At 71.2% G+C, this 55,936-nt stretch carries 52 protein-coding genes (1 of these 52 only partly in view); 34 read left to right on the top strand and 18 right to left on the bottom strand.

What is annotated here, in order from left to right:
• Window positions 1-764, bottom strand: partial view of a helix-turn-helix domain-containing protein gene (locus AB0M30_RS30975; RefSeq protein WP_364590832.1) — the 5' portion only. The gene continues 271 nt to the left of window position 1, outside the view; the window shows 764 of its 1,035 coding nt (coding positions 1-764); it begins with the start codon at window positions 762-764; the stop codon falls past the left edge of the window.
• 218 nt (window positions 765-982) lie between these two features.
• Here AB0M30_RS30975 and AB0M30_RS30970 point away from each other — a divergent pair, with 218 nt between their 5' ends.
• From AB0M30_RS30970 to AB0M30_RS30950, 5 genes are all read left to right on the top strand, one after another.
• Window positions 983-3,448 carry a glycoside hydrolase family 3 N-terminal domain-containing protein gene (locus AB0M30_RS30970; protein ID WP_364590829.1) on the top strand — a complete coding sequence of 822 codons (2,466 nt, stop codon included), beginning with the start codon at window positions 983-985 and terminating at the stop codon, window positions 3,446-3,448.
• Window positions 3,449-3,647: 199 nt separating this feature from the next.
• Entirely contained in the window at window positions 3,648-4,097 is a 450-nt protein-coding gene (locus AB0M30_RS30965; RefSeq protein WP_364590826.1) for a DUF1931 family protein, read from the top strand.
• Window positions 4,098-4,162: 65 nt separating this feature from the next.
• A complete protein-coding gene (locus AB0M30_RS30960; RefSeq protein WP_364590823.1) occupies window positions 4,163-4,576 on the top strand; it encodes a CHAP domain-containing protein in 414 nt (137 codons plus the stop codon).
• Window positions 4,577-4,767: 191 nt separating this feature from the next.
• A complete protein-coding gene (locus tag AB0M30_RS30955; protein WP_364590820.1) occupies window positions 4,768-5,712 on the top strand; it encodes a hypothetical protein in 945 nt (314 codons plus the stop codon).
• Window positions 5,694-6,581, top strand: a complete 888-nt coding sequence (locus AB0M30_RS30950) for a helicase-associated domain-containing protein (protein ID WP_364590817.1) — start codon at window positions 5,694-5,696, stop codon at window positions 6,579-6,581. The genes AB0M30_RS30955 and AB0M30_RS30950 overlap by 19 nt, the downstream gene beginning before the upstream one ends.
• A 165-nt stretch (window positions 6,582-6,746) precedes the next feature.
• Here AB0M30_RS30950 and AB0M30_RS30945 read toward each other — a convergent pair whose 3' ends face one another.
• Window positions 6,747-7,430: a TetR/AcrR family transcriptional regulator gene (locus tag AB0M30_RS30945; RefSeq protein ID WP_364590814.1), complete on the bottom strand. Its 684-nt coding sequence runs from the start codon at window positions 7,428-7,430 to the stop codon at window positions 6,747-6,749.
• Between the two features lie 106 nt (window positions 7,431-7,536).
• Here AB0M30_RS30945 and AB0M30_RS30940 point away from each other — a divergent pair, with 106 nt between their 5' ends.
• From AB0M30_RS30940 to AB0M30_RS30920, 5 genes are read left to right on the top strand one after another with little or no spacing between them, the layout of a single operon-like run.
• Window positions 7,537-8,667 carry a VOC family protein gene (locus AB0M30_RS30940; RefSeq protein WP_364590811.1) on the top strand — a complete coding sequence of 377 codons (1,131 nt, stop codon included), beginning with the start codon at window positions 7,537-7,539 and terminating at the stop codon, window positions 8,665-8,667.
• A complete protein-coding gene (locus tag AB0M30_RS30935) occupies window positions 8,664-9,605 on the top strand; it encodes a fumarylacetoacetate hydrolase family protein (RefSeq protein WP_364590808.1) in 942 nt (313 codons plus the stop codon). The genes AB0M30_RS30940 and AB0M30_RS30935 overlap by 4 nt, the downstream gene beginning before the upstream one ends.
• Window positions 9,602-11,443, top strand: a complete 1,842-nt coding sequence (locus AB0M30_RS30930) for an acyl-CoA synthetase (protein WP_364590805.1) — start codon at window positions 9,602-9,604, stop codon at window positions 11,441-11,443. Before AB0M30_RS30935 ends, AB0M30_RS30930 begins: the two co-directional genes overlap by 4 nt.
• Window positions 11,440-11,661, top strand: a complete 222-nt coding sequence (locus AB0M30_RS30925; protein WP_364590802.1) for a DoxX family protein — start codon at window positions 11,440-11,442, stop codon at window positions 11,659-11,661. The genes AB0M30_RS30930 and AB0M30_RS30925 overlap by 4 nt, the downstream gene beginning before the upstream one ends.
• Window positions 11,658-13,169, top strand: coding sequence for a bifunctional 3-(3-hydroxy-phenyl)propionate/3-hydroxycinnamic acid hydroxylase (locus AB0M30_RS30920; protein ID WP_364590799.1), 1,512 nt, complete (start codon window positions 11,658-11,660; stop codon window positions 13,167-13,169). Before AB0M30_RS30925 ends, AB0M30_RS30920 begins: the two co-directional genes overlap by 4 nt.
• A gap of 6 nt (window positions 13,170-13,175) precedes the next feature.
• Here AB0M30_RS30920 and AB0M30_RS30915 read toward each other — a convergent pair whose 3' ends face one another.
• On the bottom strand, window positions 13,176-14,381 hold the full coding sequence (locus AB0M30_RS30915; protein ID WP_364590796.1) for an NAD(P)/FAD-dependent oxidoreductase: 1,206 nt from the start codon (window positions 14,379-14,381) through the stop codon (window positions 13,176-13,178).
• A gap of 155 nt (window positions 14,382-14,536) precedes the next feature.
• On the opposite strand from AB0M30_RS30915, the gene AB0M30_RS30910 reads away from it, so the two are divergent.
• Window positions 14,537-15,145 (top strand): helix-turn-helix domain-containing protein, encoded by a 609-nt coding sequence (locus AB0M30_RS30910; RefSeq protein ID WP_364590793.1) that lies wholly within the window; start codon window positions 14,537-14,539, stop codon window positions 15,143-15,145.
• 15 nt (window positions 15,146-15,160) lie between these two features.
• Here AB0M30_RS30910 and AB0M30_RS30905 read toward each other — a convergent pair whose 3' ends face one another.
• On the bottom strand, window positions 15,161-16,123 hold the full coding sequence (locus AB0M30_RS30905) for a ferritin-like domain-containing protein (RefSeq protein ID WP_364590790.1): 963 nt from the start codon (window positions 16,121-16,123) through the stop codon (window positions 15,161-15,163).
• 301 nt (window positions 16,124-16,424) lie between these two features.
• Between AB0M30_RS30905 and AB0M30_RS30900 the strand changes: the two genes are divergently transcribed.
• Window positions 16,425-17,234, top strand: coding sequence for a hypothetical protein (locus AB0M30_RS30900; RefSeq protein WP_364590787.1), 810 nt, complete (start codon window positions 16,425-16,427; stop codon window positions 17,232-17,234).
• A gap of 56 nt (window positions 17,235-17,290) precedes the next feature.
• Window positions 17,291-18,520: a hypothetical protein gene (locus AB0M30_RS30895; protein WP_364590784.1), complete on the top strand. Its 1,230-nt coding sequence runs from the start codon at window positions 17,291-17,293 to the stop codon at window positions 18,518-18,520.
• Window positions 18,521-18,595: 75 nt separating this feature from the next.
• Here the strand turns inward: AB0M30_RS30895 and AB0M30_RS30890 are convergent, their stop codons facing one another.
• Entirely contained in the window at window positions 18,596-19,312 is a 717-nt protein-coding gene (locus AB0M30_RS30890) for an anti-sigma factor (protein WP_364590781.1), read from the bottom strand.
• Window positions 19,313-19,551: 239 nt separating this feature from the next.
• On the opposite strand from AB0M30_RS30890, the gene AB0M30_RS30885 reads away from it, so the two are divergent.
• Both AB0M30_RS30885 and AB0M30_RS30880 read left to right on the top strand, forming a co-directional pair.
• Window positions 19,552-21,135: a molybdopterin-dependent oxidoreductase gene (locus AB0M30_RS30885; RefSeq protein ID WP_364590778.1), complete on the top strand. Its 1,584-nt coding sequence runs from the start codon at window positions 19,552-19,554 to the stop codon at window positions 21,133-21,135.
• Between the two features lie 114 nt (window positions 21,136-21,249).
• Window positions 21,250-21,921 carry a fasciclin domain-containing protein gene (locus AB0M30_RS30880; RefSeq protein ID WP_364590775.1) on the top strand — a complete coding sequence of 224 codons (672 nt, stop codon included), beginning with the start codon at window positions 21,250-21,252 and terminating at the stop codon, window positions 21,919-21,921.
• A gap of 255 nt (window positions 21,922-22,176) precedes the next feature.
• On the opposite strand, the gene AB0M30_RS30875 is transcribed toward AB0M30_RS30880, so the two are convergent.
• Window positions 22,177-23,640: a cellulose binding domain-containing protein gene (locus tag AB0M30_RS30875; protein WP_364590772.1), complete on the bottom strand. Its 1,464-nt coding sequence runs from the start codon at window positions 23,638-23,640 to the stop codon at window positions 22,177-22,179.
• 273 nt (window positions 23,641-23,913) lie between these two features.
• Between AB0M30_RS30875 and AB0M30_RS30870 the strand changes: the two genes are divergently transcribed.
• The gene (locus AB0M30_RS30870) at window positions 23,914-24,351 is read left to right on the top strand and encodes a hypothetical protein (protein WP_364590769.1); all 438 of its coding nucleotides are present in this window, start codon (window positions 23,914-23,916) and stop codon (window positions 24,349-24,351) included.
• Here AB0M30_RS30870 and AB0M30_RS30865 read toward each other — a convergent pair.
• Together AB0M30_RS30865 and AB0M30_RS30860 are read right to left on the bottom strand one after the other, a co-directional pair.
• Entirely contained in the window at window positions 24,348-24,923 is a 576-nt protein-coding gene (locus AB0M30_RS30865; RefSeq protein ID WP_364590766.1) for a TetR/AcrR family transcriptional regulator, read from the bottom strand. The two genes, AB0M30_RS30870 and AB0M30_RS30865, sit on opposite strands and share 4 nt — an antisense overlap.
• Window positions 24,924-24,948: 25 nt before the next feature.
• The gene (locus AB0M30_RS30860; RefSeq protein WP_364590763.1) at window positions 24,949-25,539 is read right to left on the bottom strand and encodes a TetR/AcrR family transcriptional regulator; all 591 of its coding nucleotides are present in this window, start codon (window positions 25,537-25,539) and stop codon (window positions 24,949-24,951) included.
• A gap of 50 nt (window positions 25,540-25,589) precedes the next feature.
• Here AB0M30_RS30860 and AB0M30_RS30855 point away from each other — a divergent pair, with 50 nt between their 5' ends.
• The 3 genes from AB0M30_RS30855 (at window position 25,590) to AB0M30_RS30845 (ending at window position 27,010) form a co-directional block, all read left to right on the top strand.
• Complete coding sequence (locus AB0M30_RS30855; protein ID WP_364590760.1) at window positions 25,590-26,531, top strand: SDR family NAD(P)-dependent oxidoreductase; 942 nt, start codon at window positions 25,590-25,592, stop codon at window positions 26,529-26,531.
• Between the two features lie 86 nt (window positions 26,532-26,617).
• Window positions 26,618-26,827, top strand: a complete 210-nt coding sequence (locus AB0M30_RS30850) for a hypothetical protein (RefSeq protein ID WP_364590757.1) — start codon at window positions 26,618-26,620, stop codon at window positions 26,825-26,827.
• Window positions 26,828-26,836: 9 nt separating this feature from the next.
• Window positions 26,837-27,010: a TetR-like C-terminal domain-containing protein gene (locus AB0M30_RS30845; protein WP_364590754.1), complete on the top strand. Its 174-nt coding sequence runs from the start codon at window positions 26,837-26,839 to the stop codon at window positions 27,008-27,010.
• Here AB0M30_RS30845 and AB0M30_RS30840 read toward each other — a convergent pair.
• Entirely contained in the window at window positions 26,976-27,314 is a 339-nt protein-coding gene (locus AB0M30_RS30840) for a cellulose binding domain-containing protein (RefSeq protein ID WP_364590751.1), read from the bottom strand. The two genes, AB0M30_RS30845 and AB0M30_RS30840, sit on opposite strands and share 35 nt — an antisense overlap.
• Here AB0M30_RS30840 and AB0M30_RS30835 point away from each other — a divergent pair.
• A complete protein-coding gene (locus tag AB0M30_RS30835; RefSeq protein WP_364590748.1) occupies window positions 27,208-27,429 on the top strand; it encodes a hypothetical protein in 222 nt (73 codons plus the stop codon). The genes AB0M30_RS30840 and AB0M30_RS30835 overlap by 107 nt on opposite strands.
• An 810-nt stretch (window positions 27,430-28,239) precedes the next feature.
• On the opposite strand, the gene AB0M30_RS30830 is transcribed toward AB0M30_RS30835, so the two are convergent.
• Window positions 28,240-29,055: an IclR family transcriptional regulator gene (locus AB0M30_RS30830; RefSeq protein WP_364590745.1), complete on the bottom strand. Its 816-nt coding sequence runs from the start codon at window positions 29,053-29,055 to the stop codon at window positions 28,240-28,242.
• 143 nt (window positions 29,056-29,198) lie between these two features.
• On the opposite strand from AB0M30_RS30830, the gene fae reads away from it, so the two are divergent.
• The 6 genes from fae to AB0M30_RS30800 all read left to right on the top strand — a co-directional run bounded on the left by fae (window position 29,199) and on the right by AB0M30_RS30800 (window position 35,035).
• On the top strand, window positions 29,199-29,759 hold the full coding sequence (fae, locus tag AB0M30_RS30825) for a formaldehyde-activating enzyme (protein ID WP_364590742.1): 561 nt from the start codon (window positions 29,199-29,201) through the stop codon (window positions 29,757-29,759).
• Window positions 29,756-30,865 carry a mandelate racemase/muconate lactonizing enzyme family protein gene (locus AB0M30_RS30820; RefSeq protein WP_364590739.1) on the top strand — a complete coding sequence of 370 codons (1,110 nt, stop codon included), beginning with the start codon at window positions 29,756-29,758 and terminating at the stop codon, window positions 30,863-30,865. Before fae ends, AB0M30_RS30820 begins: the two co-directional genes overlap by 4 nt.
• Window positions 30,853-32,343, top strand: a complete 1,491-nt coding sequence (locus AB0M30_RS30815) for an aldehyde dehydrogenase family protein (protein ID WP_364590736.1) — start codon at window positions 30,853-30,855, stop codon at window positions 32,341-32,343. Before AB0M30_RS30820 ends, AB0M30_RS30815 begins: the two co-directional genes overlap by 13 nt.
• A 1-nt stretch (window position 32,344) precedes the next feature.
• On the top strand, window positions 32,345-33,262 hold the full coding sequence (locus AB0M30_RS30810; protein ID WP_364590733.1) for an NAD(P)-dependent oxidoreductase: 918 nt from the start codon (window positions 32,345-32,347) through the stop codon (window positions 33,260-33,262).
• 14 nt (window positions 33,263-33,276) lie between these two features.
• On the top strand, window positions 33,277-34,413 hold the full coding sequence (locus AB0M30_RS30805) for an iron-containing alcohol dehydrogenase (RefSeq protein ID WP_364590730.1): 1,137 nt from the start codon (window positions 33,277-33,279) through the stop codon (window positions 34,411-34,413).
• Window positions 34,414-34,480: 67 nt separating this feature from the next.
• Entirely contained in the window at window positions 34,481-35,035 is a 555-nt protein-coding gene (locus AB0M30_RS30800) for a DUF305 domain-containing protein (protein ID WP_364590727.1), read from the top strand.
• A 332-nt stretch (window positions 35,036-35,367) separates the two neighbouring features.
• Here the strand turns inward: AB0M30_RS30800 and AB0M30_RS30795 are convergent, their stop codons facing one another.
• Entirely contained in the window at window positions 35,368-36,210 is an 843-nt protein-coding gene (locus tag AB0M30_RS30795) for a DUF1996 domain-containing protein (RefSeq protein WP_199191597.1), read from the bottom strand.
• An 836-nt stretch (window positions 36,211-37,046) separates the two neighbouring features.
• Between AB0M30_RS30795 and AB0M30_RS30790 the strand changes: the two genes are divergently transcribed.
• Window positions 37,047-37,409 carry an SDR family oxidoreductase gene (locus AB0M30_RS30790; RefSeq protein WP_364590724.1) on the top strand — a complete coding sequence of 121 codons (363 nt, stop codon included), beginning with the start codon at window positions 37,047-37,049 and terminating at the stop codon, window positions 37,407-37,409.
• A gap of 119 nt (window positions 37,410-37,528) precedes the next feature.
• On the opposite strand, the gene AB0M30_RS30785 is transcribed toward AB0M30_RS30790, so the two are convergent.
• Window positions 37,529-40,663 (bottom strand): LamG-like jellyroll fold domain-containing protein, encoded by a 3,135-nt coding sequence (locus AB0M30_RS30785; protein ID WP_364590722.1) that lies wholly within the window; start codon window positions 40,661-40,663, stop codon window positions 37,529-37,531.
• Window positions 40,664-41,271: 608 nt separating this feature from the next.
• Between AB0M30_RS30785 and AB0M30_RS30780 the strand changes: the two genes are divergently transcribed.
• Both AB0M30_RS30780 and AB0M30_RS30775 read left to right on the top strand, forming a co-directional pair.
• Complete coding sequence (locus AB0M30_RS30780) at window positions 41,272-42,585, top strand: GH25 family lysozyme (protein ID WP_364590719.1); 1,314 nt, start codon at window positions 41,272-41,274, stop codon at window positions 42,583-42,585.
• A gap of 24 nt (window positions 42,586-42,609) precedes the next feature.
• Window positions 42,610-43,350, top strand: coding sequence for a D-Ala-D-Ala carboxypeptidase family metallohydrolase (locus AB0M30_RS30775; RefSeq protein WP_364590716.1), 741 nt, complete (start codon window positions 42,610-42,612; stop codon window positions 43,348-43,350).
• Between the two features lie 49 nt (window positions 43,351-43,399).
• Here the strand turns inward: AB0M30_RS30775 and AB0M30_RS30770 are convergent, their stop codons facing one another.
• Window positions 43,400-44,356, bottom strand: a complete 957-nt coding sequence (locus AB0M30_RS30770; protein ID WP_364590712.1) for a helix-turn-helix domain-containing protein — start codon at window positions 44,354-44,356, stop codon at window positions 43,400-43,402.
• Between the two features lie 325 nt (window positions 44,357-44,681).
• Window positions 44,682-46,652, bottom strand: a complete 1,971-nt coding sequence (locus tag AB0M30_RS30765) for a BTAD domain-containing putative transcriptional regulator (protein ID WP_364590709.1) — start codon at window positions 46,650-46,652, stop codon at window positions 44,682-44,684.
• Window positions 46,653-46,765: 113 nt separating this feature from the next.
• On the opposite strand from AB0M30_RS30765, the gene AB0M30_RS30760 reads away from it, so the two are divergent.
• A complete protein-coding gene (locus AB0M30_RS30760) occupies window positions 46,766-47,650 on the top strand; it encodes an alpha/beta hydrolase (protein ID WP_364590706.1) in 885 nt (294 codons plus the stop codon).
• A 75-nt stretch (window positions 47,651-47,725) separates the two neighbouring features.
• Here AB0M30_RS30760 and AB0M30_RS30755 read toward each other — a convergent pair whose 3' ends face one another.
• Window positions 47,726-48,715, bottom strand: a complete 990-nt coding sequence (locus tag AB0M30_RS30755; protein ID WP_364590703.1) for an amidohydrolase family protein — start codon at window positions 48,713-48,715, stop codon at window positions 47,726-47,728.
• 6 nt (window positions 48,716-48,721) lie between these two features.
• Window positions 48,722-49,285: an NAD(P)H-dependent oxidoreductase gene (locus tag AB0M30_RS30750; protein ID WP_364590700.1), complete on the bottom strand. Its 564-nt coding sequence runs from the start codon at window positions 49,283-49,285 to the stop codon at window positions 48,722-48,724.
• A gap of 99 nt (window positions 49,286-49,384) precedes the next feature.
• Here AB0M30_RS30750 and AB0M30_RS30745 point away from each other — a divergent pair, with 99 nt between their 5' ends.
• A complete protein-coding gene (locus AB0M30_RS30745) occupies window positions 49,385-49,876 on the top strand; it encodes a MarR family transcriptional regulator (RefSeq protein ID WP_364590697.1) in 492 nt (163 codons plus the stop codon).
• Between the two features lie 143 nt (window positions 49,877-50,019).
• A complete protein-coding gene (locus tag AB0M30_RS30740) occupies window positions 50,020-50,793 on the top strand; it encodes a class I SAM-dependent methyltransferase (RefSeq protein ID WP_364590695.1) in 774 nt (257 codons plus the stop codon).
• A 317-nt stretch (window positions 50,794-51,110) separates the two neighbouring features.
• On the opposite strand, the gene AB0M30_RS30735 is transcribed toward AB0M30_RS30740, so the two are convergent.
• The gene (locus tag AB0M30_RS30735; RefSeq protein ID WP_364590692.1) at window positions 51,111-52,013 is read right to left on the bottom strand and encodes an endo-beta-N-acetylglucosaminidase H; all 903 of its coding nucleotides are present in this window, start codon (window positions 52,011-52,013) and stop codon (window positions 51,111-51,113) included.
• 365 nt (window positions 52,014-52,378) lie between these two features.
• Between AB0M30_RS30735 and AB0M30_RS30730 the strand changes: the two genes are divergently transcribed.
• Window positions 52,379-52,720 (top strand): hypothetical protein, encoded by a 342-nt coding sequence (locus AB0M30_RS30730; protein WP_364590689.1) that lies wholly within the window; start codon window positions 52,379-52,381, stop codon window positions 52,718-52,720.
• Window positions 52,721-52,775: 55 nt separating this feature from the next.
• On the opposite strand, the gene AB0M30_RS30725 is transcribed toward AB0M30_RS30730, so the two are convergent.
• Window positions 52,776-55,367: a tetratricopeptide repeat protein gene (locus AB0M30_RS30725; RefSeq protein ID WP_364590686.1), complete on the bottom strand. Its 2,592-nt coding sequence runs from the start codon at window positions 55,365-55,367 to the stop codon at window positions 52,776-52,778.
• 271 nt (window positions 55,368-55,638) lie between these two features.
• Between AB0M30_RS30725 and AB0M30_RS30720 the strand changes: the two genes are divergently transcribed.
• Window positions 55,639-55,936, top strand: a 298-nt coding sequence (locus AB0M30_RS30720) for a hypothetical protein (RefSeq protein WP_364590683.1), incomplete at its 3' end; no start/stop codon positions are given.

The raw sequence follows: 55,936 nt of genomic DNA, 5'->3' as shown, positions 1-55,936 counted from the left end.
GTGGGCGCGGTGTCGCCGATCCGCAGCGGCGACGCGCGTTCCCAGTAGACCTCGAACAGCGCGACCAGCGCGGACAGCAGGCTGCTCTCCCGGACGAGCGCGGCGGTGGGTTCGCCTGTGCTGTCGTGGGTGACCAGCGGGCACAGCGCCACCGAGCGGTCGGAGATGGCCAGGCGCACCGGCAGTTTCGAGATCGAGCGGGCGAGCTCGCCACCCTCGATCCCCTCCAGGACGTTGACGATCCGGCCGGGTTCTTCGAGCAGGCCGGTCTCGTAGATCACGCGGTACCGCACGCCGCGGGCCTGCGCCAGCGCCTCTTCGACGTTCTCCGAGGCCGCCATCGCGACGTTGCCCTCCAGGCAGAACCACAGGGACTCTTCGCGGGCGCCGCGCTGGATGGCCAGCGCCTGCCGCCGGATCGCGTCGACCCCGGTGATGACCTCGACGAGCTGCGCGGAGTCGCGCCGCCGCGCGCTGCCGCGGTACTCCTCGGCGAGCTGGGACACCGCGGCCCTGGCAGCCTCCAGTTTCTCCTGGCCGTGCACCAGCAGCGGGCCGAGGGAAACGTCCGGTGGCGCGGACACGTAGTGCCCGTCGGTCCGGCTGACGAGCCCCTTCGCCAGCAGGGCTTCCAGGATCGGCTCCAGCTCGCCGCGGCCCACGCCGGCCCGGCCCGCGATCTCGTCGGGCGTGGTCCGGTACCCGCCGACGACCACGCGGTAGACCCGTTCTTCCCCGGGAGTCATGCCCAGCGCTTCCAGCACACTGCCTCCTAGCCACGCGGCCAACGCTTTCCGTCGGCGTTGACGGCCCTTGGACAACGTACAACGGGGCTCGCCGACCCGGGCCACCTCTTACTTCAAGGCGTGGACGAACGGGCGTCCGGCCGCGGTTCGGCGCTTTACAGCCCCGGCGGAAGGTGCCTAGGGTGCGCTCGCCCCAATGCGGCCGGTCAGTACCGACCACGGCTGAAGGAGGTCAAGTGTTCCGCAACCACAGACGCAGTACCCGCGCCACCGTCACGGTGTTCGCGGCGGCGGTCCTACTCGCGGTTCCCGCGTTCACCGCCAGTAGCAGTGCGGCCATCGACAACAGTGCGGCCATCGATCCGGGCGCCGCGCCCTGGGTGGACACCCATCGCCCGGTGCCGGCGCGGGTGGAGGCGCTGCTGCACGCGATGACGCTGCCCGAGAAGGTCGGCCAGATGGACCAGCAGCTGGTCGGCACGCTGACCGACGCGAACAGTGCGACGTGCGGCAACAACGGATTCAACCTGCCCAATCCCGAGTGCATGCGGAAAATCCTGGTCGACGCCCACGTCGGTTCGATCCTCGCGGGCGGTACCGACAATCCGGTCGACACCACGGGCAAGGGCGGCGTGGGCAACACCGGCTACGACTGGGCGAACGAGTACAACATCATCCAGCAGTTCGCGATCAAGAACTCGCGCCTGCACCTGCCGGTGGTGTTCGGCGTCGACGCGGTGCACGGCTTCGGCCACCCGTGGCAGGCGCCGCTGTACCCGCAGTCCATCGGCATGGGCGCCACCTGGGACCCCGCGCTCGCCCAGGCCGGTGGCAAGGCGACCGCGGACGCCCTGCGCGCGACCGGCTGGAACTGGAACTTCGCCCCGGTCCAGGACATCGCGCGCGACAACCGGTGGGGCCGGACCTACGAGACGTGGGCCGAGCAACCCGTCCTGTCGGCCGCGATGGGCGCCGCGAACATCAAGGGGATGCAGACGCCGGGCAGGCGCGGTGAGCTGAACGTCAGCGCGACGGTCAAGCACTTCGCCGGCTACTCGCAGTCGGTCAACGGCCACGACCGGGCCGAGGCGCTGCTCCCGATGAACTACCTCCAGACGACGATCCTGCCGTCGTACGCGGCCGGGATCGACGCGGGCGCCGGGACGGTGATGGTCAACTCCGGTTCGATCAACGGCGTTCCCGCCACTTCGTCTCGCTACCTGCTGACCGACATCCTGCGCAACCAGATGCACTTCCAGGGTGTCGTGATCAGCGACTACCAGGACGTCACCGCGTTGCAGACCGCCTACCACATCGCGCCGGATCTTTCGGGTGCCATCGCCGCCGCCGTGAACGCGGGCGTCGACATGAGCATGCAGGTCTCCGACCCGGCGGGGTGGCAGACCGCGATCCTGCAGGCCGTCGACACCGGCAAGATCTCGCACGCGCGGATCGACCAGGCCGTGCGCCGCATCCTCACGCTGAAGTTCCAGCTCGGCCTGTTCGACCAGCCGTGCGTGGCCGACCCGGCGAAACCGTGCGTCGACGCGAACGCCGCCGACGCCGCCGTCACCGCGGGCCGCGATCAGACGGCCAAAGCCGCGCGGGAGTCGATCACCCTGCTGCGCAACGAGAACAACGCGCTGCCCTTGCCGGCCGCCGCGAAGGTCGTGGTGACCGGCCCGAGCGCGGACTCGATGACCAACCAGCTCGGCGGCTGGAGCGTGAGCTGGCAGGGCGTGGCGGGTGCCGGGCACGTGTGCTGCATGGGCCCGGAGAACCAGATTCCGCCGGGCACCACCGTGCTGGGCGGCATCCGGGCCGCGAATCCGGGCGCGGTCTACGCGCCGGACCAGGCCAGCGCCGTCGCGGCCGCGGCGGACACCAGCGCCTACGTGGCGGTGGTGGGGGAGAAAGCCTACGCGGAAGGGCTGGGCGACAACCCGGCTCCGGCCCTGGCGCCCGACCAGCAGGCCCTCATCTCGGCCCTGGAGGCGACCGGCAAACCGGTGATCGTCGTGGTCGTCGCGGGCCGGCCGGTCGGGCTGGGCCCGGCGGAGAAGGCGAACGCGGTGCTGATGGCCTACCAGGGCAGCACGGAAGCCGGCACGGCGGTGGCGGATGTGCTGTTCGGCAAGACGAACCCCGCGGGCAAGCTGCCGATCAGCTGGCCGTCCGACGCGCCGGCCGTCGGCGCCGACTTCGCCGGCACGGCCCCGTCCCCGCTGGGGGACCAGCCGAAGTTCTTCGACCAGCTGCCCAGCACCGCGTCCGGCCCGGGCAACGCGTACAACCCGCAGTTCCCGTTCGGGTACGGCCTGTCGTACACGACGTTCACCCACACGAACCTGGCGGTGACGCCGAAGGTCGCGCGCGACGGCACGGCCACCGCGACGTTCACGGTCACCAACACCGGAACCCGCGCCGGCACCGACATCGTGCCGGTGTACGTGGCCCAGCCGGTGAGCCCGGTGGTCGTCCCGCCGCAACGGCTGGTCGGCTTCGCGCGGGTGACGCTCGACCCGGGCCGGTCCCAGGTGGTGCGCGTGTCCTTCCCGGCGGCGGCGCTGGCCGAAAGCGTGGGGGACATCAACGCGTCCGGCCCGCCCGCCGTGGTGCCGGGCGGTTATGTGCTGCAGCTGGACAAGAACGGCACGACGCCGTACGCGGTGGACGTGTCGGCGCCGTTCGTGATCCAGTAGCCCGGTGCCGGTTGCGGAGCGACGCCGGCGCGTCGCTCCGCAACCGGCCCGGTCTCTGCTCCTGCTCTGCCGGGCCGATCCTGCCCGCGAATTTCGACCTGCCGGGCGCAGGCGCGGACACGGCCGTCCTTGTCACTGTGTGCGGTACCCGAGAGGTCATCGCGACCTTCGTCCACGAGCAGCCCTCACAGGAGGTCTGATGCCGGTCATGGGTGCGACGAGGTTCGAGCGGTTCTTCCGGATGGCCGCGAGCCTGGACGTCGACAAGAGCGATCTGAAACGGTACGACGAGTTCCTGGACCGCAAGATCTACGACCTCTTCGTGGTCGCCAAGGCCACGGCCAAGGCGAACGGGCGGGACGTCATCGAGCCGAGGGACCTGCCGATCACCAAGGGACTGCAGGAGCGCATGCACGAGTTCCTCAAGCTGGAAGCGGACCTGGAAGTGGTGCCGCTGCTCGAGCAGCTCCTGAGCCGTCCCCCGCTCGGGATCGCGATTTCCGAAGAGACCGAGGCCCGGCTCCCGGCCGTCGCCGGCGGCCTCAGCGTGGCTCTCGCCCAGGCGTTCAAGATCATCGACCCGCGCGTCAAGAACCCCGGCTCCGATGAGTGGGACCAGGTCTTCCGGATGTTCGAACTGCTCCTCTGAAAGGGCCGCGCCCGGTCAACGAACTGTGCGAGACTTTTCCCGCTGCCGGATCCACGGGGGTTTCGATGAGGCGTGCTCTGCGGTTCTGCGGGATCCTGCTGACGCTGTCGGCCGCGCTGGTGGCGACCCCGGCCAACGCGGCGCAGGCCCCGGCCGCCAACCTCTACCCGCCCGGCGAGTGCACCTGGTGGGCCTCCGCTCGCCGCGCCGAGGTGGGCCGCCCCATCCCGCAGGTCTGGGGTAACGCCAAGACCTGGGATGACTTCGCCCGCCGGGACGGCTATGCGGTCGACCAGACGCCCGCGGCCGGCGCCATCATGCAGTCGGACGCCGGAAGCCTCGGCCACGTGGCCTTCGTCGAGACCGTCGATGCCGACGGCCGCTGGCAGGTCTCCGAGATGAACTGGGTAGCCTGGAACATCGTCAGCCACCGCACTTTCACCGCAGCACAGGCGGCTTCCTACGACTTCATCCACTAAAGACTTCCAAGCTGCTGCGATTGCTTCGGGTCGATGATCGACGCCTAAGCCGGAGACCGCGGGGTGGCGCGCCACTGGTCTCGCTCGGTTCGCGCGAACATTGCGGAATTCGCCGGCGCACGGCATTGGCAGCGTGCGGGAATGCGAGCCACGGCTTCCGGGACCCCCATCGTTTTGGGCAGAATCCCGGTATGGACACCGGTTCGTTTGCTGAATACCTCGGTCGGATGGACCAGGCGGAGCTGGCCGACGTCGTGCGGGTTCGCCCCGAGGTGCGCGTCGCGCCGGTGCCGGATGGGCCTGAAGCGCTCGCGGAGCGGCTGAGCGATCGCGGGTCGCTGGCGGCGATCCGGCTGGTGAGCCGGGATGCGGTGGCGGCGGGGCAGGCGACGGCCGCGTTGGGGGCCGGTGCCACCGTTGACTCCGTGGCCGAGCTGACCGGAGGGGGCCGGGAGGCGGTCCGGGCGGCCTTGGGCGAGCTGCGCCGGGTCGGGGTGGCGTGGCCGGACGCCGGCGTGGTGTGCCTGGTGCCGCCGGTTCTGGAGCGGTGGAAGCGGGCGAAAGGGCGGCTGGAGGTGACTGGACCGCCCGCGGTCGGGCGTGGCCGGGGTGGCGCGGACGGTGAAGTGCGGTCCGCGGTGCAGCACCTCCTGCGTTCGGCGTATGCGTTGCTGGACACGAGCAGACCGATCGTGGGGTTGCGGGAGGGCGGCGTGGGGGTCAAGGAGCGGCAGCGCCTGGGGAAAGAGCTCGTCCTGGGTGAGGACGACCTCTTGCTGGTGCTGGACCTGCTGTTCGCGGCCGGGCTGCTGGAACAGGCCGGGATGGCTTTCAAGGTGACCGCGCGGTACGAGCCGTGGCGGCAGGCGACCCCGGCCCGGCAGTGGGCCGAGCTGGCGTGGGCCTGGTTCTGGTTGTCCCATTCCCCGACGGCCCAGCGGGTCACGGCGGTGTCGAAGGCCGAGTCGTCGCATGCTCGGGCGGCCAGGTGGGCGGTGTTGCGGGCCGGCAGGGCGGGCCTGTCGGTCGAGGGGGTCGCTGCTGCTGCCTACTGGTTCTGCCCGGCGGTGCACCAGGGCGTCGGTGGGGTGGTGCGCGAGGCGGGGATGGTGGGGTGGTGGCGGGGGATGCGCTGAGCGTCTGCGGGGAGGCGCTGTTGTCCGCGGGGAACGCGGAAGCGCTGGCCGCTTCGGTGGCCGAGGTGGTCATGCCGATGCGGTGTGAGGTGGAGGTGCTGGAGGACCTGAAGGCGGTGGTGTTCGGGCAGCTGACGGTGGAGGCCGCGCGGGTGCTGGCGGCGTCCGCGGAGAGCCGGAACGAGGACGGGGCCCGGGTGTGGCAGTTCACCCCGGCCAGTGTGCGGGCGGCGTTCGCCCAGGGGTGGACGGCGGAGACCTTGCTGGCCGCGTTGAACGAGCTGACGCGGCAGAACGTGCCGTGGGCGTTGCGGGCGCTGTTGGGGGAGCGCGGGCGGGGGCGGGTGCGGGTGCGGGCGGTGGGGTGCTGTGTCGTCGCCGACGCGGAAGTCGTCGCCGAGGTGCTGCGGTTGCCCGGTTTCGTCAAGTTGGCACCGACCGTGGCGGGGAGTGTGATGACGCCGCCGGAGGTGGTCGTGTTGTTGCGGGCGGAAGGGTTCGCGGTGGTCGAGGACCCGTCGTCGGGCAGCGTCGTGGTGCGGCGGCCGAAGGCACGGGCGGCCGCTCCGGTGGAGGTGGAGCCGGTCGAGCTTCCCGATCTGGACGCGGACGAGCTGTCCACGGCGCAGGTCGTGCGGGGACGGAACCCGAAGTTGCCGGAGAAGGCGGTGGCGTTGTTGGCGGCAGCCATCGACGAGCGGTCGGACGTGCGCATCGATTACGTCGACGGGAAGGGTGAACCTTCGCGGCGCACCATCACGCCGATCGGATGGGATGGGCCGTTCTTGTTGGCGTGGTGCCACAAGCGGGAGGCCGAACGGCAGTTCAGGGTGGAGCGGATCCAGTCGGTGTCACCCGGGCGACCGTGAGCGTCATGAGGCACTCCTCGTCAAGCCGCCGTCGACGTCGGCGAACTCGCGGACGGTGACCCAATTCGGGTGGAGCGGCGGTCCCCGGCCTACTCCATGGAGCTGGCACCGCGCCCCCTGCCCGAGATCGAAGCCTGGTAGCCCGCACCGTGCGGATGAGCGGCGTCAGGCGGCGGTGCCCCGCTCGGGCAAGGTGTCCGGATCGGGCAGCGGACGCTGACACAGAGCGCGTGCTTCGTCGGCGGGGACGCCGAACATGCGCAACAGGTCTTCGGTGACGAGGTCGGCCGCCGCCGCGTCGTCGCGGGCGGGTTCGTCGTGCAGGAGCTGGCCCAGGGTCAGGGCGGCGCCGGTGACGACGGCGAGCGCGAGGTCGGTGTCGCGCACGGCGGTGAACCGGCCGGCGTGGACGGCGGCTTCGATGTCGCGGCGGGCGCGGGGGGCGAGGCCCTGGCCGGCTCGCGCCAGGTTCAGGCCGTTGTGCAGCAGGACCCGGCTGAGTTCCGGGTGCTTGCGGTGCAGCCGCCCGGTGAGCCGGAAGCTCTGCGCGAACACCGCGGCGGGGTCGTCGATGTCCTCGGTGAGGGTGTCCAGGGTGCTGCCGAACGCCTCCAGCGCGTCTTCGACGGCGGCCTGGAAGAGCTGCTCCTTGGTGTCGAAGTGGTTGTAGAACGACCCCATCCCGACGTCCGCGAGCTGGGTGATCTCCAGGATCGGGACGGCGGTCCGGCCCTCCGCGATGCAGGTCTGGGCCGCGCGCACGAGGGCCGCGCGGGTGCGTGCCTTGCGGCGGTCGACGCGGTTGCGTCCCTGCTCGGCCATGGCTGTCCGTCCTCCCTCGCTGGTCACCGATACACCTTAGCGTTCTGCGTCAGATTTGACGAATTCCTCAGAAGCGCTTGACTGACGACAGGCTCATAGTTGACGATTACGTCATCTTTGGAGGGAGCAGTCGATGAGCCACCACGACCCCCACACCGGCCTGCACAGCGAGCAAGGCGCCGTGGCCGGCGAACACCCGGGACGCGCGGGCGAGCCGATCGTCAAGGTGCCCGACCTGGCGTGGCTGGAGTTCGAGAAGCCCGACCTGGCCAAGGCGGAGCTCTTCGCGCGGGCCTTCGGGTTCACCACGGTGCTGCGCACGCCGGATGAGCTGCAGCTGCGGGGGACCGATCCCGGCGCGCCCTGTGTGCTGATCCGCCGCGGCGAGCGGTCGGCGTTCCTGGGGCCGGCCTTCCGCGCCGCCGACTCGGCGGACGTGCTCAGGCTCGCCGAAGCCACCGGACGGCGAGCGGGGAAGCTGCCGGAGAGCCTGGACGGCCTGGCCGTCGACCTGGCCGACCCGAGCGGGCTGCGCGTCCGGGTCGTCGCGGACACACACGAGCTGTCCGCGCTCCCGGCGCAGAAACCGCTGCGGCTCAACTTCGGTCACGACACACCGCGCGCCAACGCCACCCAGCGGCCGGTGCGGGGGCCGGCGAAGGTGCAGCGGCTCGGGCACGTCGTGTGGCAGTCGACGAAGTACCGGGAGACGCTCGACTGGTACCTGCGGCACCTCGGGCTGATCGTCAGCGACTTCCTCTACTACCCGGGGCAGCGCGCCCGCGGCCCGGTGATGAGCTTCCTCCGCTGCGACCGCGGCGGGGAGCCCGCCGACCACCACACCCTCGCCCTGGCGCTCGGCCCGGCGAACCGCTATGTGCACTCGGCCTACCAGGTGGCGGACCTCGACGCGCTCGCCGCGGGCGGCGAGTACCTGCGCGACCACGGCTACCACCACTCGTGGGGCATCGGGCGGCACATCCAGGGCAGCCAGCTCTTCGACTACTGGCGTGACCCGGATGGGTTCATGGTCGAGCACTTCAGCGACGGCGACCTGTTCGACAACACCCTCGACCCCGGCTGGGCCCCGATGACGGCCTCCGGTCTCGCCCAGTGGGGCCCGCCCGCGACCAAGGACTTCCTCGGCGTCAAGCCGGGACCGCAGGTGCTGCGTGAACTGCGCACGATGCTCGGCGCTCTGCGCCAGGACAACGAATTCGACTTCGGCCGCCTGCGCGGCCTGCTGAAGGTGGCCACCTCATGACCGTCTCCGTCCTCCGCACGACCGACGCCTGGTACGTCGCCACTCCCGAAGGCGCGGCCAGGATCGACACCGCGGCCACGACCACCGCCGGGCTGCTGGCCGACCGGCCGGCCGTCACCGCGGCGGCCTCGAACCCGGCCACCGTGCCGATCGCCTCCCTGGACCTCGTCGCCCCGGTGACCGCGCCGTGCCGGGTGGTCGCCCAGATGACCAACTTCGCCTCGCACGTGCGCGACGCCGGGATGAACCCGGCCACCGTGCCGCTGACCTTCTTCCGCAAGGCCTCCGGCTCGATCGGCGGGCCCTTCGCCGACGTCGTCAAGCCCGCTCACGTCCGGCTGCTGGACTACGAGGTCGAGATCGGGCTGGTCCTCGGCCGGGAGCTGCCGGTCGGCACCGAGGTCACCGACGAGAACCTCGCCGGGTACGTCGCGGGGCTGGTCGTCACGAACGACGTCTCCGCCCGCGACTTGCAGCTGCCCAAGACGCAGTTCTACGAGTCGAAGTCCTACCCGACGTTCACCCCCGTCGGCCCGGCCCTGGTGCTGTTGGACGCCGACGAGCTGAAGCGGTTCGCCGACCTGCGGCTGCGGCTGTCGGTGAACGGCGAGGTCCGGCAGGACAGGACGGTCGGGCCCGACATGATCTACCGCCCCGCCCAGGCACTCACCGCGCTGGCTCGCTTCCAGCGGCTCGATCCCGGCGACCTCGTCCTCACCGGAACTCCGGCCGGAACCGCGTTGAGCGCGCCGCCGAAGCCGCTGGAAATCCTCGCATCGCTGCTCCCGCCGGCCACCAAGTGGCGGCTGTTCTTCAAGCGCCAGGCGGGAAACCCGAAGTACCTGGCCGACGGTGACGTCATCGAAGCGAGCGTCGCCACCGACGACGGCGTCGTCGATCTCGGCACCCAGCGCACGGTCGTGAGGTACGCCCGATGAGCGACCTGCTGTGGCCCCGGTACGACTCGCCCGCCGATCTCGCCGCGATCGAGGCGGTGCCGCTGGCCGATCGCGGCCTGCCGGAGTCGACGTACGCCTTGCTGGCCCGCGCCGCCGCACGGTGGCCGGAGCGTTCCGCGGTTTCCGTGCTGCCCGAAGCAGCCCGCTGGGCGGAGGCCGAGTCGCGCACCTTCGCCGCACTGCTCGCCGACGTGCACCGGTTCGCGAACCTCTTGCACCGCCTCGGAATCCGGCGCGGCGACGCCGTCGCGCTGATCGCTCCCAACTGCGCCGAGCTGATCACCGCGACCCTGGCCGCCCAGCTCGCGGGCATCGCCGCACCGATCAACGGCGCGCTGTCCCGGCCCCACACCGCCGAGCTGCTCCGCCGCTCCGGCGCCCGCGTGCTGATCACCGCCGGGCCGGAGCTCGACGCCGGAACCTGGGACACCGCCCGGAATCCGGGCGCCGGCCTGGACGCGATCCTGGTGCTGCGGCCCACCGGGGCGACCAGCCCCGCGCCACCGCTGCCCGCCGCCGACGGGGTGCTGATCGGCTACCTCGACGAGCTGGCCGCGGCCGAGGACCCCGCCGCGTTCGCGGGAAAGCCGCCGCGATCCGGTGACTTGGCCGCGGTCTTCCCCACCGGCGGCACCACCGGCGCCCCGAAGCTGGCCGCGCACACGCACGGCAACGAGGTCGCCGACGCCTGGATGCTCGCCGCGAACTCGCTGTTCGACAGCGACTCGGTGCTCTTCGCCGCGCTGCCGCTGTTCCACGTCAACGCGCTCGTGGTCACGCTGCTCGCCCCGTTGTTCAAGGGGCAGCACGTGGTCTGGGCCGGACCGCTCGGCTATCGGGACCCCGCGCTGTACGGCGAGTTCTGGCGGATCGTCGAGCACCACCGGATCGCGTCGATGAGCGCGGTGCCCACGGTGTACGCGGTGCTCGCGCGGGTCCCGGTGAACGCCGACATCGGCAGCCTGCGCTTCGCCATGGTCGGCGCCTCGCCGTTACCCGCCGCCGTGCGGACGGCTTTCGAAGGCCACACCGGTGTCCCGCTGCTCGAAGGCTACGGGCTCACCGAGGCGACCTGCGCCAGCGCGCGCAGCTTCCCGGACACCCCTCGGCCCGGCGCGGTCGGCCAGCGGCTGCCGTACCAGCGGGTGAAGGTCGAGGACGGTGTCCTCCGGATCGCGGGGCCGGCGGTGTTCCCCGGCTACGTCACCGGCCGCGACGACCACGGCCTGGTGCTGGACGGCCTGGGCAAGCTCGCCGGCGGCTGGCTGGACACCGGGGATCTCGCCGAGGTCGACGAGGACGGGTTCGTGTTCCTGCGGGGCCGGGCCAAGGACCTGATCATCCGCGGCGGCCACAACATCGACCCCGCGCTCGTCGAGGACGCGCTGCTCGCGCACCCGCGGGTCACCGCGGCCGGCGCGGTCGGGCGGCCCGACCTGCATGCAGGCGAGGTCCCGGTGGCCTACGTGACGCTCGCCCCCGGCACCTCGGTCACCGAGGAGGAACTGCTCGCCTGGGCCGCGGACCGCGTGCCCGAACGCGCGGCAGCACCCAAGGCCGTCATCGTGCTCGAAGCCCTGCCCGTCACCGTGATCGGCAAGCCGGACAAGCTCGCCCTGCGTGCCGACGCCACTCGCCGCGCCGTCGCCGCCGCGCTCGCCGGGATTCCCGGTGCCCGGGTGAGTGCCCGGGTGGAGGACGGCTCGGTCGTCGCCACGGTCACCCTCGCCGCGGCCGACGACGAGGCAGCGGTGCACGCCGTCCTCGGCGCCTACGCCGTGCGCTGGGAGCCCCGGATTCCCGAGGACGTCTCATGACTCTCGCCATCGGCCTCGCGGCCGTCACCACGGTGATCTTCGCCCTGCTCGGGCTCGCCAAAGTCCTGGCCAGCACCCCGATGCGGGCGTTGGCCGGCGAGGCCGGGTTCCCGGTCGGCGCCTACCGCGGGATCGGCGCGCTCGAACTCGCCGGCGCCGTCGGCGTGGCTCCCGGACCGGCGCTTCCGCCGCTCGGCTACCTGGTCGTGCTGTCGTGAGCACGCCTCGGGTTCCGGTGGTCGTGGTCGGCGCGGGCCCCACCGGGCTGACCGCCGCGACGCTGCTCGCCCAGTACGGCGTCGAGTGCCTGGTGCTGGACCGGTGGGCGTCGGTCTACCCGCAGCCACGTGCGGTGCACCTGGACGACGAGGTCCACCGCATCCTGGCCCGGCTCGGCGTGGCCGGGGAGTTCGCCGCGATCTCGTGGCCGTGCCACGGGCTTCGTCTGCTCGACCCGGGCATGCGGGTGCTCGGGGAGTTCCGGCGCGGCGCGGGTACCGGACGCCACGGCTACCCCGAGGCGAACATGTTCGACCAGCCGGAGCTGGAACGCTTGCTGCGCACCAACGTCAAGCGATACGACACCGTCACGCTGCGCGGCGGCACCGAGGTCACCGGCGTCACGCAGAACGGTCCCGGACCCGTGCGGGTCGACTACACCGACCGGGACGGCGGCGCGCACGGTTCGGTCCTCGCCGAGTACGTCCTCGGCTGCGACGGCGCCAACAGCGTCGTCCGGACCGCGATCGGCGCCACCATGCGGGACCTGCGGTTCGAGCAGCGGTGGCTGGTCGCCGACGTCGCCACCGAAGCCGAGCTGGGCGAATGGGAAGGCGTGCACCAGGTGTGCGACCCGGACCGCGCCGCGACCTACATGCGCATCGGCCCCCACCGCCACCGCTGGGAGTTCCGCCTCCGCGACGGCGAAACCGCCGAGGACTACCGCGACCTCGCCCGCCTGCACCCCCTGCTGGCGCCGTGGACCAAACAGATCCCGGCCGAGGCACTGGAGATCGTCCGGATCGCCGAGTACACCTTCCGGGCCCGCCTGGCCGACCGCTGGCGCGATCGCCGGATCTTCCTGCTCGGCGACGCCGCCCACCTGACCCCGCCGTTCATCGGCCAGGGCCTGGGCGCCGGCCTGCGCGACGCGGCCAACCTCGCCTGGAAACTCGCCGGTGTGCTCGACGGCACCCTCTCGCAGGATGTTCTCGACACCTACGAAGCCGAACGCAAGCCGCACGCCCGCGCCCTGATCCGGCTGGCCAAGCTCATCGGCGTCGCCATGACCCGGGGCGGCCGGGCCGGAAACCTCCTGCGCCGGACCGCGCTGCCGCTGCTGGCCCGGACACCGAGCCTGGGCCGGATCGTCCTGGACAGCGCCACCCCCACCCTGCACCGCTCCGGCCTCGTCGCCCGGCCAGGCCTGCGCCGCACCCTCGCCGGGCGGCTGTGCCCCAACGCCGTCGTTCAGGATGGTCGCCGCCTCGACGAGGTCACCGCGGGCCGGTTCGCCCTCGTCGCGGCGTCGCCCTTCCCCGCCGCACACCAGGCCCTCGTCCGGCAGCGCGGGGGAGTGTGCGTCACCGCGCCCGCCGGCACGGCCCTGCACGACTGGCTGCGCCAGGGCCGTGCGCACGCCGCCATCGTCCGGCCCGACGGCACGGTCCTGCGGGCCGGACACGACCTGGCCGGACTCTGCGCTCTCGTGCCTCGCCTCGGGTGACCGGCGCTACCGGTCGCGTTCGGCCCTCGCGCGCCGGTATTCCGCAGCCCTGGTGCGGTAGTCCTCGTGTTCCTGCGCGTGGTCCGGCGGAAGGTGCGGTGCGTCCGCGGACGTCGTGGCGAAGAACCGCGTGAGCGCGGTGTTCGCACTCTCGGCGAGTGGCCCGGAGCGCGGGAACATCGCGGCTTCGTAGCGGGCGACAGCGTCGTCGAGGCTGTGCTCCTTCGCGATGGCGTGCGCGAGTTCCGCGCCATCGAGCAGCGCGAGGTTCGTGCCGTGCCCGCCGAAGGGTGCCATCAGGTGGGCCGCGTCGCCGATCAGGGTGAGCCCGGGGACGTGGTCCCAGGTCAGCGGCGCGGGCAGGGCCCAGAAGCTGCGCTGCACGTAGTCGCCGTCGTTGTCGGTGAGCAGCGGGCGCATGACCGCGGACCAGCCGCCGAACTCCTTCAGCAGGAAGGACCGGACCTCCTCGCGGTCGGTGACGTCGATCCCGGCGGCGACGTGCCAGTCGAGTTCGGCGCGGAAGGCCACGTAGCCGCGGACCACACCGTTGCTGTTGCGCTGGACGATCACCGCGCGGCCGTCGCCGTCGGTGGAGAACATGTGGCCCGCGCCCACGATCGCGGCGACTTCGGGGTGCCTGGTGTCCACGTCGTCGAACCGGGCGTCGAGGAACTGGACGCCGAGGTACTGCGGCGCCGCGTCGGTGAGCAGCCGGCGCACCGCCGACCACGCGCCGTCGGCTCCGATGACGAGGTCGGCTTCCGCCCGGGCGCCGTCGGCGAATTCCAGCTCGTGCACCCCGCCTCCGACCGGCGTCACGTCGAGGAGTTTGTGTCCCCAGTGGACGGTGCCGGGTTCCAGGTGCTCGTAGAGCATGGTCCGCAGCAGGCCCCGGTCGATTTCGGGTGCGGCTTCGTCGCCTTCGGCGGGAACGAACTCCGCCAGGACCGTGCCGTGGTGGTCCCGGCGGCTCTTGGCCTGGCCTTCGACCCGGGCCAACGTCCGGAAGGCGGCCATCAGGCCGGCGTCCTCCAAGGCGATCTGGCCGCTGTCGGCGTGCAGGTCGAGCGTTCCTCCCGGGTCGCGGGCGTCCACGGCGGCGTCCGCGTCGTACACGACGGGCCGGAAACCGTGTCCCTGCAGGACTCGTGCGCACAGCAAGCCGGCGGGGCCGCCGCCGATGACGGCGATGCGGGGTGGGGTCGTCATGGGGGAACCTCTTCCACGCGTGGTGCGGCGACGGTTCGTCGTAGCCGCTCGCTGCAGACCGGACGGCCTGACCTCCGCCACCATAGGTGACACGGTTCTAAAAGTCGAACTGTTCTACATTGTGATCGGTTCAACGCACGCGTTAGAGTGGGGACGTGACCGAGACGGGGCGCCGCGAGCGCAAGAAGGCCGCCACCCGGCAAGCCTTGGCGGACGCCGCGCTGGAGCTGTTCCTGGAGCGCGGCTACGACGCGGTCGGCGTGCGGGAGATCGCCGAGGCTGCCGATGTCTCGACGGCGACGCTGTTCAAGCATTTCCCCGACGGGAAGGAAGCACTGGTCTTCGACCAGGACACCGACCGCGAGGCCGCGCTCGTCGCCGCGGTCCGCGAGCGCCCCGCCGGGCAATCCATCCCACAGGCGCTGCGCCGGCTGCTGTGCGACGAGCGGTCCCGTCAGGTCCGCGAAGACCCGCGCTTCGCCGGTTTCCGCCGGCTCGTCGACACCACTCCGGCACTCCACGAACACTTTCGCCGCATGTGGGTGCGCCACGAGAAGGCACTGTCCGCGGCGATCGCCGCGGACAGTGCGCTCCCGGAGAGCGACCCCGGTTGTCAGGCGCTCGCCCATTTCGCTCTCGAAGCCGTCACCCTCGTCCACGGACGGGACGACGCCGAGGCCGCGCTCGACCGGATCTTCACCCTCCTCGACACCGGGTGGACCGGCATGACGAAGGAATCCTCAGGGCACGGTCACCGAACCTGACGGCGAACGGGCTGCTCAGTCGTTGGCCGCGCTGGTGTTGACTTCGCCGTTGACACCCTGGGGGAAGAAGCCGCCGGAAGTGGCGGCTTTGGGGGTCAGGTAGACGATGTTGAGGACCTGGCCGGGGGAGCGGCTGTAGGCGATGCCGTTGGTGTCGGTGGGGACGATGTTGACGTTGCCGTGGCTGTCGATGACGCCTTGGTCGTCGTCGCCGGCGCCGTCGAGGCTGTCGCGGGCGTCCGACAGCTTTACGGTGGCCTTGGCGTCGCCGCGCTGGTAGAGGGCGCTGCGGATGGTGGCGGCGTGGTAGGCCTCGACGGCGAGGATGCCGGCGGCGGCTTCGAGGTAGGTCTTGTTGGTGATGAGCGGGGCGGCGCCCTTGTAGGCGGTGACGCCGACGTCTTCGAAGAGGAACGCGGCGAGCAGGAAGTTTTCTTCGCAGGCGAAGGCGTCGAAGCTGCGGCCCGGCTTGACGAGGCCGGCGGCCTGGGCGGCGGCGGTGAAGCTGGACCGCAGGTCGATCGCGGGCCGGCTGACGGCGGCCGAGCCGAGTGCCGAGCGCAGGAACTGGACGTGGGCTTTCTCGTCGGCCGCGATCTCCTGGGCGTACTGGCGGGCGGCCTTGGTTTCGAAGCGGACCGCGCGGCCGCCGGTCACCCCGCCGCGGGTGCCGGTGCCGGTGGTCATGGCGTCGGCGAGGCCGCGGCCGGTGACGGCGTGCAGGTAGAACTCGGCTTCGAGGTACTCGAGGTTGAGGGCGAAGTTGAGGACGGCGCCATCGCTGACGGCGGCTTCTTCGGCAGCCGCGGCCGGGTGGGCCGTGGCTGCGGCGGCGGGGCCGGCGGTGAGCCCGCCGAGGGCGCCGGCGCCCACGACACCGAGCCCGGTCACGCCGGCGGCGCGCAGGAACCGCCGCCGGTCCTGCTCGTTCTCGGCGCTGCGGTTGATCATCGAAGCGGCATAGCGTTTGCCGAACACGTGCACTCCTTCCCGCCCGCGCGCGACTCTGCGCGACCTCGGGCGTGTCCCGCACGCCCCGGCATGGCCTCCCGGGTGCGCAGGATGGATCGTCGCTGACGTCTCCGGTTCGAAGCTGCTCGCCAGGCGGACAGGTCGAATTTCCCGGGCGAAAAAACGGCCCCGCCTTTTACCCGCTATCGGCGAGGAGAAACCCGGAGAAAAAAGAAAAATCAAGGCACTCCGCCACCCAATCCGGTGAGGATCTCGCGGCGAACTTGCACTGACGGGTGAAGATCGCACTTGAAGGGAGGTGAAATGCATGGATACTTCCCAGTCTGAGGACATACGGGTCGGCGAAGGCTCGATATTGGCCCGGGTACTGCTGGTCGCGGGCACCCTGGTGGGGTTCGCTGTCCTGGCGTTGCTGATGTCGGATACGGCCCACGCAGCCGAATCGTCCTCGCCGGACCATCCGGATCGGCCCGGTCTGCTGTCCGCGGTCGGGAAACCGCTGCGGGGCGCGCTCGAGCAGGCCCGGCCGGTCACCGACCTCGTGGAGCCGGTGCTCGCGCCGGTCGTGCGGCCGGTGGTCACGGCGGTGGCGCCGGTGTTGTCGGTGGTGCGCCCGGTGACCGAGCCGGTCCTCCGGCCGGTCCTGGACGCGGTCGCACCGGTGGCGCACGCCGTGGGAGCGGATCCCGCAAGCACGGTGGTCATCGCGGGGACTACGCGTCCCCGGGACGACGTCCGGCCCGCCCCAGCGGAACAAGCGGCTACGGCGACCACCGGACAGCCGGAGGCCGAAGCGGTCGTTTCGTCCAGGCAGCCGCGTGCGGATCGGCCGGCGTTCGCCGAACCCACCGCGAAGGACGCGGGTGTACCGGCCGGCTTGGCCCGGTCCGCCCGGATGTCCGGGCCGGACGGCGGCGGCAGCATGCCGCCGGCGCCGGAAGGTCTCGCAGCGAGCGGGACCACGTCGGCGGGCTCGGCCGGGCAGCACGGTGGTGAGTACGCCGTGACCGGGTCCGGGTCGAGCCTGCCGGGCACCGATCACGCTGGGCGGGCACCGCCGGGCGGGTGTGCGCCGCTGTACTGGCTGGTCTTCTACGGCAACGACCATCCGAGCTGACTTTCCCCTTCCACCACCAGAATCCATTGTGGACAGAAGGTAAGGAAAGGGAAGACATGCACAAGTACGTGCGACGCGGCCTGACCGCCGCGTTCATTTCCGGCGGGTTCGTCCTGCTGGGCAGCGCGGTGGCCAGTGCGGACACCGGCGATTCGGGCCCGCTGGGCGGGCTCGGCGGCACCCTGCACTCCGTGGTCTCCGGCGTGTCGGCCGGCGGCACCGGCGGGGACTCCGGTTCCGGCGGGAACGCGGGCAGCGGCAACACCGCTGTCAGCGGGAACTCCGGCAACTCGGGCGACTCCGGATCCACCGGGCACAACAGCGCCTACGGCGTGTGCGTGCTGGCGAAGTGCAGCACTTCGGTGTCCTCGGGCCACTCCGGGAACACGGGCGCGACCGGCTCGACCGGGAATGCCTCGAACACCAGCACCACCACGGGCGGCAGCTCCGGGAACGCCGGGCACGGCGGCTCCGGGGCCACCGCGGCTTCGAGCGAGAACACCGCGGACTCGCGGGGCGCCCGCGGCGTCCTCGGCTCGGTGACCGGTACCGCGAAGGGTGGCAACGGTGGCGACTCCGGTAAGGCCGGGAACGCCACCAGCGGCAACTCCGCGGTGTCCGGTGCCTCGGGCAGCTCGGGGAACTCGGGCTCGGCCGGTGGCAACAGTGCCTACGGTCTCTGTTTGCTGGCGCAGTGCTCCACCACGGTGATCTCGGGTGACTCCGGGAACACCGGCGCCACCGGCTCGACCGGTGACGCGGCCAACACCAGCACCACGACCGGCGGGAACTCCGGCAACGCGGGCCACGGTGGCGACGCCGTCGTCGTCAGCACCGCGACCAACTCCAGCGGTCACGGCTGGAACCGGCACGGCCAGGGCGGCACGACCGGCGTCCTGGGCGTGGTCCTCGGCTCCGCACGGGGTGGCAACGGTGGTGACTCCGGCGACGCCGGGAACGCCACCAGCCACAACACCGCGGTGACCGGCAGCACCGGCAACTCGGGTGACTCGGGCTCGACCGGCGGCAACACCGCCGTCTCCTCGACCCGCGGGCACGAGCAGCAGGGCCGCCACCACGGCGGCGGGAACCACCAGGGTGACCACGCGAGCACGACGGTCACCTCGGGCGATTCCGGCAGCACCGGTGCCACCGGCTCGACCGGTGACGCGGGGAACCACAGCACCACCACCGGCGGCAACTCGGGCCGGAGCGGCAACGGCGGCGACGCCGCGGTGATCGCCACCGGCTGGAACACCGTCGCGCACGCCCCGCACACCGTCTGACGGGTCAGCGGGAAGCACATGAGCGGGGCACCGGAGGAATCCGGTGCCCCGCTCCTTGCCGGGCCGAGCGGTGGGTCAGCCGACCGCGATGGCGGCGATCGGTGGCGTCGTCGGTTCCAGGGACCCGGTGGTGGGTTCGACGGTCACGGCGATCCCGTCGGTGACCTCGGGGAGGGCGGTGTCGACGCTGCCGCCGGAGGCGACCAGCCCGGCTGACCGGGGGCCGTGCGGCCCGGTCAGCCACACCTCGTAGGCGTGGCCGGCAGCCGGCCGCGGAAGGCCCTGGGTGGCGATGAGGGCTCTGCCGGTGCGTCGGGAGATCGTGGCCGTGACGGACCCGCCGCCGGCCGCGGTGGTCCGCACGGTGATCGCGTCGGGTGCGGCGGTCACCGCGTTGCCCTCGGCCACCGGCACCGGTGCGGAGCCCGGCTGGTCCAGCCCGATGCTGATTCCGCCGACCAGCGCCGCGGCCGCGGCGGCGACCGACGCGACACCGATCGATGCGCGCCGGCGCCACGGCGTGCGTGGCACCCGCGCGGCCGGCTCAACGGTCACCAGCGGCGGCAGCTGCCGCGTCCGGGAGACCACGGCGAGCACGCGCCGGCGCCGGTTTTCGTCCGGGTCGGCGGCCGCTGCGCCACCGAGGCGGGCGGCGGTCTCCTGGAAGCCGGCGACTTCGACGGCGCAGGCCGGGCACTCGATCAGGTGACGGGCGAAGGCGGCGCGTTCGAGGTCGGTGACCGCGTCGAGGGCGTACGCGCCGGTGAGAGCGTGGGCGTCGGCGGTCGTCATCAGTTCACTCCAAACAACGAGTCACGCGCCGCTGTCGTCGGCGTGTCAGGACAGGTTCGGGGCAGCCGGCCTGCGCAGATTGGTGCCGGGGGAGGGGAACGGGCATGATCCCCCGCGAGGGTCAGCGACGACCTGCGGTCCACAGTGGATTCAGCCCGGGTTCTCACCCATTCAGGTGGACGACATTGCGGAACGGTCACTGACCAATACCTGGACCCGGCGAGCCCCGAATGCTGGGTATGACCGCTACCGAACTCGACGCCCCAGCACTTCCGCCTTCCTCGGAGCGCACCCGGCTTCGGTTCTTCGCGGCCGCGTTCACCGGCATCCTGGCGCTGGCCGCCGCGCTGGCGGCCGGGCACCTGGTCGCCGGCTTCATCGGCATCAACGCCTCGCCCTACCTGGCCGTCGGCAACGGCGCCATCGACCTGACGCCGGTGGAGCTGAAGGACTTCGCCGTCCGCACGTTCGGCACCTACGACAAGCTCGTGCTGCTCAGCGGCATGGCCGTGGTGATGGTGGCGGCGGCCGCGCTCGCCGGCGTGCTGTCGCGCCGCTCGCCGGTGCCCGGGACGATCGTCATCGTCCTGTTCGGCCTGCTCGGCGGCTTCGCCGTGTCCCAGCGCCCGGACCTGACGAGCGTGGCGTTGCTGGCGCCGGCCGCCAGCCTGCTCGTCGGAGTCGCGGTTTTCCTGCTCCTGCACCGGATCGCCCCGCGGGTGTGGCGAGAATCCGGAGCAGGGGAGAAGAGCGGTACGTCCCGGCGGTCCTTCCTCCTCGGCGGCGCCGGCGTCGTCGTCGGAGCCGGCGCGATGGGCCTGGGCGGGCAGCTGATCAGCTCGGCCCGGGACGCGACGGCGTCACGGGAGGCGATCGGCAAGCTCGTCCCCGCGCGGACCGCGCCGGCCATTCCCGCCGACGCCGACTTCGCCAAGCTCGGCACCCCGCCGTTCCTGACGCCGAACGCGAACTTCTACCGGGTGGACACCGCGTTGTCGGTGCCGCAGCTGCGGGCCGAAGACTGGACGCTGCGGCTGCACGGCATGGTCGACCGCGAAATCCGTTACCGCTACGAGGACATCCGCAACCGGCCACTGATCGAGCGCACGGTGACCATGACGTGCGTGTCCAACGAAGTGGGCGGCGACTACGTGTCGACGTCGAACTTCCTCGGCGTCGACCTGGCCGACCTGCTCGCCGAAGCCGGCGTGAAACCCGGCGCCGAGCAGCTGTACTGCACCAGCGTGGACGGCTGGACCTCCGGCACCCCGGTCGCGGCGGCCCAGGACCGGGGCCGCGGGGCGATGCTGGCGATCGGCATGAACGGCGAACCGCTGCCGCTGGAACACGGCTTCCCCGCCCGGCTCGTCACACCCGGCCTGTACGGCTATGTGTCGGCGACGAAATGGGTCGTGGACATCGAAGTCACCACCTGGGCCGCGCGCAAAGCGTACTGGCTCAAACGCGGCTGGAGCCAGGAGGCCCCGATCAAGACGGAATCCCGGATCGATTCGCACCGCGGTTTCGCCAACGTCAAGGTGGGGAAGGTGCGGGTCGCCGGCGTGGCGTGGGCGCAGCACACGGGTATCGAGAAGGTCGAGGTCCGCGTCGACCAGGGACCGTGGCGGGAAACGACGCTGTCCCAGCAGGTCAACCTGAACACCTGGCGGATGTGGTGGACCGAGGTCGACATCCCGGCCGGGGTGCACCAGGTGTTCTGCCGGGCCACCGACAAAACCGGCTACACGCAGACCGACATGCGCGCCGGCACCGTCCCCGACGGGGCCACCGGCTGGCACAACGTCACCTTCACCGCGGCCTGACAAAAAGTTTTCCCGCCCGACCAATCCGGCTCGGGCCGGGCCCCGAATTACCGGCAGACAGCAAATTTCCCGCACGGGACAGCCGCTTTTGATTCCCCTCTTGGAGTGATTTCCGTGAACAAGCTTCGTATCGCTGGTATCGGCATGACCGCGGCCGCCGCCCTCGCGCTGACCGCGTGCGGCAGCAATGGCACCGCGTCGTCGGGCAGCTCCAGCGCCCCGGCTCCGGCTCCTTCTTCGTCGATGGCCGCGCCGTCCTCCAGCATGGCCGCCACCGATGGCGTGACGACCAACGCCGACGTCTTCGGCCCGGCGTGTTCGCAGCTGCCGCAGGGGTCCGCGCCCGGTTCGCTGGACTCGATGGGCCCGCAGCCGGTCGCTTCGGCGGCGTCGACGAACCCGCTGCTGACCAAGCTGGTGGCGGCGGTCAAGGCCACCAACCTGGTGGACACGCTCAACAGCCAGGAGGCCATCACGGTCTTCGCGCCGGCCGACCCGGCGTTCGCCGCGCTGGGTGACGCCAAGTTCAACGAGCTGGCCGGCAAGCCCGCCGAGCTGGCGCCGATCCTGCAGTACCACGTCGTCGGCAAGCGCTACGACGCCAAGGGCCTCGCCTCGGCCGGTTCGGTCGACTCGCTCAACACCGCCGGTGGCCCGGTGAAGATCGAGGGCTCGGGCGACAACATGACGATCAACGGCGCGAAGATCCTGTGCGGCAACATCCCCACCAAGAACGCCACGGTCTTCGTGATCGACAAGGTGCTGACGCCGGGCACCAACAAGTAAGGAATCCGTCCGGTCCCGCCTGAAATCCTCTTGCGGGCAGGTCCGGAACGTCGCCGTCGCGAGCCTGCTCGCGGCGGCGACAGCCATGTCCGCGCAAAACTCGATACCGCGTCGGGCCCACTGGACCCGGCGGCGGGGGACGCCGAAGCGGCGGCGCCCCGCCGATCGCCGCCACGGCCGGTTCACTCCCGGGCCGTGGCGGCGATCGGCCTTGGGAACACCGCCGGTACGGCCCACCGTGCACCCGAGCGGGGCTCACCAGGTGAGCGGGAGGGTGGCGATGTAGTCGGTGAGCAGCCCGGAGATGATCCGGTGGTCGTTGCGGGAGAAGTGCCAGTCGCACCCGAGGTGGTCCAGGCGCGGATCGTCGAAGTTCCAGAACCGGACCCGGCTGTCGCCTTGGGCGTTGCGATCCGAGACGACCTGCTGAGCCTGGCCGGCGAACAGGTTCGTCGCGCCGACGACGATGATCGTGCCGGCGCCGTACCGGGCGCGGAGCTTGTCGAGGAAGCCTTGGTAGGCGTTCTTGTAGGCGGCGTTGAGGCTGTCGGCGGTGGGCCAGGGCTCACCGGAGTGCAGGGCGGTGCTGAAGTCGTTGGTGCCCAGCGCGACCACGACCAGTTGCGGCCGCCAGGTGGCGGGGACCGGCCACGTTTCGGTGGAGACGTTCTGCAGGGTGCGGTCGTAGTAGGTGCGGTAGTCGGTGCCGGGTTCGCCGCCGTTGTAGTTACGCACCATGCCGCGACCGGAGTAGGCGTTGACCTGGTAGTCGGCGTTCAGGCCGCGGGCGGCGAGGGCGCCGTAGCTGATGTCGGTGTTGGTGTTGCGGTCGATCCCGCCGTTGGCCGAGCAGTCGCGGGTGGTGGAGAGATCGCCGTAGCCCGCGGTCAGGGAGTCGCCGATGAACTCGATCTGCCGGCTGCGGGCGGCGGGTTTCGCGAGGATCTCCCCGCCGGGTGCCGCGACGAAACCGTCGAACTCGCCGGCGACCCACGGGCTTTCGGTCCGTTTGACCAGCCGCACGCTGTGTTCGGCGTCGGTCAGTCCCCGGATCTGGCGGGTGGTGCGGCCCGGGGTGACCAGTGTGGCGACCGTGGTGCCGTCGACCTGGATGTCGTAGTCGTTCTGGGCGTCGTTGAGCACGACGTCCACGCCGGTGCCGCGGAAGCGGCCCTCGAAGGAGATGCCGGGCCAGGTGTACTGCGCGGCACTCGCCGTGGGCTTCACCCGGCCCACCGTGTACGCCCCGGCCAGCGCGTCCACCGGTGGTGGCGACGTGGTCGTCGTCGGGGGCACCGGGCCGCCGCACGGGGCGCCGTTGACGGCGAAGCCGGTGGGGACCGGGTTGGAGCCGGTCGACGAGCCGGTGAACCCGAGCCGGGTGCTCGCGCCGGTGCCGAGGGAGCCGTTCCAGGCGGCGTTGGCGACGGTCACCCGGTCGCCGGACTGGGTGGCGGTGCCGTTCCAGAGCTGGGTGACGCGCTGACCGGCGGCGAACGTCCAGGTCAGCTGCCAGCTCGCGACCGGATCGCCGAGGTTGGTGACGTCGACGTTCGCGCTGAAGCCGCCCGGCCACTGGCTGGCGACCGCGTAGTCGACCCGGCAGCCGGCTGCGGCTCGGGCGGCGGGCACCGCGCCGACGGTGACGGTGACGGCGGCGGCCACGACGGTCAAGACACCGGCGACGGCGGTGAGGCGGGATCGGCGGATGGTGTGCATCGGCGTTCCTCCGAGAACAGGCGATGGGACGGGCACGGCGGTGGGCGTGGCGAATCAAGCCGGTTCTGGAAGCGCTCTCAGGCCGAGTTTACCGGCCGGGCGCCGAACTTGACTGCCTCATCCAGCCGAACCGGCACACCGCGTCGACAACGACCCGACCGCGGCGACGGTCACCCGCCGGAGTCTATGAGACGGTTGACTCACAACGTCCGCCATGTCAGAATCCGCACTGTGAGACGACTGTCTCGCAGTGGGTGCCCGAGGGGATTGTCGTTGTCCGTTCAAGCATGGTTGCTGGTTTACGGCATGTTGTCCGCTTATTGCCTGGCCGGCTGCCTGATGGAGCATTTCGCGGTTTTCTCCGGGTGGCCGGCTGTCGGCGCCGAGGAGTTCCGGTCCGTCCAGACGACCCAGGGGCACGGCAGCGGCATCGTCTATGTGGTCCCGAAAACCCTGTTGACCGCGCTGGTGGTCGTCATGCTCGCCGGAGCGCCGGATGCCGTCCCGGATTGGCCGCTGTGGGCCGGTTTGGCGGCGTTGACGACGTCCTGGATTTCGTTCGTTCTCATTCAGCTTCCGATTCAGCTGCACATCCGGAAAACCGCCGATCGGGCCGCCATTGCCCGGCTGGTGCGAACCGATGGGATCCGGGTCATCGCGATGGTGGCTCATTTCGCCTTCGCCGTCATCGCCATCGCGGGGACGAGCTAACCCGTCTGGTCGTGCCAGGTTCCCACGCTGTCCACGAGCCGGCCGAGGAAGTCGTCGGAGGCCGGGGCTCGCTGCATGGTCGTGCGGTAGACGATCGGTCCCACGAGCATCGCCGTCAAGTCGGCGGGCTCGATGTCGGCTTCCAGTTCGCCGGCGGCGACGGCCGATCGGATGGCGGCGTGGATCCGTTCGGTGATCGTCTTGACGGACTCGTCGTGGGGGTGCGTGATCTGGGCATCCGTGAGTGCGGATTGCGCCAGCGTCAGCGAAACGGCGGCGACGGCGGGGATGGCGAGCTCGTCGGCCATCTGCCGAAGCTCTTGCCGCAGCCACCGGCGAACGGGCGTCTCCGGGGTGCGGAACAGCGGAAGGTCGGCGCCGCCCATGGCATCGAGCAGCAGCTGGTCGGTCCGGGGCCAGTGCCGGTAGACGGTGGCCCGGCCGACACCGGCTTCCTGAGCGACTCGCTGGTGCGTGACCGCGTCGAGGCCCTCCTCGGCCAGCAGCCGCCGGGCTGCGGCGAGCATCGCCTCCCGGCTGCGCACCGCTCGCGGATCCGCTGAGTAGCTCATCGCCGCATCGTACGAGACAAGTGCCTCATTGCTGGGGAGCGCGATCCCCGCCGCCGGGCCGGATCGCGTCGACGAGCAGGCGCACGAGCTGCTCCACGCTGACCCGCCACGTGTCCTTCGCCAGGTGACCGCTGAGTTCCATCCCCGCGATACCGTGCGCGCTCGACATCAGCAGGGCGCCGTAGCGGCCTGCGTCGGCTTCGCCGACCACGTCCGCGACCAGGACGAGAAACTCCTTTTCGAGGCGGCTCGCGGCCTCGGCGGCGGCCGGCGTGTCCGCCGGGGTGCTGAACATCAGCGCGTACCGGTGCGGCTGCCGCCGGGCGAGCCCGATCAGCGTCAGGATGCCCCACTCGAGCCGTGCCTCGGCAGCGGTGCCGGCGTCCGCGCGTGCTTGCTCGACGTCGTCCGCCAGCGAGTTCCACGCGTTGATCGCGAGCTGCGTCAGCAAGTGCTCCTTGTTCTCGAAGTGGCCGTAGGGGGCGCCACGCGAAACTCCGGCTCGCGCTCCGACCGCGCGGAGGGTCACCGCGGCCGGTCCACCCTCGTCCAGCAGCTCGGAGGCAGCACGGACGAGAGCGTCTCGGGTGGCTGCGGCGCTCGCGGCTCGGGTCATGCGGGTCAGTCTATTTGACAATGTCAGCCGAGTTCAGGACAGTCGTTGATATGACACTGTCATATGAGTTGCCCGATCTCACGGGACGCACAATCGTCGTCACCGGGACGACCTCCGGCCTCGGCTTCGCCCTCTCCGGTGCACTGGCGGCAGCCGGTGCCCGCGTCCTGATGACCGTTCGCGACGCCGAGCGCGGCGCGGCCGCCGTCGAGCGGGTGAGGGCGGGCTTCGAGGGCCCCGGATCGGCCGAGTCCGTGCTGCTCGACCTGGCCGACCTCGCCTCGGTGCGCGCCGCCGCCGCGGACATCCGGGACCGCACCGGAGACCGGGTCGACGTGCTGGTCAACAACGCCGCCGTGTCGCTGGGGCCGCACGCGCGGACCCGCGACGGGTTCGAGCTGCAGTTTGGGACCAATCACCTCGGCCCGGCCGCGCTGACCTGGCTGCTGATGCCGGCGCTGCGGGCCGCCGGAACCCTCGGGCGGCCCTCCCGGGTGGTGACGACGTCGAGCCTGGCCCACCGCACCGGCGGGCTCGATCTGACCGACCTGGACTGGGAGCGCCGGCGCTATTCGCCCACGCGGGCCTACGGGGCCTCGAAACTGGCGAACGTGCTGTTCTCCGCCGAACTCGACCGGCGGTTGCGGCTCGCCGGCGACCCGGTGCTGTCGATCGCCGCCCACCCCGGGCTGACGGCCTCGGACCTGCTGAACAACGCCCTCGCCCGCGGCAACACGTGGAAAGCCCGCCTGCTCGTGCTGCCGGACCGCTGGGTGTCCCAGCCGGTCGCCGCCGGGATCCGGCCCCAGCTGCTCGCGGCCACCGGCCCGGTGCGCGGTGGCGATTACCTGGGCCCCACCGGGCCGTTCGAGATCCGCGGCCCGGCCGGACCCGCACGCCGCTCGGCGGCCGCGCAGGACCCGGCGCTCGCCGGCGAGCTTTGGCACGCCACGGCCACCGCCACCGGAATCACCCCGGACCCGGACGCATGACGCCGAGCCCTGGACAGGCGCGGTCTCGTCGCGCGGCCCGGTATTGACTGGCCCGGATCGAGGCGAAGTTGAGTGAGCCCGGCCGGATGCAGGTGCTGCAGGCGATGTGCAAGACCAGCCCGGCTGACGCTGGTGAGCAGTTGGGCAACGTGAAGTGCCCGGTTTTGATCATCGAGGGCAGCGCCGACCCCGATGGGGCCGACCCTCGTGCAGAAGGCGAGAAGATCGTCGCTGACCTGCCCCCGGCCGGGCCTGAGGACCCGCTGACCGCGGCGCTCGGCCGGGTGCTGGCTTAGCGGGCGGCGATGCTGCACGGATTCGCGACACTGGAAGCGGCCAGCGGGTTCCGGATCGACGCGGACGTCGAAGACAGCTTCACCTGGTTGGTCGACTTCGTCGACCGCGGACGGGTTCCGGTGACGCGCCGAGCGCGAGGAACCCCGTTCAGCCGGCCGGACAGGCGGCCCCGTTCACGGTGAACCCGGTCGGAGCGGGGTTCGAGGCGGCGGATGATCCGTTGAACCCCGTCGTGAACGCTTCGCCCGGCTGGAGATCCGTTTTCCAGGACGGAGCCAGGGCGGTCAGCCGGTTCCCGCGTTGGGTCCAGGTGCCGTTCCAGCCTTCGGTCAGTCGCTGACCGGCGGTGAACGTCATGGCCAGTGACCACGAGCGAAGAGTGTCGGATCCGCGATTCGTGATCGTCGCCGAAGCGGTGAAACCGTTCGGCCAGGAATGTTCGATCGCGAAGTGGACCGAGCAGCTCGGCCGGCCCGGCGGGGTCATCGGCGCGCTGCCCGGGCTGGTGGCGGAGTTCGGCGCGCTCGGCCGGCTCCGCTCCGTCGACGGCGGTGTTGCCGGGGTGCGGGTAGCGCTTTCCGAGACCGGCTTGGCCGGGTGAGAGGGTGCCGGCACGGGGGATCCGGTGGTGCTCGACGAGTCGGCGGCCAGCACCGTATCCGCGGAACTCGGGGAAGACGGGCCCGGGGTCGCGGTCGCCCGCGGCAGGGACACGAAGGGGAATCCGGAGTGCGGCGGGTTCGACGGAGCCGCCGTGGCGCCGATCCAGGCGACGACTCCACAGACGACAGCCGTGACGCCGAGGGCCACCGCGGCTTGTACGCTCCTGCGCCGCTTCGCGGGAGCCCGATGAGCCAGGTCTTTCCCTTGGCGGCTGCCGGGTTCCCGCCTTTCGGGAGAGGCGTCGATGACACCGCGGCCAGGGGCTTCCGCGCCGGTCGTCCTTCGCGCGCGCTGTCCCGCGGTACGAAGAAGTTCTTCCACCGAGAGCTGCTCGTCCTTCCGGTGCCCAGGGGGCATCACCACCGAACCTCCAACGTTCGAACAGCCCTTCCGAATGGTCACCGTCGACCGGTGCGAACAATTCGACCGCAGCACGGACCGCCTTCACCGCGGCGAGCGCGGAGAAGGTGACTTCCTGGGAATTGCTCCGTCTGGGGGAGTGGGGCTGACGGGGAATCTTGCGGCTCCCATGATCGCATACTCGTCGCCTCGAGGCAGCGACCGACCTGCCGATCCGTTACGCCCTCGACGAGTTGCGCCGAAGGATCATCCGAGCCTTGCTCGCCAAGCCAAGTGTCCATTGCGGAATTCGGCTCATTTCACAAGCGGCGATCAGCCTAATCGGCGCTGGGCCGACGAAACGTACTTGTGTCGAACCGCTAAAAATAACAACGCCACAACGGGCGACTCAGGTGAGCCGGGCCGCGGGCGGTGGCTCCGGGCGGGCTTCCCAGCCGAGGTGCGCGGACACCTTCGCCGCCGCCTTCGCGGTGATCCGGCCCGCGGTGTCGAGGCGTTCGCCGAGCCGTTCGGCGGGAGCGGAGATGTTCACCGCGGCGACGACCCGGCCGCGGAAGTCGCGGATCGGCGCCGAGACCCCGACCAGACCGGCCTCGAACTCCTCCCGGACGCGGGCGTAGCCGTCCCGCCGGGTTTGCTCGATCTTCGCCCACAGCTCGGGCAGTGAGTGCACTTCGGACCGTGGCCGGTCGTCGGCCAGGGCCGGGAAGCGGACGTAGAGCTCGTCGGGGGTGGCGTCGAGCAGCAGGACACGGCCGGCCGACGTGCAGTGGGCCGGTACCCCGCGGCCCTCCCAGCCGTGCACCCGGAAGGAGTGCCCGGACACCGACAGCAGCGTCAGGACCTCCTGGTCGCGCAGGACGCAGAGGTGGCTGGTTTCCTCGAGCTCGGCCGACAGCTCCCGCATCACCGGCTCGGCGGCCCGGGCCAGCCGGTCCTCGACCGTCCGGGCGACCAGGGAGAACAGCCGCCAGCCGAGCCGGTAGCCCAGCGTGTCCGGGTCGCGCTCGACGATGCCTTCCTCGGCGAGGGCCTTGAGGGCCCGCGAGACCTGGCTCTTCTCCCGGCCGGTGAGCTGGGCGAGGCGGACGACACCCAGTTCGCCGGCGCGCTGGGCCTCGGGGGAGGCGAGTGCCTCCAGCAGGTCCAGGTCGCGGCGCAGGCCGTGCCCCTGCTGCCGGGCCCCGTCGTCCGGGAGTGTCATGTCCCCGAAATTAGCAACCGTCCGCGAGCGCGCGAGTTGGCGTCAGCGCAACCCGCGTTGCAATGTCCGGCCGGACCTTGTCCGCGGTTTCCGCGCGCTCCTACCGTCGATCCCGCCGCACTCCCCATCGACCTGGAGCCCCCATGACTTTCGCGTCCACCGCGCTCATCGGCGAAGCCTTCGTCGGCGAGGGCGCCAACGCCGCCCACACGAACATCGTGCTGGGTCGCCGGGGCGGCCCGGTGGAAGCCGCGTGGGCGACCGCGCTGGCCACGCCGAGCGCGGGCCACGTGCCGTTCGTGACCGTGCTGCGCCCGTCCGTGCCGGTGCAGCCGCCGACGCTCTTCGTGCCCAAGGCCGCCGCCGGGACCGGCCTGCACCAGCGGGCCACCTGGGGCGCCGCGCAGGCCGGGCTCGCCCGGGGCGTGGCCGACGCCGTCGAGGCCGGCGACCTGCCCGCGGGCGAGGCCGGCGCGCTGCTGGTCATCGCCGCGATCTGGGTGAACCCCGACGTGAACGACCTCGACGAGGCCTTCGCGAACCAGCGTCTCGCGGCCTTCCGGGCGATCCGCGCCGCGGTGCTCGGCACACCGACGATCGACGTCGTGCTCGACGCCGCGCGCACCGGGCCGGCCAACCCGTTCTACGCGCCGGACCCGGAGGTGCTGGCCCGCACCGCGCCCGAGCTGGCGGCCATCCGATGAAGATCACCGCCATCGCCCTCGACCGGCTGCGGCTGGAGCTGGCCCCGCCGCTCGCCGCGGCCTGGGATCCGGAACCGCGACGGCACTTCGACGCCACGATCGTGCGGGTGCACACCGACGACGGCGTCACCGGCATCGGCTCCGGCGACACCATGGCCGGCTTCGAGGCCGTCGAGCACCTGTTCCTCGGCGAAGACCCCCTGGACATCGTGCGGCACGTCAAGGCCATCGAGACCGCCAACTTCCACGGCGGCCGCTACTGGCCCCTCGAAGCCGCGCTCTGGGACATCATCGGCCAGGTCGCCGGCCTGCCGGTCGCGACGCTGTTCGGGAACTCCGCCCGTTCGCTGCCCGCGTACGCCTCTTCGGCCGAGCTCAAGCCGCCGGCCGAACGCGCGGAGACGGCCCTGCGGGCCCGCGAGGCCGGGTTCCGGGCGATGAAGATCCGGATCGACCGGGACCGCGCCGACGAGGGTGTCGCCGCCGTGACCGCCGTCCGCGACGCCCTCGGCCCGGACTTCGGCATCATGGTCGACCTCAACCAGTCCTGGCGGATGGCCGGCGACACCGCACCCGCGTCGGACCTGGTGAAGACCCGCAAACTGGTGCGCCGGCTGGCCGAGCTGGACGTGTTCTGGGTCGAAGAACCGTTGCCGTACAACGACATAGCCGGCTTCAAGGCGCTCCGCGCGGAAAACCCCGGCGTGCGGATCGCGGCGGGGGAGATGCACCATTCGGTGCCGGAGCTGCTGCGCTACCTCGAAGAAGACGTCCTCGACGTCTACCAGATGGACGTCGTGCTGGCGGCCGGCATGCACCGGGCCCGGACGCTGGCCGAGCTCGCCCAGCTCAAGCACCGCGCGTTCACCCCGCACAGCTGGACCAACGGCATCGGCGTGCTGGCCAACCTGCACGTCTCGGCCGGGGTCGGCGGCGGTCCGTTCTTCGAATTCCCCTGGGACCCGCCGGGGTGGACGCCCGAGCGCCGCGACTTCATGCTCGCCGAACCGGTGATGATCACCGCGGCCGGCGAACTGGAGGTCCCGCAGAAGCCCGGCCTGGGGATCGACCTCGACGAGAAGGCGGTGCAACGGTGGCGGATCTGACCCACCAGGACTGGCTCGCGGCGGCGGAGCGGCTGACGCCCGAGACCCGGCCGTTCCTCGGCGGCCGGCACGTCGAGTCCACTTCGGACGAGACGTTCCCGAGCGTTTCTCCCCGGGACGGCCGCGTGCTCGCGCACCTCCCGGCGGGCAGTGCCGAGGACGTCGACCGGGCCGTGCGGGCGGCGCGCGAGTCCTTCGAGGACGGACGCTGGCGCGACCTGCCGCCCCGGGAGCGCAAGTGGATCCTGCTGCGCTGGGCCGAGGCGATCACCGCGCACAGCGCGGAGCTGGCCCTGCTCGACACCCTCGAAATGGGCAAGCCGATCAGCGAGTCGCAGCGCGTCGACGTCGCCAAGACCGCCGAGACGATCGCCTGGTACGCCGAGACGATCGACAAGACCTACGACCAACTCGCGCCGACACCGGGCGACGCGCTGGCGTGGATCACGCGCGAGCCGCTCGGCGTCGTCGGCGCGGTCGTGCCGTGGAACTACGCCCTGCTCATCGCGTCCTGGAAGCTCGGCCCGGCCCTGGCCACCGGCAACTCGGTGGTGCTCAAGCCCGCCGAGCAGACGTCGCTGGCCGCGCTGCTCCTGGCGAGGCTGGCGAGCGAGGCCGGCCTGCCGGACGGCGTGCTCAACGTCGTCCCGGGCCGCGGCGAGGTCGTCGGGCAGGCCCTCGGGCGGCATCCCGGCGTGGACAAGATCGCCTTCACCGGCTCCGCCGAAGTCGCACGGCTGTTCCAGGTCTACGCCGGGGAGTCCAACGGCAAGCAGGTGGCGGTCGAGGCCGGCGGCAAGTCACCGCAGCTGATCCTGCCGGACGCGGACCTGCCCGCCGCGGCGTCGGCGGTCGCGTGGGGCATCTTCTACAACGCCGGCCAGACGTGCAACGCCGGCTCCCGGGTGATCGTGCCCACCGCGCTCAAGGACGACCTGCTCGGCGAGCTCGTGAAGCTCACCGGGGAGACGTTCCGGCCCGGCGACCCGCTCGACCCGGCGACCGTGCTCGGCCCGCTCGTCGACGACGTCCAGCGCGACCGCGTCCTCGGCTACCTCGACACCGCCCGGGCCGAGGGCGGGAGGATCGTGCTCGGCGGCCGGTGCGACGGTCTCGCGATGGAACCGACCATCGTGGACGATGTCCGGCCTGGAACGACGATCGAGCGTGCCGAGGTCTTCGGGCCGGTGCTGTCCGTGCTGACCTACGACGGTTCGCCGGAGGAAGGCGTCCGGCTGGCCAACGACACGGACTTCGGCCTGGTCGCGTCGGTCTGGACCCGCGACGTCACGACGGCCCACCGGGTCGCGAAGCGGCTGCGCGCCGGCACGGTGTGGATCAACACCTTCGACGCCGGCGACGTCATCACCCCCTTCGGCGGCTTCAAGGCCACCGGCGCCGGCCGCGACAGGTCGTTGCACGCCCTCGACGCCTACACCGCTCTCAAGACCACCTGGCTCAACCTCCCGGAGACCTAGCATGAAGATCGGATTCATCGGCCTCGGCAACATGGGCCGGCCCATGGCCCGGCACCTGATCCTCGCCGGCCACGACGTCACCGTCCACGACGTCCGCTCCGAGGCGGCGCTCGAACACCTCGACCTGGGTGCCCGCTGGGTGGACAGCCCCGCCACCTGCGCGGACGGCGTCGACGTGCTCATCACGATGCTCCCGGCACCCCACGTCGTCGAGGACGTCCTCCTGCGCGGCGGAGCGGCCGAAGCGCTCTCGCCGGGCGCGCTCTGGATCGACATGTCCACTTCCACGCCCGCGGTGGCGCGGCGCGTCGCCGAAGAGGTCCTCGACGCGCGCGGCGTCCGGCGGCTCGACGCGCCGGTCAGCGGCATGGCGCGCGGAGCCGAGGCGGGCCTGCTGCAGATCTTCGTGGGCGGCGACGCGGGCGACTTCCGCGAAGTGCTGCCGCTGCTGGAAATCCTCGGCGACCCGGAGAAGATCCTGCACGTCGGCGCGGCCGGGCACGGCTACACCGTCAAGCTGATGATCAACCTGCTGTGGTTCTGCCACCTGGTGGCGGCGTCCGAGGTCCTGGCCATGGGCGTCAAGGCGGGCGTCGACCTGGGTGTGCTGCGCTCGGCGCTGCTGGCGAGCCCGGCCGCGTCGCACTTCCTCGAGAACGACGTGCTGTCCGTGCTGGCCGACGGCGACTACGACGACTCGTTCGCGATGGTCCTGGCCTGCAAGGACCTCGGCCTGGCCGCCGACCTCGGCCGCGACGTCGGGGTGCCGGCCGAGCTTTCCGCGCTCGTCGAGCAGATCTTCTGTCGCGCGCGAGCGGCCTACGGCGACCTCGCCGGGGAAATGAGCCCGATCCGCCTGTACGAAACATGGGCCGGCCAGGACTTCCGGCTGCCGTTGCCCAGCTTCCCGGCCGTCTGAAGGAGGAGACCAGCATGCGCCTGTCCGTCGAGCCGGCCGGCCGCACCGAATACGGCCCCGGCGTCGTCGCCGAGCTGCCCGATTTCGTCGACGGCTTGGGCCACAGCCGGGTCTTCGTGGTCACCGACCGGGGGTTGCGAGCCACCGGGATCGTCGAGCGTGTCGAGAAGATCCTCGCGGCCGCCGGGATCGAGCACGCGGTGCACGAGGACATCGGCCCGAACCCGTCCACGGCGGAACTCGACCGCGGAGCCGCCGCGCTGCGCGGTTTCGGAGATTCGGTGGTGCTCGCGCTGGGCGGCGGTTCGGCACTGGACGCGGCCAAGGGCATCTCCCTGCTCGCCGGAAACCCGGGCGCCTCGGCCGCGGACGCCGAGCGGCTGTGGGACGCCTCCGACGGCCTGCCGCTGATCGCCGTCCCCACGACGGCCGGCACCGGGGCGGAAACCAACGGGTTCGGCGTCACCGAGGACGTCCGCGCGCGCCGGAAAGTCTACATCGGACACTCCTCGGTCAAGCCGCGGATCGCCGTGCTGGACCCGGAACTGACCCTCGGGCTGCCCGCCCGGATCACCGCGGCGACCGGCTTGGACGCCCTGGTCCACGGCATCGAATCCCTGGCCTCACGGGGATCCACGCCGTTCTCGGCGGCCTACGCCGCGCAGGCGGTCGGCCTGGTCGGCCGCTGGTTGCCGATCGCCTACCGCGACGGTGGAGACCTGCAGGCGCGGTCCGAGCTGATGCTCGGCGCGCACCTGGCCGGGCACGCGCTCACGTTGTCCGGCCTCGGCCTGGTCCACGGCATCGGCCACGCGCTGACCGCGCACACGGGCACCCCGCACGGTGTCGCGCTGGCCGCGGTGCTGGAGGAGGTGATGGCGTTCAGCGCACCGGCCGCCGCGGCGGCGTACGAGGTGACGGCTCGCGCGCTGCACGTAGGACCGTCGGCGGACTGGGCCGACGCGGCGGTTCTCGCGGTTCATGAGATCTCGGGCGCGATCGGGATCAAGCGCCCGTTGCGCGAACTCGGCGTCGCCCTCGAGGACATCCCGGCGATAGCGGCGGCCGCGGTCGCCGACGTCGTCACCGAGAACGCGCCGCGCCTGCCCTCGGAGGCGGAAGTCGCCGAACTGCTGCGTTCGGTGTACTGAGCTCCTTTCGCGGTAAAAGAACGAAGACAGGTTGACTCAGCCAAAGGGGATGGCATGTAATCGACACATGCGCATTTTCCTCGGATTGGGCATCATCGGCATGGTTTTCGTCGCCGGCTGCGCTGGTGGCGTTCACAATCACTCCGGAAATTCGTCCGCGAATACATCGACCCCTGCTGCGATGTCGTCGTTCACCACCACGGACCGCGCTTGGATCGAGATCACCACAGCCATGGACGAGCAGCTTGTTCCGATGCTCGACCTCGTCGACAGTCACACCGGAACCGCGGCTGCCCGCGACCTCGGTCGAAAGGCCGACGCCTCGACGAAATCGGAGCTGCTGGATCTGCGGCGGCTGCACGATCAGGCCGGCCTCCCGGCGGAGAACCCCCACAAGGGAATGGAGATGCCCGGGATGGTTTCCTCGAGCCAGATCGCGCACGCCGGCGCTTTGCGCGAGGCGGACTTCGACGGCTACCTCAAAAAGTGCCTGCGCGATCACCTGGAGCAAAAGGAACGGTTGGCGCTCGGCGAGAAGTCGTCCGGCAAAGAGCCGCAGACCGTGAGCCTCGCTTCGCGAGTCCTGCAAGAACAGGGCCGGCTCTCCGCGCTGGTCGAATAGCTGCACCGGCGGGGTGGCGGGCCGGCGCGATCAGGCCGGACGTTGAGCCGTCACCACGCGGCGTCCGGTCGCACCGCGCGCGGGACGCCGCGTCCTGAGCTCGTCGATCGACCACTTGCCGGCTCCCACGACCCTCGGCTTCCGCTGAACAAGCCGAAAAGCGTATCGGCTCCGTGAAAAACGAACATTCCACTCACGCTCACGCGCACGAGCGGCCAAGCCTGGAGTGATTTTTCGGGTGAGAGCACGTCATTTCTCCCTGGATTCCGAGACGGAGGCCGCCGTGCCGGCCGATCGGGACGGCACGGCACGGCGGCCACTTGCCGTCGCTCTCAGCCGCCGGTGAAGCTCGGCGTGGTCCCGCACTTCGCGTTCTGGTTCAGGCAGGTCTTGACCAGTGCGGCCAGTTTGACGTGGTCCCAGCCGTTCATGAAGTCACCGTGCATCGACGACGCCATTCCCGAGGACAGCGCGAGGCCGTCGCCGCCCAGGATGTCGTAGTTGACCATGTACGAAAGGTTCGGCACTGCGACCGGGTAGTTTCCCTGGCACTTGCCGGCGACCGGGTCACCCATGTGCGACTTGTGGTCGGGTGAGTCGATGTGCTTGCCGTCCCAGCAATCCTTGAACACGAGCTGGTAGATCAGGTTCCCGCCAGGAGCGCAAACAGGCCAGTTCCCGTCGGCGCTCCGCCCGACCTCGGCGCTGCCCGCGCACCAGAACTGGTTTCCCTGACCCTTCTGGGTGGGTACCTGCAGCTTGGCATCACCCTGCACCATCACCAGTCCCGGCGGGAACGGCCGGACGGCCGACGGGTCGGAGACCCGGGAACCGTAGTAGACGCGCATGCTCTTGAACGGAACGGCCACACCGTTCCTCTGCAGCTGCGGTACCCAGTAAGCGGCGTTGTCACCAGGGGAGTTGCACGTCGTCGACCCGGCGGCCAGCAGCGCTTCCGTTGTCATGAACGCGTCGTTCCTCGGCCCGAAGAACGTGTGCATGTGGGAGGCGCCGGACAAGCGGGGGAAGACGATCGCGTCGTCCTTGGCTTCGTTCGCGATCGTGCAGTCGGTGTGGAACTCGGGGACCCTCGTCGTCCCGGCCGGCACCGGTGGCGGCACGATTCCCTGGTAGTCGGTCAGTTCGCGCTGGTACCGGGCCTGGTCCACGTCCACCCAGCCGGCATCCGCCGCGACAGAGTTGCCTGAAGCGGCAGCGGAGCCCGGTTCGTTGGTTTCGCTCGCGCCGGCTACGAAGGCGGTGCTTCCGGCCAGCGCAAGAGCGAGGGCAGCGGTGAGCACGGCCCGGGTCCGGAGCCGGGGCTGTCGAGGTCGACAACCGGTAGCCCGGTTTAACCTATTTCGCATAGGAATCTCCTCACTTTGGTTGCGAAATGTTGCAGAGGCACTGCGAAGATCTGAAGTAATGCAATCGTGGAGGCGGCACGGTTGCCGAGGGAGCGCACGATCGCGCTGACAGCGATGAACGGCTGAAACGCCTGGACGCCGTTTGATATCGCTCGCGAAAACGGCAGTCTACTGCCGGGGAATGGTGTTACCCCGCGACCGCGCCGGAGTTCCGCGGGAATGACTCGATTCCGCGGACACGGGACACCACTCGGCCGGTGCGAACGGCGGATGCGCCCCTCGGGCGCGGTCGGTGGTGCTGTGGCGCTGTGGCGCTGGGGCGCGTCGTGGTCGGGAGAACGTCCTTGATCTCATCGAGCCCACCTGGTCGGTCGTGATCCATACGCCGAGGCGAGCGCACGGCTCGCACCGGCATTCGGGTGAGGTGGCAGATTTACCACTGAAGCTTCGTCACGCCCCGTGAGCGAACCGACGGGCGTGACGTTCGAAGCAGTGGGGCATCAACCAACCCGAGATGCTGGAGTGTTCCAGGTGGCGGCCGCGGAACCGGTTCCATCGAGGCAACTGCCAGTAAACCGCCCGCATTGGGGTGTCGTCAAGACGCTCGGCGGCAAATTTCCCACCAACGCGGTCGGTCGCGGACCGTGTTGGCGGGACCTGTCCAGATCGGCCCGGGCGTCCGCCTGCCGGCGAGGCGATCGCGGGGCCGATCGAACAGAGGGCCAGGGAAACCGCGGTGGGGGCCGCAAGAAGATGCCGACGTGGCGGCAGTTCCTGCGCACGCAGGCCAGACCGCGGGGATTCGCGTGAACGCCATCAGCCCCGGCTACATTCGCACCAGGCCGGGGCAAGCGGACGCCGAAGCCTTCCAAGCCGCCGGCATCCCGCTGCGCCGCGTCGGACGACCCGAGGAGGTCGCCGCGGCCACCCTGTTCCTCGCCTCCGGCGACAGCAGCTACATCACCGGCAGCGAGTTGTTCGTCGACGGCGGCCGCACGCGGGTCTGACCCCCACCGTCCACACCGGACAACCGGACGCGCGGCCCTGGGAGTGCGCCCATGCCAGAGCGGCGGGTGACCGGACAGCCGGCTTTCGGCCGTCCGGTCACCACGTGCGCCTTCCGGGATCAGGGGAGCCGGCCCACCTCCGCGTCCGTCAGCGCTTTGCCGGCCACCGCGACGTCGTCGACCGCGCCGCGCCAGAAGTCGACGTTGCGGCCGTCGTACTTGGCCCGTCCGACCGTGAACGCGCCGGTGCTGACGAGGGCCGGCCCGGCCGGGGCCGTCGCGACCTTCACACCGTCCACGTAGAGCCGGATCTCGTTGCCGGCCCGCACACCCGTGAGCTCGTACCAGCGGCCGAGCTCCGGGACGACTTCGTACCGGGCCCGGTTGCCGCCGGGCGTGCTGAAGGCGAACGCGCCCTGCCCGTACTGGAGGTAGAAGGGGCTTTCCCGCTCCCTGCCGTCCTGGCTCACCGCGGTCGCGTAGTTGCCGGGCACCTGGTCGAGCCGCACCTTCGCGGAGACGGTGTAGTCACCGGTCGTGTCGACGACCGGGCCGTAGGTGTCGGCGGAGCCGCCGGTGAACTGCAGCGCGCCGTCCTTGAACGCGGCACCGGCCGGGGTGAGCGTCAGCGGGTTGTCGCCGCCGCTGGAGTCCCTCGCGGTCGTTCCCCGGCGCTCGTCGAGGTTCCAGGCACCCTTGCCCGCGTACGGGTACGGCTTGCCCGCGTCGGCACCGGCCGCGATCACCCGGCGGTTGATCTCGCGGACCGGACCCGGGTCGACCTTGAGGCGCTTGCGGTCGTACGTCCAGAGCCCGTTCAGCTCGCCTTCCAGGTCGGTGACCTGCGTGTAGACCGACGCCGACAGCTCGGCGCGAGCCTGGCCGAGGTAGAACGTGCGGGTGTTGTCGACGTACTTCGCCGTCAGCGCCGCCTTGTCCGCCACGCCGCTGTAGATCGCGATCGGCGCACCCGGCCACTGGTGACCCGGCGTGCGCAGCGTGAAGCCGCCGTGCTCGCCGTCCATCGCGACGCGCTTGCCGTCGGAGCGGGCCGGGTCGGTGTTGTTGTAGTCGTGGTGGTCGATGACGTCGCCCGCGCCCGAGTCGCCCTTGGAGGCGCAGCAGTTCACCCCGCTGTGGGCGTTGACGATCCGGCTCGGGTCGGCGGCCTTGACCTGGTCGGTGATCCGGCCGGTCGCGGCCTTGTCCCACTCGCCCCAGCCTTCGTTGAACACGATCCAGGCGTAGACGGACGGGAAGTTCTGCAGCTGGTGCATCTCTTCCAGGCCCTGGCTGAGCCACGCCTGCTGCGCCGCGGGGTTGTTGCCGTCCTCGACGGACACGAAGTCCTGCCACACCAGCAATCCGAGCTGGTCCGCGTGGTAGTACCAGCGGGCGGGCTCGACCTTGATGTGCTTGCGGACGGCGTTGAAGCCGAGGTCCTTCTGCGCCTTCAGGTCGAAGACGAGGGCCTCGTCGCTCGGCGCGGTGTTCAGGCCGTCCGGGTAGAACCCCTGGTCCAGCTGCATCAGCGAAAAGAACGGCTTGCCGTTGAGCGTCAGCTTCGGCGTGCCGCCGACGTTCGTGATGCCGGTGGACCGCATGCCGAAGTAGCTCTTGACCTTGTCGCCGCCCAGCTTGATCTCCAGCTGGTACAGGTACGGGTCGTCCGGCGTCCACAGGTGCGGGTTCGGCACCGCCAGCTTCAGGTTCGCGTTCGCCGGTCCGCTGACCGTGCCGACCTGACGGCCGCGCGCGTCCTTGGCGACCGCCGTGACGATGGCGTTGCCCGACGACTTGACGTTGACAGCCAGCGAGCTGGTGGTCAGGTCGGGCGTCGTCTTGATCTCGTCGATGCCCTGGGCCGCCACCGGCTCCAGCCACACCGTCTGCCAGATGCCCGACGACGGCGTGTAGAAGATGCCGCCGGGGTTGGCGGACTGCTTGCCCTTGGGCTGGTACGGCCCGGTCGTGTCGGTCACGGCGACGACGATCTCCTGCTCGTCACCGCGCTTGAGGGCGTCGGTGATGTCGGCGCTGAACGCCGTGTAGCCGCCGGTGTGCTCCGCGACGGGCTTGCCGTTCACCCAGACCTTGGCCTGGTAGTCGACCGCGCCGAAGTTGAGCTTGAGGCGCTGCCCGCCGCCGATGTTCCAGTCACGCGGGACGGTCACCGTGCGGCGGTAGAACATGTGGTCCTCGTGCCGTTCGAGCCCGGAGAGCTGCGACTCGATCGGGTAGGGCACGAGCACCTTCTCGGGCAGCCGCTTGCCGAACGTGGGCTGCTGGCCTTCCTTGGCGGCCGAGAACTCCCACGGGCCGTTGAGGTTGACCCACTTGTCGCGCTCGAGCTGTGGCCGCGGGTACTCCGGCAGCGGGTGGCGCGTGTCGGCGTTCTCGCCCCACGGCGTCCGGAGGCGTTCGGTCGAGGCGTTCGCGACGATGCGCCCGGCCTTGCCGATCTTCGTGCCGTTCACCGCGAGCGCGCCCGCGCCGTCGTAGTAGAGCGTGACCCGCTGGCCCTTCAGGACCTTTTCGGCCAGCTGGATCGTGGCCCGGGTGCGGGTCGCCGTGACGACCGAGACCGGCATCGGCGTCGCGTCGACCTCGATGCGCAGGTGGTCTTTCAGGTCGCCGGTCCCCGAGACGCGGCCGTCGAAGTCGGCCGTGAGCGTGCGGCCGTCCCGGGAGATGTCCGCCGTGCGCGGCACGACCTGGTAACCGGCCGGCGGCGTGAACGCCGAGAGCGGCACGATCTGCTTCGCGATGGCCGCGCTCGACCAGCGCAGGAACATGTTGGCGCCGCCGGTGTCCTGGAACATCTCCAGCTTGAAGTCGTACTGCTTGCCGGCGGTCAGCGTGACCGGCGTGCTGGTCTGCTCCTTGTCCCAGTCGCCGACCCAGTGGTCGATCACCGGCGTGCCGTCGATGAAGAGCCGGAACCCGTTGTCACCGATGGCGTAGAAGGTGTAGTCGCCGGTCTGCGGCACGGCGAGCTGCCCGGTCCACCGGGCGGTCGTGTTCTCGGTGCGCCCGGCGACCAGACCGAAGACCGAGGTCAGGTCGGGGTGGTCGACCTCACCGTCGAGCGCGGTGCCGGCCAGGTTCGCGAAGTCGTGCGCGCCCGGCGCCGACGGGGTGAAGTACTCGGCCTGCAAGCCGTGCACCGGCTCGGCGGCACCGGCGGGTGGCGTTCCCGACGCCACGCCCAGCCCCACGAGCAGGGCGAGGAAGACGGAAGCGGCTCTTCTCATCGGCGGGACCCTTCATTTTTACAACGTTGTAAAACGTGCTGAGGTGATCCAATCAGACAAGTCGGACCGCCATCTACCGCCGAATGTCGGTATCTCGGCGCCCGACTGCCGAATCTCGCTGCCGCCGGCATGGGTGCCGGCGGGACTCGGGGAGGCTCTGCTGTTTCCAGTGAATCCGGCGAGCCCGCTCGGCGCGGGCTCTGCTGCAGCGTGCGGCAGGTGAGTCGCATGTCGCGGCGGCGAAGGCCAGGAGGCCTGCCGCCCGGCGGGCGGGACCGCGCCGGGCGGCGTCGCGTGTCCGGACGATGTGTCCGTCGAGGACTTTGGCGCCGGTCCGGACCTCGGGCCGGGCGCGCCGCGGAGCGAGGTCGTTCCGCGGCAGTCCGAGGCGGAGCGCGCGGGCCGCCGGTCAACTCCTCTGTGCGCCGCGAATTCCGATGATCCGGCGGTACAGCCCGGCACCCGGACCGAGCCCGGCCGGCTCAGCGTCCCCGCCGTGTCCCAGGAGGGTCGCGTTCCCGCTGGTCCACCGGGGTGGGACCGTCCCGGCGTCCCGGGTCGGCCGCCGGAGGGGGATCGGCGGCCCGGCCGCTGCCAGCCTTCTCGCCATGCAAAGACTCGCTCTGGCCGTCGCGGTGCTGCTGGTGTTCCCCGCCGCAGCCGCGGTTGCGGCCGAACCCGTTGCGGTGTGCGGGCACACCAGTACCCAGCCCACCCTGAAACAAGGGGCGACCGGCGCCGCGGTCGCCGAGGCGCAGTGCGAACTGAACCTGGCGACCAAGGCGAGCCGGTACACGCCCGTCGGCGCCGACGGCTCCTTCGGCCCGGCGACCGAAGCCCGGGTCCGCGTGTTCCAGAAGTGCGCCGCCCTGAGCGTGGACGGCCAGATCGGGCCGAACACCTGGGCCGCCCTCAACTCCTGGTCCGCGCGGCCGCGCAAGTGCGCCACCCAGGGCACCGCCGACGCCGCGCAGAGCGTCGTGTGCGGCCTTTCCACCGCCCGCCCGACCCTGCAGAGCGGCGCCAGCGGCACGGACGTCAAGGAACTCCAGTGCCGGCTCAACCTCGCCATGGAGCCGGGGCACTACCCTCCGCTGACGATCGACGGCCAGTTCGGAGACGGCACCCGCACCCGCGTGATCCAGTTCCAGCACTGCGTCAACGCCAGTGCCGACGGCGTCGCCGGGCCCACCACCTGGGCGAAGGTCACCGACTGGTCCGGCCGCAACACCTACTGCACGCCGCCGAAGCCCGCCGGGCACCCGATCGACGGCGTCGACACGGCGAAGTACCAGCACCCCGGGGGCGCGCCGATCGACTGGAGCGCGGTGAAGGCGTCCGGCGTCGAATTCGCGACCGTCAAAGCGACGCGCGGCCTGAACGTCACCGACGACTACCTGGCCACCGACCTGCCCGCCGCGCGCAACGCCGGCCTGGCCGTGGGGCCGTACCACTTCTACACGGGCACCGCGGCCGGCACCGGCGGCGCGCAGGCCGACCGGTTCATCGCCGCCGTGAAGGCCACCGGGTACACCGGCAAGCGCGCCGGCGACCTGCCGCCCGTGTTCGACCTGGAGTGGAAGGACGACGGCTCCGGCGGCTGCCCGCCGCACGTCACCGTCGCCGACGCCAAGGCGTGGCTGGACAAGGTCCAGGCGGCGTTCGGCCGGACCCCGATCATCTACACCCAGAAGTCGTTCCTGGACGCGTGCCTGGGCGGCACCACGGCGCTTTCGGCCTACCCGATGCAGCTCGCCGACTACCGGCAGTCCGTCACGCAGCCGGCGCTGCCCGCCGGCTCGAAAACCTGGCTGATGTGGCAGTACACCGACGCGGCCATCCCCGCCGGCATCCCCGCACCGGCCACCGGCGACGTCTTCAACGGCACCCAGGCCGACCTCGACCAGCTCGCCAACCGCTGAAATCCCCGCTAGGAAAGGACGAGAATGAGTCTCCCCATGAGCCGCCGCTCGGTGCTCCGCGGCGCGGTCGTGCTCGGCGCGGCCGCCGCGGTGAGTCCGCTGCTGCTGACCGGCACCGCCCAGGCCTACCCGTGGTCCCGCACGCTGAAGGAGGGCAGCACGGGCGCCGACGTCACCGAGCTCCAGATCCGGGTCGCCGGCTGGGCGGCCGACCACGCCGCCCAGAGCCGCGTCTCGATCGACGGCGAGTTCGGTCCCGGCACCGCGGCGGCGGTCCGCAGGTTCCAGGCGGCCTACGGCCTCGGCGCGGACGCCCAGGTCGGCCCGGGCACCCAGGCCGCGCTCAACGCGCTGGAGCAGAGCGACGGGTCCACCGTCCACTTCAACTTCAGCGAGTTCACCGACCGCGACAGCGGCACCTTCAACGGCGGCAAGGTCGGCGCGGCCACCGCCAAGGAGAACGCCCGGCGCTGCATGTACAAGCTGGAGGCGCTGCGCAAGAAGCTCGGGAACAAGCCGATCACGGTGAACTCCGGGTTCCGCAGCATCGCGCACAACGCGGAGATCGGCGGCGCGAGCGACAGCATGCACCTGTACGGCACCGCCGCCGACCTGAACGTGCCGGGCGTGGCCAACAAGACCGTCTACCAGAAGGCCGAGACGTGCGGGTTCTCCGGACTGGAGACCTACAACACCGACCACCAGCACGTGGACAGCCGGGCCGACCTCGGCCGGTCGTGGTGGTGGGAGAACGGCACGGTCTGAGGCGGCCGGGGCGCCGGGGAACCTGGGGATTCCCGGCGCCCGGCCGGGCTCAGTGCGGCGGCGGGCTCGTCAGCGCCGCCGAGCAGGCCGGCCAGTCGTGGAAGTCGTGGCGCACGCTCCACAGTCGGTGCGCCGCATCGATGTTCCAGACGGGGTCGAACGCCTGCCGCGGCGAGCCGCCCAGCTCCAGCAGCCGGGCGTCGGAGATCTGGAAGACGCCCCAGTTGCGGCTGCCGTTCGTGTTCGGCAGCACCCAGAGCGGATCGAGGAACGAGGCGCAGCGCGCGATGGCGACCGCGGTGTCCGGCGCTTCGGTGAACACGGCCCGGACCCGCTGCTCCACCATGGTCGCCGGCCAGGTCGCCATGCTGGCCCGGCGGTCGTACAGCGCGGTTTTGGTGGCCTCGTCGACCACACCGCGGGCGGGCAGGCCCGCCAGCACCTGGAACGCGGTGACCCGGCGCAGCGTCTCCGGCCCGAACGAGCCGTCGACCGAGAGCCGCCCGTGAACCGCGACCAGCAGGTTCTGCACCTCGGTGACGCACTCGTCGTGCTGCCCCATGCTGACCGGCGGCTGGCACCCCGGGGAGAACAACATCCGGTCGGCGTACCGGCCGGTCGCCGGTGCGGACGCGTCGGCGGTGAGCCAGACCAAACCGGCCGCCAGCAGCACCACGACCGCGATGGCCGTCGCGGCGTAGGCCCGCCGGCGGCGTGGCGGCGTGGTGTCCTCACCGGTCCCGGTCCGCTCCGCTTCGTCGACGCGGCCGGCGTCGGCCAAGGCCCACAGCTGGTGCAGTTCCCGCAGCTCCGCCGGGGAGGCGCCGCAGACCTTGCCGAACGAATGGACGACGCGGTAGTCGGCGGGGACGCTCTTGCCGGAGCAGTACCGGTGCAGGCTCGAGCCACTGGCCCCGGCCTGCTTGCCGAGCCGTTCATAGCCTTGCCCGCTGCGGTCTTTCAGCATGCGCAGGTAGGCGGCGAACTTGTCCGTGTGCAGTGTCACTGTGACTCGAACACCTCGCTCGGGCAGCGGATGACGGACGGAAGTTAACACCGTCCCGCCGCACTCCGGGCAGAAACTGACGGATTACGCCACCCGGGGGAAAGCACCACCCGGGCCGGATCGCCACCACGGTGCCGACCCCTTGAGCGTCGCCGTGGCACGGCGCGGCAAAATCTCGTGCTTCACGGCTGTCCGGTGACGCAGTGCGGCGCGACGGCCGCGGCTCCTGGGGTAAGTCGGCGTGCCTTCCCGTTCGCGCCGGCACACCTGCTCGAGCGTCGCGTCCGGGGTCACCGCCCGCGTGCGAGCTGCTGCTGCGAGGCGTTCACCGCGGGCGACCACGTTCTGCGGAAGCGTTCCTCCGGTCGACCTGGCCGGCGAGTGTCTCCGCGTTCGCCAGGTACCGCGCCACCGGGCCCAGGGTCAGCAGTCCGCTGGCGCCGCCGGCGTCTTCCGCGTGCGCGGCGTGCAGGGCGGCCGCGGCCCGCGCGGCGGCTTCGCGTTCGCCGAGGCGGACCGCGGTGTGGGCGGTCAGGCACCACATCGCCTCCTGCAGGTGGTCGGGCGGTGGCTCCGGCGCCGCGGCCAGTGCAGCACGGGCTTCCTCATCACGGCCTTGGGCCAGCAGCACGGGGGGACGTGCCCAGGGCAGGTACGGCCCCCAGTCCAGGTGCCGGTCGGTGGGGGCGGGACGGTCGTGCAGCAGGCGCAATCCCAGCAGGGCGAGCGGGAACAGACCGCGGTGCAGTCCGGGCATTCCGGCGGACCGGAGGGCCTCCTCGGCGGCGCGGTACTGCGCCGCGGCCGTGGCGGGGGCCGGTCCGCCGGGCTCGGTGCTGCGGGTGGCCGTGACGCGGGCTCGGAACCAGGCGGTGAGGACGCCGACGAGCGGGGCCTCGGTGGTGGCGGCGAGCTGTTCGGCCGCCGTCGCGTGGGCGGCCGCGGTGTCCAGGTCGCCGAGGGCCGAGGCGGACTGCAGGCGGGCGAGCCGGCCGAGGACCGCGAAGTTCGGCAGGTCGTGCCGGGTCGCCAGGTCGAGGATCTCGGTGCCGATCCCGTCGCGCGCCGCCGCGAGGCCGGGGTGGGCGAAGGATTGCAGGAACACGCCGTTGAGCGCGAACGCCAGCAACGCGGGATCGCCCAGCTCCCGGGCCAGCGCTTCGGCTTGGTGCGCGGCCTGCCGGGCGCGGCTCAGCTCGGCCGCGGCCAGGCCGGCGGTGCGGCTTTCGACGGCGATCGTGGCCAGCAGACGCGCCCGGAGGTCGGCGGGCTCGTCCGGGCCGAGCCGGGTGAGCGTGCGTTCGGCGGCGGTGACGACCGCCCGGGACTGCTCGGGGTCGTCGGCGCGGCTCCAGATGGCGGGCACGTCGTAGGCGCCGATGATCCGGGCGGTCAGGCGCAGGTCGCCGGTGCGTTCGGCGGCGTGGATCGCGGCGAGGCGGTCGCGCCGGGAGTGGATGAGCGCGTCGCCGCCGGCCAGCGCGAGGGTGCGGGCGAGGTCCACGGTGGTGCGTGGGCCGAGCCGGACACCGGGGCCGGTCCACGCGTTCGGCGTGCCGTGAGCGGGCCCGGTCAGGATCTCGGTCTCCAGCCGTTGCAGGTCGGGGCCGGGATCGAGACCGAGCTGGTCGACGAGCATCGTGCGGGCGCGGCGGAGGGTCGACAAGGCGTCGGCCTGGCGGCCGGCCTGGTGCAAGGCGCGGGCCAGCAGCCCCCAGGCCGGTTCGCGCCACGGGTGTTCGGTGACGTGCGCGCCGAGTTCGGCGACGAGGTCGGCGCCGTCCCCGGTGTCGAGGAGGATGCGGGCGCGCAGTTCCAGTGCCGCCAGCCGAAGTTCGTCCAGCCGGGTCCGTTCGCGTTGTGCCCACGGCGAATCCGGCACGTCGGCGTAGGCGGGGCCGCGCCAGGCCGCGAGCGCCGCGCTGAGTTCGGTCACCGCGCCGGGGGAGTGGCGGGTGCGGGCGAGCGCGTCTTCGAACCGGTGGACGTCGACGTCTTCGCGAGGCAGCCGCAGCGCGTATCCGGGGCCTTCGGTGACGATCACCCGCGGCGGGGTGCGCGGTGACCGGCCGGGTTCCAGGGCGCGGCGCAGCGCGGCGACGAACGTCCGCAGCGCGCCGACCGCGCGGGCCGGTGGCTCGGCCCACAGGTCGCCGACGAGGGTGTCGGTCGTGACCAGCCGCCCTTCGGCGGCGACGAGGCGGGCGAGCACCTCGCGGTGGCGGGGACCGCCGAGGCCGACCGGGCTGCCGTCGTCGCGCAGCGCCCGCACGGCACCGAGCACGTCGATTCGCATGCCCCCATCATCGGTGCCGGAGGCCGGGTGCGCCCGGGCGCACTGATCCGTTGCTGATCGCCGTCGCTCAGGCTCGGTCAGGTCAAGTTCCCCGACCCGGAAGACGGCCTTCGATGACACTCTCGATTCCCGGTTTCGACCACGTCCGCCTGCCCGGTGCCGGCGGCGTCGGGCTGGCTGCCGCGGTCGGCGGCAGCGGCAGCGGCAGCCCGGTGGTCCTGCTGCACGGGTTCCCCCAGACGCACCTGATGTGGCGGCACGTCGCCGAGCGGCTCGCCGGCGAGCACACGGTGATCTGCCCCGACCTGCGGGGTTACGGCGCCAGCGACAAGCCGGCGGCCACCGGCGAGGACGTCTACGCCAAGCGCACGATGGCCGCCGACGTGGTGGCTCTGGCGGCCGCGCTCGGCCACGAACGCTTCGCCCTCGTCGGGCACGACCGGGGTGCCCTGGTCGCGTTCCGGGCGGGCTTGGACCACCCGGAGACCGTCTCGCACCTGGGCATCCTCGACGTCGTCCCGACGCTGGACATGTGGAACGTCCTGCACGGCGTCCCGGCGGCGGTCGGCTACCACCTGTTCCTCATGGCGCAGCCGCCGGGTTTGCCCGAGACGATGATCGCGGCCAGCGCGGACGCGTTCTTCGGTTCGTTCCTCGACGCCTGGGCCAATGATCCGGCCGCGATCCCGGCGGAGGTGCGCGCGGAGTACCTGCGGGCGAGCGCGGCGGCGGTGCCGTCGATCGTCGCGGACTACCGCGCCTCGGCCGGTATCGACGTCACGCACGATCAGGCGGACCTGGATGCCGGGTCGCAGCTGGCCATGCCGGTGACGGTCGTCCAGCAGGACTGGGGCGCGCAGCTGGGTTACGACGCCGCGGGGGTGTGGAAGGCGTGGGCGCCGGACCTGGACCACCGGCTGACCCGGGCGGGGCACTTCATGGCCGAGGAGGCGCCGGACGAGATCGCGGGAGCGATCCGGGACCTGCTGGCCCGCTGATCACGCCCGGATCAGCCGGGTCGCCGCCGCCACAGCGTCGTGGTGCGCGGCGATCGATGTCCCTCCCCATCGTGATCAGCGGCGGATACCGGCGACGAGCTCTTCCCAGTTCCGGTGCGCGATCCGCTCGCGGCCGGCCTCGTCGATCGGCGCCGTGTCCAGGAAACGCCGCGCGGATCCGGCGCGTTCGGTGTTGAACGGGTAGTCGGAGGCGTACATGATCCGCTCGGCCCCCACCGTCTCCAGGCTCCACCGCAGGTACTTGTGGCTGGAGATGCCGCCGGGGGTGATGAAGATGTTCGAGCGGAAGTACTCGGCGATCGGGCGCCGCAGGGCGACGAGCTTGTCCATGGCCGCGACGCGGTCGAGGTAGAACAGCACGACCTCGCCCCAGTGCCCCAGAATGACCTGGAGGCCGGGGAACCGGTCGAAGACGCCGGCGACGATCATCCGGAGGATGGTCAGGCCGGCGTCGTAGTGCCAGCCGAACGCACCGGTGGCCAGCATGCTGTCCACCGGCTCGCCGAAGCCCCGGTAGTAGGCCTCCGTGACGGCCGGGACCGGAACGCCGGGGTGCAGGTAAACGGGTGCGCGCAGGTCCTCGGCGGCCTCGTAGACGTCCCAGAATCCGGGCGCGTCCAGAGCGCGGCCCCGCGAGCCGGCGTTGACCAGCGTGCCGTTGAGCCCGAGTTCGGTGACCGCCCGCCGCAGTTCGTCGGCCGCGGCGGCCGGCGCGGAGGTGGCGAGCGCCGCGAATCCCTGGAAACGCCCGGGGTGCCGGCGCACGGCGGCGGCGATCAGGTCGTTTGTGGGCGCCTGCAGGGCGACCGCCTCCGCCGCGTCGAGGTTCTGCAGTCCCGGCGTCGTGAGGGACAGCACCGTCGTGTCGATCCCGGCGTCGTCCATGGCCGCGATGCGTCCGCCGCCGACGTCCAGCAGTGCCGGGGTGAGGTCACTGGCGACGGCCCACTTCATCATCGGCTCGGCGAGATCGGGGTCGTGCCGCCGCCACGCCTCGATCACGTCCGCGGTGACGAAGTGTTCCTCGAGCCCGTACAGCTTCATCGAAACTCAGCTCCGGACGGTCTTGAGCGCGCCGGCCCACGACTCGAGCTGGTCGAACAGGACGGAAGCGGCGCCGTCGTGCAGCGCGGAGGGCTCGAAGGCCGAGAAGTTCTCGAAGTCGGTGAACAACGAGAACGACAGCTGCTGGCGCACGTGGGCCAGTTGCAGTTCGCTCGAGATGGCCCGCAGGTGCTCGATCGCTCGCGTGCCGCCGAGCGCGCCGTACGAGACGAAGGCGGCGGCCTTGTTGTTCCACTCGGTGTAGAGGTAGTCGATGGCGTTCTTCAGCACTCCGGACGTGGAGTGGTTGTACTCCGGGGTGACGAAGACGTACCCGTCGAACTCGCCGATCTTGGCGGACCAGGCCTTCGTGTGCTCGCCCGCGTACACGCCCCGGCTCGCCGGCACGGCCTCGTCCAGGTGCGGCAGCGGGTAGTCGACCAGGTCGATCAGCTCGTAGTCGGCGTTCGGCCGCTCCTTGGCCTTGCCGAGCACCCAGTTCGCCACCGCTTCGCCCTTGCGGCCGGGACGGGTGCTGCCGAGGACGATGGCCAGCTTCAGGTCGTTCATGGAGGTTCCTCACCGTCTTCTCACTTGAATGTTCAAGTGTCACGCTAGCTGCCTTGACATGAATGTTCAAGTCAATGGCCGGGTCAGTACACTGCGCGCATGTCTGCCTCACGGGAGCCCGGGGCGTCCGGGCCGCGCTGGCTCAGCGGTGACCAGCTGGCGGCGTGGCGCGGGTTCATGAAGCTCGCTCAGAGGCTGCCCGCCGCCCTGGAGTCGCAGCTCCAGCGGGATTCGAAGCTCAGCTTCATCGAGTACTACGTGCTGGCACACCTGTCGGATCAGCCCGGGCGCCGGATGCGGATGAGCGAGCTCGCGGTCCTGGCCAACACGGAGCTTTCGCGGCTGTCGCACCTGGTCGGCCGGCTCGAGAAGCGCGGATTCGTGTGCCGCGAGCCCGACCCGCACAACGGCAGGTACACACAGGCGATCCTGACCGACGCCGGCCACGCCTACCTGGCGGACGCGGCACCCGGACACGTCGGCCGAGTGCTGGACCTGTTCGTCGACGCCCTGACCCCGAACGAACTGCGGACGCTGCAGCGGATCTCGGACAAGGTGCTCGCCCGCGTCGAGCGCGCACAACGTGCGTGACTGAACCGCGCAGCGCGACACCGGCAGGTTGACGTGGTAAGTGGCGCTCGGTTCGCGGCATGGGCGGACGGGTTGCCCTGCAAAACCATTGGTGGACCGGCTTGCTCCGCTGATGTACTGATGTGCCACCGTGAGTCCGCCGCGTGACGGAGGTAGTGGTTGTGCCGGGTTATGAGGCGCTTGCCGAGGTGTACGAGTGGCTCATCTCCGACGTGAGGCTGGCTCCGGCCGAGTTCGCTGCGTCGTTCGATGACGTTGTCGGTCTTCTGCCGTCCAATGCTCACGTCCTCGATTGTTCGTGCGGGACCGGGCAGTTGGCGGTGGGCCTCGCCGGTCTCGGTATGCAGGTTGTCGCCACTGACGCCAGCGAAGCGATGGTTCGCCGGACTGCGGAGTTGTCTGTGGAGTTCGGGGCAGCTGTCCGGACAGTGCGGGCGGACTGGGAAGAGTTGCCCGGCCATTTCGATGACGCCACTTTCGACATGGTGTTCTGCGTCGGCAACTCGCTGCACCATGCCGTGGGCGCGAGAGGCAGGGGTGCTGCTCTGGAGTCGATGTCACGGCTTCTGCGCCGTGGCGGGCGCTTGGTGCTCACTTCCCGCACGTGGGAACTGGTGAGGGCCAGAGGTTCCCGGCTGGACATCAGTGATCGGCTCGTCCGCCGGAACGGTCGTGATGCCGTCGTGGTCTACCGCTGGGAGATCGCGCCGCTTTGGGAGGAGGAGCACCACATCGAGATCGCGATCGCGCAAGTTGGTGCGGCTGGGTCGGTTCTTGTCCGCTCGGAACTGCTGTCGTGCTGGCCCTACCGATACGACGAGCTCGAAGTGGAGTTGCACCGGGTCGGCCTTCGGACGGAGATGAGCACGTTCGACCCTGGGGCCGAGAACTACCTGGTGGTGGCGAGCAAGGTATAGCCGACGGGCTCACCGCCGGACACGCACCACGGCGCGCCGATAGCCGAGCGTCTCCGCAAGGATCGCGGGCGGGTGTGAGCTTCGTGAGGTCATGCAGAGTGCACAGCCGGGCTGCCCGGTGTCATCGTCGACGTGGGCCTGCTCGACACGGTTACAACGTCAACGTTCCTTGATGAGGCGCTAGTGTCGCGCGTCGCAAGTTGTTTGACGTCCGGGAAGAGCGCCCCAATGTGGCCTTCGGTGCGTTCAACGCGACCAAGGCCACATTGGGGCGCTCGGGGACCGGGCCGCTGTCACTGAACTTCGGACGCGCGACACTAGCTCGTGTGCACGGCGTCCTTGCCGTACAAGGGTTTGGTGAAGCTGGAGAGGTAGGTGTGTACGTCGGCGGCGCCGAGGTTGTAGGTCAGGTACACGCCGTAGCCTTCGTTCACGGTTCGCTGGGCGAGGCCGGCGGCGGTGCTGGTGGACGTCGCCGCGATCTGGACTGCCGCGGGGGAGAGCCCGGATTTGGGGAGGCCGATGTTCGGTACGCCCCAGGTGCCGTAGTAGGGGTTCCAGGCGTAGTTGAACTTCGAGGTGATGTCGGTGCCGCCGTAGGACAACCGTGACGCCGATGGGCCGATGTTGTACAGCGAGATCAGCTTGGTGGGCATGGCGGCGCGCAGGGCCGTGACGAGGTGGACGAAGGAGCCGGCGTTGGGCTGGCCGGTGCCGTTGTTGCCGTACTCGGCGTATTCGTCGTCGAAGTCGATGCCGTCGAGCCCGTACTTGGTCACGGTGTCGGACAGCTGTTTGGCGAAGGCGGCGGCCGCCTGCTGGGACGGGAAGTTGGCGAACCCGGCACCCTGGTGGTTGCCGAGGACCGACAACATCACCTTGATGCCTTTGGCCTGCAGCGGGCGGACCTGGGTGCTCACGTTGCTGAGGACGTTCTGCACGTTCGGGTTGAAGTACAGGTAGGCCGACTTCGTGGCGGTGTCGTAGTTGATGTTGGCGGCGAAGATGACGCCGATGTCGAACACGTTGCCGCCGCCTTGGGCGAGCGCGTACTTGCCCACGTTCAGCATGCTGTTGTTGTTCACCTCGACGTAGGCCACGCTGATCGGCCCGGTCTTGCGCGGCGCGGCGGACGTACTCGCCGCACTCGTGCCCGTCATCGTGCCCGCCAAGAGGGCGGCGCCTGCCAGCAACGCGGTGATCCGACCAAGCTTGACCACGGTAGCTCAACTCCTGCCGAGTGGTTTGAACCATTGTCCATGTATGTGCTTTTCCGCTCGCTTGTCAAGAGTGGTGATCGACTAACGGGCCCGGTACCTCGATCGGCCTACGCGGTTCGTCGCACTCGGCGCCTCGCCGGCCGCGACGCAGCAGCTGGTCCGCCACCGGCAGAGCAGCGCGGGAATTTCCGCAGGTGGGTACCAGCGGCAGCAGCAGGCGCGCTCCCCGGCCACGGACATGAGCTCCTGGCCGTCCGAAGTCCGCGTTCGGGATCGTTCGGGATTGCGTCGCGGCCCCTGGCACCCATGCACGCTCGGAGGCAGGCAGGAAACCCATGGCCGATCATCCGGAGGTTGACCCGATCATGAAGACGACCACCCGCACCATCGCGCTCGTCGGCACGGCGGCGCTGGCAATGACCCTGGCCGGCACCGCGCCCGCCGTCGCGACACCGGCCGGCGGCAAATGCCTGGTACACCACGGCCTCGGCCAGCAACCGGTCGCCACGATCGTCGCCGATGCCGAGCCCCCCGAGAACGAGGCGTGCGGCGTGGGGATGATCACCCTCCGGGTCTGGCGCAACGACGTCCTGATGTCCTCCCAGTCCGGCTGGGCCGGGCTGCACTACGAGTACAACTGCGTCACCACGGCGCCGACCGTGTGGCGTACCAACTGGGACCCGGCGCAGACCTTCGACTGCGGCTGAGCCGGGCCCGCGAACCCGCGGAGCGGGGCCCACCCCGGGGGCCGCGAATCGATCGTCACCGGGTGCGGTCGGCCAAGGTCGTCCGGCTGCGCTTTTCGTCGGCGGCAAGGTGGGTGCGGATTTCGTCGGCCTCGGGCATGCCGAGGTCGGTGTAGGCGTCCAGCGCGCGCCGGTAGTGCGACCGGGCTCGACCGGCCCTGCCTTGCGCGCGGTGGGCGTTGCCGAGGCCGGCGTGGGCACGGGCCTGCTGTTCACGCAGGCCCAGGTCCGCCGCGATCGCGTTCGCGGCGGAGTGGTGGGCCAGAGCGTCGGCCGGACGGCCCGTGGTGTGCGCGGCTTCGCCCAGACCGTTCAGCGCGCTGGCTTCTCCCCGGCGGTCCCCGATCTCGCGGAACAGGGCGATGGCCTGCTGATGCTGTCCGGTGTCCCGGCCGGCACGAGTGTGGAGGGTGCCGAGGTAGTTCAGCGTCCAGGCTTCGCCGACGGGGTTGGCGAGCTGCCGGTATTGGACCAGCGCCTGCTGGAGGTGATCGCTCGCCTCCCCGTACCGGCCCATCCGGACCTCGACCTGGCCGAGGCAGGTCAACGTCCAGGCCTCGCCGGTGTGGTCGTCAAGCTGCCGGAAGAGGGCGAGGGCCCGCGCGAAGTGCTCGGTGGCCTGCCCGGTGCGGCCCAGCCGGCTCTCGACGTCGCCGAGGTTGTTCAGCGCATGGGCTTCGCCGGTCCGGTGACCTGCCCGCTGGAACAGGGCCACGGCCTCCGTGTAGTGGTCGGCGGCGGGCTGGTTGTGTCCCAGTATTCCTTCGACGACGCCGAGGTTGGTCAAGGCGCGGGCTTCGCCCGCCTGGTCGCCGGCCTGCCGGAACTGTTGCAGGGCTCGGCGGAGAAGCCCCGCGGCCGGTCGGTACCGGCTCAGGCTCGTCTCGATGACCGCCAGGCTGGTCAGTGCGTGGGCCTCCGCCTGCGGATCGTGGGCGTGCCGTGCGGCGTCCCGGGCGTGCCCGAAGACGGCCAGGGCATCGGCGAAGTACCCGCCGCTGAGGTACCGGAACAGGGTGGTGGACAGCCGGGCGGTGTGGCTCGGCCAGCCGTGGGCGGCGGTGTGGGCGGTGACGGCGACCAGGGCGAAGCGTTCGGCGTCCAGCCAGGCGCGGGCGCGGTCCGGCTCGGTCAGCTCCGGCACCGGCGTTCCGGGCCGGTCGGTCCGTGGCCGGCGGTTCGTCTCGGCCGGGTGCAGCGTGTCCATCGCGGCGGTGGCCGTGGCCAGGTAGAAGTCGAACAGCCGGGTCAGTGCGGCGCGGCGTTCGGGCGGCGGGTCGTGGTCGCCGGCCCGGCCGGCGGCGTAGGCGCGGACCAGGTCGTGGAGGGTGTAGCGGCCCGGAACCTCCTGCTGCAGCAGGTGTTCCAGGCACAGACGCTCGAGGAGCACCTGGACGGCGGGCAGGTCGCAGCCGGCCAGGGCCGCGGCGGCGTGGACGTCGAAGTCCTGGCCGGGGTGCAGCGCCGCCAGGCGCAGCAACCGTTGCTCGCCGGTGGGCAGATTCCGGTAGGACAGGTCGAAGGCGAGTTCCACGCCGGTGTCCAGGCGCCGGTCCTGGTGGCGCTCGTCGAGCCGGTCGGCGTGGTCGGTGAGGGTCCAGCCGGACCTGCCGCGGATGTGCCCGGTGACCAGGCCGAGCGCGAGCGGCAGGTGGCCACAGCGGCGGGCGATCCGGACGGCGGCTCGCGGGTCGCCACCGTCCGGAACCCCGGCCACGGCCCCGGCCACGAAGGCGGCAGCCTCCTCGGGGGTGAACACGTCCACCGTCAGGTGGGTCGCGGGGCGCAGATCGGTGAGGTCGCGACGGCTGGTGATCAGCACCGGGCAGCCCGGGGTCCCGGGCAGCAGCAGGCGGGCGTGCTCGGCGTCGGCGGCGTTGTCCAGCACGACCAGTGTCCGGGTGCCGGCCAGCCGAGCCCGGTACGCGGCGGCCCTGGCGGCCAGGTCGTACGGGATCTGCTGCCCGGACACGCCAAGCACGCGTAGGAAGCCGTCCAGCACCGCGGCCGGTTCGGCCGGTGGCTGGGCCGGATCGGGGTGAACCCCGCGCAGGTTGACGAACAGCACCTGGTCGACCAGCCCGTCCTGGATCAGCAGGTGCCCGGCGCGCACGGCGAGCCGGCTCTTGCCGACCCCGGCCAGCCCGGTGATCGTCACCGCGCCGCCCTCGGCACCCGTTCGGCGCAGCCGCTCGAGCTCACCGGCCCGGCCGGTGAACCCGGGCGGATCCGCCGGCAACCGGCTTTCGACCCTGACCTGCGAGCCTGCTCGGGCCTGCCCGCCGATCACCCGCAGCGCCTGCCGCCACTGCGTCACGTACCCGGCGTCCGGGTGCAGTGCCGCGGCGACCGCGATCACCAGGTCGGCGTTGACGCGCCGCCGCCCGGTGCGGAAGCAGTCGGCGACGGTGGTCTTGCCGGTCAGCTCGGCCGGGGGCCTGCCGTTGGCCAGCCACGCTGTGTTCACGCGGTCTTTGATCGTTTCGTAGGACGGCTCGCCGGCCCAGGTTTTCAGGGACCGCAGCACGTCGATCAGCTCGTCGAGTGAGCCGGCGCGGCCGGGATCCGGTGGGACGACGAATGCGCGGTCCGCTCGAGGCACAACCATGACAGCCCCCTTCTCCATGCACCATCGGGGATGTCCGGGGCGCTGTCAACGATCCGCCGTCCGGAATCGTTCGGGATTGTGCCGCGGGCCCCCGCCGCCGGTGAACGCTGCGCAGGCAGGAAGCTCGGCGGCCATGGCCGGCCGGTTGCCGAGGAGCGTCCGGGGCAACGTTCTCCCTGTTGCCGCCGGAGCAGTGGAGTGATCAATTCACCGACCGAAGGGGAGCAATGTGAGCAGAAATTCGATGAGCCGGGCTCTTTTGACATTTCTCATGACCATCGTGACCGGGGTGGCGGTACTCCTCGGGGCCTCCGGTGCGGCGGGGGCGTCGACCTCCGTCGGCGCTGCTCCGGCCGCGGTGAGCGATCCGCTGCTGTTCTACCGGGCCGGCGACGGCTTGGCCGTGACCGGCTCGGTGGACGGTGGAGGGAATTTCGCCAGCCTGCAAGGGGTTGGCGGGTTCTCCCTCGGGTGGACTCATATCACTTCGGTGGGTGGTGGGCGTGTTTTGTTCTACCGGGCCGGTGATGGCTTGGCTGTGACCGGTGTGGTGAGCGGTGCTGGTGGTT

Origin of the sequence: Amycolatopsis sp. NPDC051716, from assembly GCF_040681595.1 — a bacterium.
Taxonomy (GTDB): domain Bacteria; phylum Actinomycetota; class Actinomycetes; order Mycobacteriales; family Pseudonocardiaceae; genus Amycolatopsis.
Note: the sequence above shows the minus strand (reverse complement) of the source record. Positions and strands in the feature narration are given on the sequence as shown.

Excerpts from the sequence above, each read along its gene's own strand:
- AB0M30_RS30965 (WP_364590826.1), top strand. The coding sequence starts at position 3,648 with ATGCCGGTCATGGGTGCGACGAGGTTCGAGCGGTTCTTCCGGATGGCC.
- AB0M30_RS30960 (WP_364590823.1), top strand. The coding sequence starts at position 4,163 with ATGAGGCGTGCTCTGCGGTTCTGCGGGATCCTGCTGACGCTGTCGGCC.
- AB0M30_RS30955 (WP_364590820.1), top strand. The coding sequence starts at position 4,768 with ATGGACACCGGTTCGTTTGCTGAATACCTCGGTCGGATGGACCAGGCG.
- AB0M30_RS30940 (WP_364590811.1), top strand. The coding sequence starts at position 7,537 with ATGAGCCACCACGACCCCCACACCGGCCTGCACAGCGAGCAAGGCGCC.
- AB0M30_RS30935 (WP_364590808.1), top strand. The coding sequence starts at position 8,664 with ATGACCGTCTCCGTCCTCCGCACGACCGACGCCTGGTACGTCGCCACT.
- AB0M30_RS30930 (WP_364590805.1), top strand. The coding sequence starts at position 9,602 with ATGAGCGACCTGCTGTGGCCCCGGTACGACTCGCCCGCCGATCTCGCC.
- AB0M30_RS30925 (WP_364590802.1), top strand. The coding sequence starts at position 11,440 with ATGACTCTCGCCATCGGCCTCGCGGCCGTCACCACGGTGATCTTCGCC.
- AB0M30_RS30915 (WP_364590796.1), bottom strand. The coding sequence starts at position 14,381 with ATGACGACCCCACCCCGCATCGCCGTCATCGGCGGCGGCCCCGCCGGC.
- AB0M30_RS30900 (WP_364590787.1), top strand. The coding sequence starts at position 16,425 with ATGGATACTTCCCAGTCTGAGGACATACGGGTCGGCGAAGGCTCGATA.
- AB0M30_RS30895 (WP_364590784.1), top strand. The coding sequence starts at position 17,291 with ATGCACAAGTACGTGCGACGCGGCCTGACCGCCGCGTTCATTTCCGGC.
- AB0M30_RS30890 (WP_364590781.1), bottom strand. The coding sequence starts at position 19,312 with ATGACGACCGCCGACGCCCACGCTCTCACCGGCGCGTACGCCCTCGAC.
- AB0M30_RS30885 (WP_364590778.1), top strand. The coding sequence starts at position 19,552 with ATGACCGCTACCGAACTCGACGCCCCAGCACTTCCGCCTTCCTCGGAG.
- AB0M30_RS30875 (WP_364590772.1), bottom strand. The coding sequence starts at position 23,640 with ATGCACACCATCCGCCGATCCCGCCTCACCGCCGTCGCCGGTGTCTTG.
- AB0M30_RS30865 (WP_364590766.1), bottom strand. The coding sequence starts at position 24,923 with ATGAGCTACTCAGCGGATCCGCGAGCGGTGCGCAGCCGGGAGGCGATG.
- AB0M30_RS30860 (WP_364590763.1), bottom strand. The coding sequence starts at position 25,539 with ATGACCCGAGCCGCGAGCGCCGCAGCCACCCGAGACGCTCTCGTCCGT.
- AB0M30_RS30855 (WP_364590760.1), top strand. The coding sequence starts at position 25,590 with ATGACACTGTCATATGAGTTGCCCGATCTCACGGGACGCACAATCGTC.
- AB0M30_RS30850 (WP_364590757.1), top strand. The coding sequence starts at position 26,618 with ATGCAGGTGCTGCAGGCGATGTGCAAGACCAGCCCGGCTGACGCTGGT.
- AB0M30_RS30845 (WP_364590754.1), top strand. The coding sequence starts at position 26,837 with ATGCTGCACGGATTCGCGACACTGGAAGCGGCCAGCGGGTTCCGGATC.
- AB0M30_RS30840 (WP_364590751.1), bottom strand. The coding sequence starts at position 27,314 with ATGACCCCGCCGGGCCGGCCGAGCTGCTCGGTCCACTTCGCGATCGAA.
- AB0M30_RS30830 (WP_364590745.1), bottom strand. The coding sequence starts at position 29,055 with ATGACACTCCCGGACGACGGGGCCCGGCAGCAGGGGCACGGCCTGCGC.
- fae (WP_364590742.1), top strand. The coding sequence starts at position 29,199 with ATGACTTTCGCGTCCACCGCGCTCATCGGCGAAGCCTTCGTCGGCGAG.
- AB0M30_RS30820 (WP_364590739.1), top strand. The coding sequence starts at position 29,756 with ATGAAGATCACCGCCATCGCCCTCGACCGGCTGCGGCTGGAGCTGGCC.
- AB0M30_RS30810 (WP_364590733.1), top strand. The coding sequence starts at position 32,345 with ATGAAGATCGGATTCATCGGCCTCGGCAACATGGGCCGGCCCATGGCC.
- AB0M30_RS30805 (WP_364590730.1), top strand. The coding sequence starts at position 33,277 with ATGCGCCTGTCCGTCGAGCCGGCCGGCCGCACCGAATACGGCCCCGGC.
- AB0M30_RS30800 (WP_364590727.1), top strand. The coding sequence starts at position 34,481 with ATGCGCATTTTCCTCGGATTGGGCATCATCGGCATGGTTTTCGTCGCC.
- AB0M30_RS30785 (WP_364590722.1), bottom strand. The coding sequence starts at position 40,663 with ATGAGAAGAGCCGCTTCCGTCTTCCTCGCCCTGCTCGTGGGGCTGGGC.
- AB0M30_RS30780 (WP_364590719.1), top strand. The coding sequence starts at position 41,272 with ATGCAAAGACTCGCTCTGGCCGTCGCGGTGCTGCTGGTGTTCCCCGCC.
- AB0M30_RS30775 (WP_364590716.1), top strand. The coding sequence starts at position 42,610 with ATGAGTCTCCCCATGAGCCGCCGCTCGGTGCTCCGCGGCGCGGTCGTG.
- AB0M30_RS30765 (WP_364590709.1), bottom strand. The coding sequence starts at position 46,652 with ATGCGAATCGACGTGCTCGGTGCCGTGCGGGCGCTGCGCGACGACGGC.
- AB0M30_RS30760 (WP_364590706.1), top strand. The coding sequence starts at position 46,766 with ATGACACTCTCGATTCCCGGTTTCGACCACGTCCGCCTGCCCGGTGCC.
- AB0M30_RS30755 (WP_364590703.1), bottom strand. The coding sequence starts at position 48,715 with ATGAAGCTGTACGGGCTCGAGGAACACTTCGTCACCGCGGACGTGATC.
- AB0M30_RS30750 (WP_364590700.1), bottom strand. The coding sequence starts at position 49,285 with ATGAACGACCTGAAGCTGGCCATCGTCCTCGGCAGCACCCGTCCCGGC.
- AB0M30_RS30745 (WP_364590697.1), top strand. The coding sequence starts at position 49,385 with ATGTCTGCCTCACGGGAGCCCGGGGCGTCCGGGCCGCGCTGGCTCAGC.
- AB0M30_RS30730 (WP_364590689.1), top strand. The coding sequence starts at position 52,379 with ATGAAGACGACCACCCGCACCATCGCGCTCGTCGGCACGGCGGCGCTG.
- AB0M30_RS30725 (WP_364590686.1), bottom strand. The coding sequence starts at position 55,367 with ATGGTTGTGCCTCGAGCGGACCGCGCATTCGTCGTCCCACCGGATCCC.